We start from the raw sequence: 56,757 nt of genomic DNA, 5'->3' as shown, positions 1-56,757 counted from the left end.
ACCTGAACCGGTTTCAAGGTTTTGTCGGGCCACTGCTTCCAGACGATGGCGACATCAGTGGGCGGACCCTGGCGCGCGCTCATGCCGCCGCCGGGCAGTTCGCCGCCTTGTCCGGCACGATAGCCGCCGCCGGTGGTTGAACCGGCGCCAGGAGTGCCGCCGGGTGCGCCTTGGCCGGCGCGCATTCCCGCCCCACGCGACTGCCCCTGCGCCTGGCCTGGTTGCTGAGCTGGCGGGCCGGATTGCGCTTGAGCTTGAGCTGGTGGCGCTGGTCCTTGTGGTGCTTGCGCCGGCTGTCCTTCAGTTTGCGATTGGCGGCCAGGCTGGCGACGCCCACCGCCGACCTCGATGCCGTTCTCCCTCAACACGGCACGCAGTTCATCCGGCTTCATGTCCGGCGTGTAGCGCAGCGCGCCGTTGGGGAGTTTTATGACGTCATGCGCGCTCGCCACCGGGATGGTGACGTAAGCGGTCATGCCGGGGAAGAGCTTGAGCTCGGGGTTGTCGAAATCAATGATGGTGTCGTAGGTGACGACGTTCTGTACCGTAGTCGGGTTCATGCGGACCTGCGACACGGCGCCGTTGAAGGTCTGGCGCGGGAAGGCGTCCACCTTGAACCAAACTTTTTGACCCACGCGGATCTGGCCGACATCGCTTTCGTCGGTCTTGGTGTAGACCTGCATTTTGGTCAGGTCTTGCGCGATGGTGAACAGCGTGGGCGCCTGCAGCGAGGCCGCCACGGTCTGGCCTACGTCAATCGCGCGGTTGACCACGGTGCCGTCAATGGGGGCGTAGATGTAGGTGTGGTCGAGATTGGTCTGGGCGACGGAGACTGCGGCCTTGCGCTGTTCGACCTGAGCAGCGGCCTGCGTGACCTGGGCATCGGCAGCGGAAACAGCGGCGACGGCGGAGTCGTAATTGGCCTTGGCAAGATCGAGTTGCTGCTGGCTCATGACGCCCTGTCGGGTGAGGCCAAGAGTGCGGTCGTAGTCAGCCTTGGTCTGCGCCAGCGCGGCCTTGGCTTTCTCCAGGTTGGCTTTCGCGGAAGCCACGTTGGCCTTAGCGTTTTCGTAATCGGCCTTGGCCTGCAGCAGCGCACCCTGGAAGAGCGAGGGCTCGATCTCGGCAATCAACTGGCCCTTCTTCACCTTGGAATTGAAGTCGGCGTGCAGCTTGTAGATGTTGCCCGAAACCTGCGAACCGACTTGGACGGAGGTGACGGCATTGATGGTGCCGGTGGCGTCCACCACTTCGCGGATATCGCCGCGCTCGACCTTGGCGATGAAGTACTGCGTCTTGTCCTTGCGATTGAGGCCGAAAGCGGCGAACAGCGCTACCGCGATCAGCAGCGCGGCCACAATCGTCCACTTGTTCTTCAGTATGCGCACAAAGTAAACGGCCTTTCTGGGCTAAGCATAAGGGCGACGGGAGTACCCTAAAGTTTAACTGCCGCGACAGGGGTCGCGCCAACCCATTTACAAAAGATTACACCTGCCTTGCGTGCGGCCGAACGGCGAACCGGGGCGCAACCGGGCAAGCGCAGCGGTCGGGTTACAATCCCTTTTCCATTCGACGCGGGTTGGACTGGAACAGTCTATGATGCGGATCACAAGGGGGCCTGTCGGAATGTATCGCTGGATTGGAGCACTGGCGCGTCTGTTGTTGTTGGCAATGGCATTTTTGACGGGTGTGACGGTGATGGCACAGACGACCACGTTGACGGTGGCGGCGGCGGCGGACTTGCAGTCGGCGCTGCGGGAGATTGCGGCGCAGTACGAAAAAAGCGGCGCAGCGCGGCTGGAGCTGGTGTTTGGGTCGTCGGGAAGTTTGACAACGCAGATCGAACACGGCGCGCCGTACGACGTGTTCATGTCGGCCAATATGGATTATCCGCACCGGTTGGAGAACCAGGGCTTGGCCGTGCTGGGCACGCTCACGCCGTACGCTATCGGAAGCCTGGTGTTGTGGGCGTCCAAGACCTCGGCGCTGGATGTACATGCACTGCAGTTCAAGGCCCTGACTGCGCCCGGAGTACGCGCCATCGCGATCGCCAATCCCGAGCATGCGCCTTACGGCAAGGCGGCAATCGCCGCGCTGCGCTGGGCCAAGTTGTACGAGACGCTGAAATCCCGGCTGGTGCTCGGCGAAAACGTGGCGCAGGCGGCGCAGTTCGTCGCTTCCGGAAACGCTCAGGTGGGCATCATTCCGTTGTCGTTCGCACTAGCTCCCGAGTTAGCCCAGACCGGGCAGTGGTGGGAGCTGCCGCCAGAATCGTACCCGCCGATTACACAAGGCGCGGTGGTGCTGCGAAAATCGCGGAATCAAAAGTCGGCGGAAGCGTTCGTCGGTTTCTTGAAGTCTGCCGCCGCCGCAGCGATTTTCCGCCGGCATGGATTTAAGATCCCTGGGGAACGGTGATGAACTGGCAGGCATTCACCCTGACCGGGCAACTGGCGGTGATCGTGGCCGTAGTGCTGGTGGGGATCGGGCTGCCCATCGCCTACTGGATTACCTACTCGCGCTGGCGCTGGAAATTCCTGATTGAAGCGGTGGTGTCGGTTCCGCTGGTGCTGCCGCCGACGGTGCTCGGCTATTACCTGCTGGTGCTGTTTGGGAACAGCACGGCATTTGGGCGATGGTACGAATCGCTGACCGGGCACACGCTGGCGTTCACCTTTACCGGACTGGTGATCGGGTCGATTCTCTACAGCCTGCCGTTTGCGGTGCAGCCCTTTGCGGCGTCGTTCGCGGCGGTGGACACGCGGCTGCTGGCGGCCTCGGCAACGCTGGGCGCGTCGGCGTGGCGAACGTTTTGGCGGGTGATTCTGCCGCTGTCGGCGCCGGGCCTGGTAACCGGCGTTGCGCTGAGCTTTGCCCATACCGTGGGCGAGTTCGGGGTGGTGTTGATGATCGGCGGCAACATTCCGGGCGTGACGCGCACGGTGTCGATCGACATCTACGACCGGGTGCAGGCGGCGGAGTTCGCGCAGGCGGGGCAAACCGCGCTGGTGTTGCTGATTTTTTCCTTCGTCGTGCTCTCGCTGGTGTACGCGCTCAACCGCAAAGTGTGGGCGGTGTGGCCGTTTCGCTGATCAGAGGTTGGCCGCCGCCTGCTTGTCCCGCGCTTCCTGCTGCGCCCGTTCGACCTGACGTCCGATGTCGCTCCAGATGACAACGGCGGTGATGGCCAGCAATACCAGCGCAGCGGTGATTCCCAGGGTGATGGCCAGATATCGGTCCGGATGCCGGAACACACGAATGATGCGCCGGCTGTAGTGCGACGCGATCCAGGCAACCAGGGAGTAACGGAAAGCGCGTCCGGCAACGACCGCCGTCATGTACTTGCGAATCGGAAATTTCAGCGCCCCTGCCGCGACGAAAAACGGCGAACTGGGAAACGGCGGCGGCGCGATCACCGCGATCACCACGGCAGCCACTCCATACTTTTCCAGCATGCAGTTAACGCGGGCAACGCGTTTCTCACCGAGCTTGCTTTGCAGCCAGCCCATCCCCGCTTTTCTCGCCAACCGGTACATCAGGTATGCGCCGATGACCGAACCTACGGTGCTCATCAGGGCGTAGAACCACCATAGGTCGCGATGGCGCGCCGCCAGCAGGGCGTTGAAGATGTCCAGGCTGCCCAAGGTCGGGATGAGCGAGCTGTCAATGACGCCGAGGACCAGCAGGCCCGGGCCGCCCCAGCGGCGCAGGGCGGTCCAGAGAGATGCCAAGGCGAGAAGCTGTCTGTGGTGAGGGACCCGCATGCAACAAAAAGCTTAGATGTGAATCACCGGCGGCGGGCGGGAAAAATGACGCCCGTGCCGAGTTTGACAAATGCGCGGATCAGCAATTCGCCGATCGCAAAGTACAATGTCCCGCTACGACCGGCACACAACCATCCACGCTCGCCGTTTCCGTCCGCAAACGGATGTCGGAGAGCTTTACGCTGGACGTGTCGTTCACCGCTTCCAGCGGTATCACCATGCTGTTCGGCGCATCGGGCGCGGGCAAGACAACGCTGCTGGAGTGCATCTCCGGGCTGCTCGCGCCGGACGCGGGACGCGTTGCGGTGAGGGAAAGGGTTCTGTTCGATGGCGAGATGCGGGTCAATGTGCCGGTGGCGCGGAGGCGCGTCGCCTACGTGTTTCAGACGCTGGCGCTGTTTCCCCACATGAGCGTGGAGGCAAATATCGCCTACGGGATTGACCGTTTGCCGGCGGAAGAATGCCGCAAGGCGGTGGACGCGATCGTGGACGCATTTCGCATCCGTCACCTGCGCCATCGCCAGCCGGGTGAAATTTCCGGGGGAGAGCGCCAGCGGACCGCGCTGGCCCGCGCGCTGGTGACCGACCCGCGCGTGCTGCTGCTGGATGAGCCGCTGTCAGCGCTTGACCTCACGACCAAGAACGCCATCATCGCGGACCTGCGCGCCTGGAACGAGGCACACCACATCCCGGTGCTGTACGTTACGCATAGCCGCGATGAAGTGTTTGCGCTCGGGGAGCGCGTTGTCGCTCTTAGCAGGGGACAAGTGCTGGTAGAAGGAAATCCTCACGAAGTCCTAAACGTGCCGCGTCAAATGGTTCTGGCCCAACTTGCCGGCATCGAGAATATCTTTGACGCGAAGGTTACAGCCTGGCACGAAGGGCAGGGCACGATGACGTGCCGTTTGCCGAGTTCCAATGTTTCGCTAGAGGTTCCCCTTGGCGGTGGCGATCCCGGTGACACCGTACGGATCGGGATTCGCGCCGGCGACATCCTGCTGGCAAATGCGCCACCGCAGGGGCTGAGCGCGCGCAACGTGCTGCCGGGAAAGATTGCGTCTCTTATGCGGCGCGATGTCACCGTCATAGCCAAGGTAGGGTGCGGGAGCGGTCCCGGCGCCCAACCGGAAATGGAAGTCCATCTCACGCCGGGAGCTCAACAAGCGCTGAACCTCGAGCCCGGGCGCGAGGTGTGGCTGGTGATCAAGACGTATTCGTGCCATCTGTTGCGGTGAGAAAAGCGGCCAGTGGCCAGGGTTCAGTGGCCAGTTGAAAGCCGATACTCCGCTCGTGAAGTGGCGGCGGGGTAATGCGCCCACCGGGAATGGGAGAAGGCCGAAAACGGCCGCTGCGGGCCTCGGCGCGCCCTAGGGCAAGCGCATCCCGATGCACGATGACGCCGGTCGCGGCCGGAGGCGAACCATTCGGGCGGGCCGCCTTGAATTGAAAATGAATTTCATTTTCAATATCGCAGGCGTCCCGAGGCAGCCACCGTGAACCTTCGAAACGTCCTCTTAGCCGTTGTCCTTCTCGCCCTCACCCCGGCCGTTTTCGCGCAGGACAGCCCGTACTTCGTCACCTACGACCATCACCTGGAGGAGCCCGGGAACCTGGAAATCTCGGTGTCCAACAACCTCGGCATCCCGCGCGCCGGGCAGCCGGTGTTTTCCGCGCCGCTACTGGAGCTGGAATACGGCGTGAAGGCGTGGTGGACGGCCGAGTTCTACCTGGAAGGTCAGTCCCGGGAGAGGGACAGCACCATCTTCACCGGCTGGCGGCTGGAGAACCGGTTCCGGCCGCTGGCCCGCGAGCACCGCATTAACCCGGTGCTGTATTTCGAGTTCGAGAACATCAACGAGGGCTCCAGGATCATGAAGGAGGTCGTCGGCCACGCGGATTCGTTCGACGAGCCCAACGCCGACCTGCGCCGCGCCCGCGCCCGCGAACTGGAAACCAAGCTCATCCTTTCCAGTACGACGCACGATTGGAACATCTCCGAGAACTTCATCGTCGAAAAGAACCTGACCGAGAGCGAGGGGTACGAGTTCGGCTACTCGCTGGGCGTGTGGCGTCCACTGGCGCGGATCGCGTCGGAGAAGGACTGTCGCTTCTGCCGGGAGAATTTCATCGCCGGGCTGGAACTTTACGGCGGCCTGGGCAGCACGGAGCAATTCGGCTTTCACGACACGGCGCACTACCTGGCGCCGGTAATGCGGTGGAACATCAGCGACAACAGTGCCATCATCATATCGCCCGCCGTCGGTCTGACTTCCGGGAGCAACCCGCTGCTGTTGCGCTGCAAGTACCTGTATGAGGTCAACGGGTTCGGGAGCAAGGTCGCCGCGCTGTTCCGGAGCAAGCCGTGAGGCTCGGGCTCATCATTGGTCTTGGTCTTGGCCTTGTGCTGGGCGCCGGGCTAGCGGTGGCGCAGAATATCGACTACCAGCCCGACCCGGCTTGGCAGGCGCCGACGGCGGCTGCGGCGCGTCCTAACCTGCTGGCGGAATCGCCCGAGCTTGCCGGCGGCGGACGAAAGCTGTTCCAGCGCACTTGCGCGAAGTGTCACGGCGCCGAAGGCCAAGGGCTGAAAAATGCCGCGGATCTCCAGTTGCCCGTGGTGCAGCAGCAGACGGATGGCGCGCTGTTCTGGAAGATCACCAACGGCAATCAGCGTCGCGGGATGCCGTCGTTTAGCGGCTTGCCGGAGAGGCAGCGCTGGCAGATCGTGCTGTACCTGAGAACGCTCGCGGCGGAGAAGGGGAAGCAGAAGTAACTTCCATCAAGATTGCCCTGAAGTGCCTCTCGGTAGCGTGGTGGGTGCGAGCGAACGCAAGGTCCTTCGACTCGGCGTCGCCAACCCCGGGCGACGCCTCGCCCAGGATTGACTCCCGCAAAAGTTTCTTGATTTCTTAATAGCGCAGTCATTCGAAGCCGACGAAGACCGGCTCGGGCGTGAGCTCAATGCCGAACTTCTCCAGCACCGCGCGCTGGATGTCATCTTTCAGCGCGACGATTTGGGCCGCCGTCGCGCCGCCGCGGTTGACGATGGCGAGCGCATGCCGGCGCGATATTCCGACATGGCCGCGCGTGTATCCCTTGTGAAAGCCCGCGTTCTCCACCAGCCACGCGGCCGGGATCTTGTATTGCCGGGCCGGCGCGGGATAACTGGGAACCGCGCTTCCGGTAAGCGAAATGGCGGCGGCGTTCAGCCGTTCGTAGTCCCCCGGATTGAGCACCGGGTTCTTGAAGAATGATCCGGCGCTGCGCGAGTCCTCATCGCCCTCGACGATCAGCATCGCTTTCGCGAGGCGAATCATCTGGACCACCTTGCGCACATCCGAAAGGTTGGCACGGGTCTCTGCCCCGTGGACCGCAAAGTGCTGTTGGAGGTCGCGATACTCGATGGTGGGCGTGCCGCCGGCTTCGAGCGCGTACGTTACCCGCAAGATGATGAACCTGCCGCGCTCGCTGGTGTTGAAGATACTGCTGCGATAAGCGAAGCCGCACGCTTCATGGCACAGGCTGCGCATCTGCCGGTCGCGCCGATCGAGCACCTGCACTTCTGTGATGGTTTCGGAAACTTCCTGGCCGTAGGCGCCGACGTTCTGCACCGGAGTGCCGCCCACAGTCCCGGGAATACCGCTCAGGCATTCCAGGCCGGCACAATTGGCGGCGACGGTTTGCGCGACCAGCGCGTCCCACTCAACACCTGCACCGGCCTCAAAGGCTTGCTTCCCGTCTTGCTGGCGCCGCTGGACGCCGCCGATGGCGATCCTCAAGACCAGGCCGGGAAAGCCGGTGTCGGCGACCAGCAGATTGCTTCCGCCGCCGAGCACGAACAGGGGCAGGGCGCGCGACTTCGCCCAGTCCACCGCCTGGCGAACGTCGTCGGGCGTGGCAGCCTCGGCAAAATAACGGCCCGGGCCGCCGACCTGGAGGGTCGTCATGGGCGCCAGCGGCACATGTTCGAGGACCTGCATGGAGGGCTCAGCGACACTATACACGGCGTCGCGACCGGCTCGCGCATGGGCAGGCAGGTGAAGACCGGCGGCACAGGGCCGCCGGTCGAATGGTCCAGGCTGGTGTTATTGGTTGGCGATTTCGTGGCGGGCTTTTTCACCCTTGAAGGCCAAGGAGTGGAGGATGCGCTCGCCGGCGTCGTTTCTCTGGGCACCCTGCTCCGTCTGCGCGACCTTGTTAGGGAGTTCCACGAGATTGCAGTGCACGCGGACCTTCTCCTTATCGTTCATGGTCTTGAAAGCCAGCAGGTGGCTGTCGCCGTCCATGAGTTCCTGGACCTTGTACTCGCCGGCGGGCAACAGCACGCCGCCGACCTTTACCGCGGTGATGAACTCGACGGTCCGCACCTTGCCCATGGTTTGGGAGGGCGTATCCGCCGCCATTCCGGCTAGTGCGACCGATGCCAGCAGCGCAATGCCCAGCAGCTTTGTACCTTTACTCATTGGCTTCTCCTGCGTTTTGGGGGGACCGCTACCCATTGCGGGATTTAGCTCATAGACGTGGCGATCCCAAATAGGTGAGCAGAGGACAGAAATAAATAATTGTGGGACGAGGGATACGAATCTTGGAAACGAGCCAAGCGTATTGCTACTTTTCAAGGGACAACCGACTTGACCGCGATGCCATTGGGCTGGATCCCGACCGGCACGATGGTCAACAGGCTGCGCTGTTTGTTGGGGTTTTGCCCCTTGAGAATGGCTTCGGGAAGGCTGATCTTGTTGCCGCGCGGCAGCTTGATGAGGCGCGCCACCGCAACATCGCCCGGCTGGGTATCGAGCGCGAGCAGAAAATCCTCTGCGGGGGTGAGCGCCAGTTGGTCGGGTCGATGGCCGACGGGAATGGAATCGACGACGCGGCCGGAATCAATGCCGAGGACCGAGACCGAGTCGGAACCGAAATTGCTGACGTAGAGCAGGGAATTATCGGCGCTGACGACCGCGTGCACTGGCTGGCTGCCGATCAGGTAGGCGGCCCCGACCTCATTGGCGGCGGTCTCGATCACCGACACCGAGGACGAATCGAAGTTGCACACGAACAATTCACCGCCATCGGGCTTGAGCGCAAGGTGAATGGGTGTCTTGCCGACGTCGAGCAGGGCCAGCAGATTGCCGGCCTTGAGATCCACCGCCGCGACTTGCGCAGATGCGGTGCAGGCGACAAATGCCTTGCTGGAATCGGGCAGAATGGCGATGTCCTCGGGATGCTGGCATAGCGGCACGGTGGCGCGCACCTGCATCTTCGCGGCGTCGAGAAGGGAGACAGAGTTGCCACCGCGGTTGGAGACGACTACCGTTTTTCCATCCGGCGAGACGCGCGCCAGCCCGGGATTTGCGCCGACGCCCACGGTCGCAAGCACGCGGCGCTTTTCCAGATCGAGGATGCTGACGTTGGCCGACCCGGAATTCGCCACGTAGCCGCGCGTGCCGTCCGCCGACACGTCGATGAAATACGGCGCGCGATGCACGCCGACAGTCGCGACGACGGCGTTGCTGGCCGCGTCGATGATGCTGATGTTGTTGGACTCGGTGTTGACCGCGTAAATCTCGTTTTTTCTCGGGTTCGCCGTGACGCCGGTGGGATTGCGTCCGACGGCGATGGTCTTCTCCACCGTGAACTGCCCAAGGTCAATGACGGAGACGGTGTCGCTCTTGCCGTTGCTGACGTAGGCGTTGAGGTCGCCGGCATAGTCGCGCGGCTTGCGACATCCCAGCGCCGCCAGCAGTATCACAACGATGAGGAAGATTTTCTTCAACGGAAAGCGATTCTAACAAGAACGGCACGGCAGGCAGCCACGGCGTTTATGGAGACATGCAGATCATTGTGACATCCTGGCTGGCTAGCTGCCACTCCACACCCAGAGAGTGTCATTCCGAGCCCGTTTTTGGCGCGAGGAACCTGCTGTTCTCTTGGCACGAGGGAAAGCAGGTCCCTCGCTGCGCTCGGGATGACACAGCTAAAATGTCAGCGTATTGTGCAATGCTCAATAGATCACGCGATCATCGGATCACCGATCACCTGATGCTGGTCGCCGCCACGACCACCGGCTGTGGCACAGTGCGCTTGACGATGGGCGCAATCTGCCGCATCTCCGCCATCAACTCCTCGAACTGCTCGGGGTAGATGGACTGCGGGCCGTCGGACAGGGCGCGGTCCGGATCAGGGTGAACTTCGACGATCAGGCCATCGGCGCCCACCGCAATGGCGGCGCGGGAGAGCGGAATCACCTTGTCGCGCTTGCCGGTGCCGTGGCTCGGGTCCACCAGGATAGGAAGGTGGCTGAGCCGATGCACCGCGGGCACGATGCTCAAGTCGAGCGTATTGCGCGTGTGGTCGGCGAAGGTGCGCACGCCGCGTTCGCAGAGTACGACCTGGTAATTGCCCTCGCTCATCACGTACTCGGCCGCCATCAGAAATTCTTCCAAGGTGGCCGACATGCCGCGCTTCAACAGCACCGGCTTGCGCGCCTTACCGGCACGCTTGAGCAGCGAGAAATTCTGCATGTTGCGGGCGCCGATCTGAATCATGTCGGCATAGCGCTCCACCAGGTCGAGCGATTCGTAGTCCACCGCCTCGGTGACGATCAGAAGACCCAGGCGCTCGCGAATCTCCGCCAGGATGCGCAGACCCTCTTCGCCGAGTCCCTGAAAAGCGTAGGGCGAGGTGCGCGGTTTGTAGGCGCCGCCGCGGAAGAAGCGTGCGCCCGCCTTGGCAACCCGCTCGGCGGCGGCGAACGCCTGCTGGCGCGACTCCACCGCGCAAGGGCCAGCGATGACCGCAAGGTCGGTTCCGCCGATGGTGTTGTCGGTGCCGGAAAAGGCGACGACGGTGTTTTCGCCCTTCACATCGCGGCTGACCAGCTTGTAGGGCTTGCTGACGCGAATGACTTCCTGAACACCGGGCATGTCCTCCAGGCCGATCTCGACCATGCCCTGGTTGCCGGTGATGCCGATGGCGGTGCGCTGCGCGCCCGGGATGGCGTGCGTCCGCAGCCCAGCCGATTCGATCTTTTCGCAAACCGCACGCACCTGCTCTTCGGTGGCGTGCGCGGCCATGACGACAAGCATAGAAGCCTCTGTGTCCTCGGAACCGAGTCTCCTAGTTTAATGCCAGCGGTGCGAGATCGACAACGCTTGCACCTGCCATCATCACACCGCGATTTCTTCGGTCTTCATCCGCTCCGCTTCCTCACGCAGGTTGGCGAACAACGCGCTGCTCAAGTAGCGCTCGCCGAAATCCGGCAAGATGACGACAATCAGCTTGCCCGCGTTCTCCTCCCGCCGCGCCACCTGCAACGCCGCAATCACGGCGGCGCCGGATGAGATTCCCACCAGCAAGCCTTCTTCGCGCGGCAGGCGGCGAGCCATGGCGATCGCGTCGTCGGTGGCGATGGCGATAGTTTCGTCGATGTAATCGGTGCGCAACACCTCGGGCACGAAGCCGGCGCCGATGCCCTGCAGATTGTGCGGCCCCGGTTTCCCGCCCGAGAGCACCGCGCTTTCCGCCGGTTCGACGGCGACGACGCGGAAAGCGGGCTTTTTCGGGCGGATGTACTCGGTGACGCCGGTGATAGTGCCGCCGGTTCCAGCGCCCGCGACCAGAATGTCCACCTTGCCGTCGGTGTCCTGCCAGATTTCCGGGCCGGTGGTCTCGAAGTGGATTTTCGGATTCGCAGGGTTGGCGAACTGCTGCGGCATGAAGCCATCGGGGGTCTTGGCGAGAATTTCATTCGCCTTGGCGATGGCGCCCTTCATGCCCTTGGCGCCCGGAGTCAGCACCACTTCGCAGCCGAAAGCGCGCAGCAGGATGCGTCGCTCCAGGCTCATGGAGTCGGGCATGGTGATGATCAGGCGGTAACCGCGCATCGCCGCCGCGAATGCCAGTCCGATGCCGGTGTTGCCGCTGGTCGGCTCGACCAGCACCGTTTTACCGGGATGAATGCGGCCAGCGCGTTCCGCCTCGCGGATCATGCTCACGCCGATGCGGTCTTTGACGCTGTGGCAGGGGTTAAAGCTTTCCAGTTTGGCGACCACGGTGGCGCGGCACCCTTCGCTGACGCGGTTTAGGCGGACCAGCGGAGTGCGGCCAATCAGTTCGGTAATATCGTTGGCAATCTTCATAGCGAGCAGGAATCCTTGTAGCGCAGGGTGCGTGCCGAATTGTGAGGCGCGTCCGGCGATGCGTGACGACAAATCGGCAATCGCCAATCGTAAATCATCAATCTAATTTGCGATGCCCCGCTCGATGGCGCAGGAACACCGCGACATTCTCAAGCAGCCTCCGCCCCGGACGCCGCCGTGGCGCACGTCGCGGCGCATCGGAATTCATACTTCGACCGCCGGTGGCGCGGCGAACGCTGCCGAGCGCGCCTACCGCCTCGGGTGCAGCGCGTTCCAGATCTTTTCTTCCAGTCCGCGGCAGTGGGCGCCCTACCAGCTCAGCAGCTCACAATGCGAGGCGATGAATCGCCTGCGCGCCAAGTACGACCTGAAGCCGCTCGTCATCCACGCCAATTACTTGGTGAACCTGGCTGGCGGGAACGCGGAGTTTCAACGCAAATCGATTGAGTCATTCCGCGGCGAGATCGAGCGCGCGCTCGCCCTGCGCGCCGATTACCTGGTGCTGCATCCGGGCTCGTTTCGTGGAATGAGCCGGGAAGAGGGGCTGGCAAAGGTGGCCGCATCCCTTATCGAGGCGACCGAGGGCTACGATCTGCGCCGCGGCGGCCTGACCATTCTGCTGGAGAACACGGCCGGCGCGGAATTCTCGTTGGGCGGCAGCTTCGAGCAGGTGGCGGCGCTGGTCGGCGTGCTGCGGGATTATGTACCCATCGCCGCCTGCATTGATACCTGCCATACGCACGCCGCGGGGTATGACATCGTCAGCGAAAAGGGGTACGAGCAAACGCTCACGCACCTCGACACGACCGTCGGCCTGAAGAATGTTCCGGTGTGGCATTGCAACGACGCCAAGGCGGCTCGCGGCTCGCGCCTCGACCGCCACCAGCACATTGGGCAGGGGACAATCGGGCTGGATATGTTTCGGCGGCTGCTCAACGATCCGCGGTTAGCCGGATGCGCGTTCATTGCGGAGACACCGATTGATGAGCCGGGGGATGACATGAGGAATGTGGAGACGCTGAAGTCGCTGGTGAACCCGGTGAGAAAGCGAAGACACGGTTAACGCTCGCGAATTGTGCCATTTTCTTGTGTCGTCCCTGCGGGACTCCGGATGTTCATTGCGTGCCTTTCCCGGTACTTACGTGCCGGGCTATCCTATGCCGCCCCTGCGGGGCTCGGTCACGGCCATCGACCATCGACGATCGGCTATCGACAATGGTTGTCATAAACTCTTTGGGACACTGCCAACGGCGGCCATCGACCGTCGACGCACTAACCTTGTAAAATCGAAAATTGCTTTCAACGGACCAGGCCTCTAATGGCGGACACGCCGCAAATGACCGAGAAACGCGAGGAGCGCTACGATCCTCAGCCGATCGAAGAGAAGTGGTCTGCCCGCTTCCAGGCCGACCCGTCGCTCTATCGCGCCGAGCCGCCCAGCACCGGCAAGCCGAAGTATTACGTTCTGGAGATGCTGCCCTACCCGAGCGGCGCGCTCCACATGGGCCACGTGCGCAATTACTCCATCGGCGACGCGCTGGCGCGCTACATGTGGATGAAGGGTTACAACGTGCTTCATCCGATGGGGTGGGATTCGTTCGGATTGCCGGCGGAAAACGCGGCCATCAAAGCCGGGGTGCAGCCGCGCGAGTGGACGCTCGGCAACATCGCGCACATGAAGTCGCAGATGAAGCGGCTCGGCTTTGCCTACGACTGGGAGCGCGAGGTCGCTACCTGCCAGCCCGAGTACTATCGCTGGAACCAGTGGTTTTTTCTGAAACTCTACGAGCGCGGACTCGCCTACCGCAAGAAGAGCAAGGTGAACTGGTGCCCGGAATGCGCCACCGTGCTGGCCAACGAGCAGGTGGTGCACGGCTGCTGCTGGCGCCATGAAACCACTCCGGTGGAGCAGCGCGAGCTGGAGCAGTGGTTCCTGCGCATCACCGACTATGCCGAGGAGTTGTTGCGCGACCTCGACCAACTCAGCGGCTGGCCGGAAAAAGTCCGCGTCATGCAGCGGAACTGGATCGGCCGCAGCGAAGGCGCGCTGGCCGATTTCCAGGTCGAAGAAACGGCGGAGAAGATCGCCGTCTTCACCACGCGCATTGACACGATCTACGGCGCGACCTCCATCCAGCTCGCGCCCGAGCACCCGATGACCGGGAAACTGGTGGCGGACAACGCCGGGCTGCGCGCGCAAGTTGACGGATTGTTGGCGGAGCAGCGCAAGGCCAAGGAAGTCGGCGACGTGGGCGCCATCGAGAAGCACGGCGTTTTCACCGGCCGCTACGCCATCAACCCGTTCAACCAGGAGAAGCTGCCCATCTGGGTGGCGAACTACATCCTGATGGATTACGGCACGGGCGCGATCATGTCCGTGCCGGCACACGACGAGCGCGATTACGAGTTCGCAAAGAAATACGGCCTGGAGATCCGCCTCGTGATCCTGCCGCGCCGCGAGGGCGAAACCGACGCCGAAAAATCCGCCGACGCCACCATCCCGTACAGCGGCACCGATTCGCTGCTCATCAACTCCGGCGAGTTCAGCGGGTTGGGCTGCAACGAAGCCATGCCGAAGATGGCCGCTTACGCCCAGGAGCACGGCTTCGGCAAGCCAACGGTCACCTATCGCCTGAAGGACTGGGGCATCTCGCGCCAGCGTTACTGGGGCACGCCAATCCCGATGCTGTACTGCGAACGCTGCGGCATCGTGCCCGTGCAGGAGAAAGACTTGCCCGTCAGGTTGCCGGAAGGTGTCGAGATCACCCTCACCGGCGGCTCGCCGCTCGGCCGGCTGCCGGAGTGGGTGAACACGAAATGCCCGAGATGCGGCGGCGCGGCGCGGCGCGAGACCGACACCATGGACACGTTCGTGGATTCGTCCTGGTACTTTTATCGCTACACCGACGCGCGCAACGACCGCGCCCCGTTCGACAGCCAGGTTGCGAACTACTGGTTCCCGATCGAGCAGTACATTGGGGGCGTTGAGCACGCCATCCTGCACCTGATCTATTCGCGCTTCTGGACCAAGTTCATGCGCGACATGGGGCTGGTGGCGAATTCCGAGCCGGCGCAACGCCTGTTCACGCAGGGCATGGTGATCAAGGACGGCGCCAAGATGTCGAAATCGCTGGGCAACGTGGTCACGCCCGACGACATGGTCGCCCGCTTCGGCGCCGACGCCACGCGCCTGTACACGCTATTTGCCGCGCCGCCTGACCGCGACCTCGACTGGCAGGACGCCGGGGTCAAGGGCGTGCAGGACTTCCTCTCTCGCGTCTACCGCTTCGTGATCGCCCGGGCGAAGCCGAACGCGGATGGATGGCGCGGCGCCGTGCCCGCCGAACTCTCGCCGGAAGCGCGCCGCATGCAGCGCCGCCTGCACCAGACGATCAAGCGCATCGGCGACGAATTCCTCGGGCGCTGGCACTTCAATACCTGCGTGTCGGCGCTGATGTCGCTGGTCAACGAGTTCTACCTCTTGCGCGCGGAGATCGAGCGCGGCCTCATTCCCTTGCCGCTGCTCGGCGAGGCGCAACGCAAGCTGGTTCTGCTGTTGCATCCGTTTGCGCCGTATTTGGCGCACGAGCTGTGGGAAGTGCTGGGCGAGAAGAGCGATCTGCTGCGTCACCCGTGGCCGCAGTACGACCCGGCACTGGCACGCGAAGAGGAAATCGAAATCGTGGTCCAGGTAAACGGGAAAATCCGTGCCCGCCTGATGGTTGCCGCCGATGCCGGCGAGGAAGACGTGCGACAACTCGCGTTGAACGATCCCAAGGTGCTCGCGTCGCTCGATGGCAAGAACATCGTCAAGGCCATCGTCGTACCGCACAAGCTGGTGAACATCGTCGCGAAATGATGTGGAGCACCCCCGGGGCTCATACGATTCCACAGATGCCGTAACCACGGCTGAAGCCCGTATCGGGGGGCCTGGGCGCCAGTGTGAGCGCGCGGGACTACAATGTTGGCGAACTCCCGAGGAGGTGCACTGTGCGCAAGTCGATCGCCGTCGCCATGATTCTGTCCATCGCCATTCCCGTGTTCGCGCAGAAAAAAGAAGAAGAACGCCTGCAGGAAGCGGGCGCAGTGATGAAAGAGATCCTCAACATCCCCGAGGGAATCCCGCAAAACATTCTCAACAAAGCGGAGTGCGTGATGGTGTTTCCGTCGGTGCTGAAGTTCGCCATCGGCATCGGCGGCAGCTACGGCCGCGGCGCCATTACTTGCCGTAGGGGCGCGAAACATAACGGGCCGTGGAGCGCGCCCGCCATGATGGCTTTGGAAGGGGGCAACATCGGCATTCAACTGGGCGGTCAGGCCACCGATTTCGTGCTGCTGGTAATGAATGACCGCGGCGCCGATTCCGTGCTCTCCAGCAAGATCAAACTTGGGGCAGACGCTGCCGCCGCCGCCGGACCCAAGGGACGCGACGCGGCGGCCGCCACCGATATCGTGATGCGCGCCGAGATCCTGAGCTACTCGCGCTCGCGCGGCCTGTTTGCCGGCGTGTCGCTGGAGGGCTCCACGCTTCGCGGCGATGGCGGCGCCAACAAGAACCTGTATGGGAAGAGCCTAAGCGCGCGCGACATCGTGCAGCGCGGCAGAGTCGGAATGCCGGCAGCCGGCAGGGAACTGATCAACGTGCTGACGCAGAAATCTCCCAAGCGCGCAAACTGATCCTGGGTAGTCGGTAGTTGGTAGCCGGTAGCCCGCCGGCGACCCCTAGCAACTACCTTCTTTCTTTCATTGCCGCTGTGTCCTCTATGGTTAAATCCTAGCGTGCACGTACGCGCCGGATTTCGCGCTGTTCTTCGCCAGCCCGCGCTGGCGCTGGGCGAAATCGCCTGGCGCTGGGCGTTTGGCGCAGCCGCGTGGATACTGGCGATCCTTGCCGTCCGCCGCATTTTGGCGCAGGTGGACATCACGCAAGTTGAGATGCTCATCGCCCGCCACAGCGACCTGTTCCTGATTGCCGACGCGTGCGCGCGCATCCTCATTCAGGTACTGCCGCAGTTGGCGCGCGAGTGCCTGGTGCTGGTGCCGGCGATCGCGATGCTGTGGATCGCCGCCGCCACCCTCGGCCGCGCCGTCACGCTGCATGCGCTGGCGCCAGAAGGCCACGCCGCAAGATGGAGCGCTCTCACTACGCTGCACTGCTTGCGTGCCCTGTTTACGCTCGCGACTCTCATCGCATGGTTCGGCAGTCTATTCCTGGCAGGGCTCGCCATGCCCGCCCGGAATCCCGCCACCGCAGCGATCATGGGTGTTCTTCTGGCCGCGCTGGTCGGGTTCTTCTGGTCAGTCGTGAACTGGTTCCTGGCGCTGGCTCCCATCTGGATCGTTCGCGACGGGCAAACGGCGTGGAAATCGATCTCCGATTCCCTGGGCCTGTACCGCCGCAGCCCCGGCCCGTACGCGGGAATCGCAGTGTGGTTCGGACTGTTCCGCGGGCTTGCATTCGTGGGAATGTTCGTCGCCGCCCTGCTCGGCGCGCAGGCGTCACCGGCCGCCGCCATAGCACTCTGGGTGGTCATTGCCTTGATTTATTTCGCCGTTGCCGATTCCCTCTACATCGCGCGCCTGGCGGCGTTCGTGGCTTTAGACGAGAGCGGTCAGCCATCAGCTATCAGCTCTCAGCCGGCTCCACGATGGTTCTGCGAAGGCGCGAGGCCGGAGTAGCCACAGAGGGCACAGAGGAACAGAAGCAGAAACACAAGCTTTCCTCCGTGTCCTCTGTGGCTGAGTCCGCAGGTGCGGCTGTAGCGCCGTCACAGGTATCTGGTCCTGGGAACTGACTGCTGATAGCTGGGAGCTGATGGCCTTTGCTACCCTGATGCTTGTCCCTTTACTCCGAGCCGGAATATCTGAGAGATTACAGAGTGGAACAGCAATCCATCGTCGTGCTCGACTTCGGCTCGCAATACACGCAGCTCATTGCACGCCGCATCCGCGAACAAAGCGTCTTCTCCGTTGTGCTCCCTTGCACGGCGCCGTTGGACGGAATCAAGGCGTACCACCCGGCGGGAATCGTTCTCTCCGGTGGGCCGTGCTCGGTGTACGACAAGGACGCGCCGCCCGCCGACAAACGTGTGCTCGACCTGGGCGTGCCCGTGCTCGGCATCTGTTATGGCCTGCAATGGATGGCGCATACGCTGGGCGGCAAGGTCGTGCCCGGCGACAAGCGCGAGTACGGCCACGCGGAAGTGAAGCTGGAGGGCGGGTCGCGGTTGTTCAAAGATATTCCGGCGGAACTGCAGGTCTGGATGTCACACGGCGACCACGCGCGCGAGCTGCCCTCCGGCTTTCATGCTGTTGCGCGCAGCTCGAACGCGCTTGCCGCCATGGAAGATCCCGCGCGCCGCTACTACGCCGTGCAGTTCCATCCCGAGGTGCACCACACGCCGCAGGGCAGGGAGATCCTGAGGAATTTCGTCTTCGATATCTGCGGCGCCGCGCCCAACTGGACGCCGCAGCGCTTCATTGACGAAACCGTGGCCAACGTGCAGAAGGCGGTGGGCCCGCAGGCGCACGCCATCTGCGCGCTATCCGGCGGGGTGGATTCCTCCGTAGCGGCGACGCTGGTGGCGCGCGCCATCGGCAACCGCCTCACCTGCGTATTCGTCAACAACGGCGTGCTGCGCAAGAACGAGTTCGAAAAGGTGCAGGAGAACCTGCGCAAGCTGGGACTCACCGTGGTCGCGGTGGACGCGTCGCGTCGATTTCTCGCCAAACTAGCCGGTGTCAGCGACCCGGAGAGGAAGCGCCGCATCATCGGCAATGAGTTCATCGTCGTATTCGAGGAGGAGGCGGCGAAGATCGTCACCCGCGACCGGCGCGAGACCGCCTATAAGGAACCGGAATTCCTGGTGCAAGGAACTCTTTATCCGGATGTGATCGAGTCGCGCTCGGTGCGTGGGCCGTCGCAGACGATCAAATCGCACCACAACGTCGGCGGGCTGCCGGAAAAAATGCGGCTGAAGCTGATCGAGCCGCTGAAGGATTTGTTTAAAGACGAGGTCCGCCGCATCGGGCGCGATCTCGGCATGCCGGAAGAAATTCTTCAGCGCCAGCCCTTCCCCGGCCCGGGGCTGGCGGTGCGCATTCTGGGCGAGGTCACGTCCGAGCGCGTCGCCATTTTGCAGGAGGCCGACGAGATCGTGGTCACAGAGATCAAAGCCGCCGGCCTGTACACGAAAATCTGGCAGTCGTTCGCGGTGCTGCTGCCGGTGATGTCGGTGGGCGTGATGGGCGACCAGCGCACCTATGCTTACACCTGCGCCATTCGAGCCGTGCATTCCGAAGACGGCATGACCGCCGACGTGGTCGAACTCCCGTGGGAGGTCATCAAGCGCATCTCCACCCGCCTGGTGAACGAAGTGCGGGGAATCAACCGCGTGGTGTACGACATCACTTCGAAGCCGCCGGGCACGATCGAATGGGAGTGATGCCCATGGTTGCCCTGCGCGGATTTCCTGCACGGAAGCGACTAGCTCGTCCGCGCCAGCTCGTATAAATACTCGACGTAGGACCGGGTCGCGCCGTCCATTCCTTGAATTGCAGGGTTGGCTGATTCGATCACGTAATACTCGTCGGGTGCGTGGGCGCCGCTGCCATGGCCGAGGCCGAAGTGTCCTGCTGGCAGACGCAGCGGGGCGCTGGTGAACACGTAGCCCGGCCACGAACCCGCCAGGCGCGGCATGATGATGGGATCAATCCGGGCGCGCCGGTACACGGCAATCTCCGCCCGGATGAGCGCGGAATTCGCGGGCGTGCTGGTGGGATCGTAGCCGCCGCTCATGTTGACCTCGATGTCGCCGAAACCATGCTTGGCCAGGTGGGCTTTGAGTGCGGCCAGCGCGTCGGCAGCGGTCATGTCGGGCACCAGCCGCAGATCGAGCTTGGCCACCGCCTTGTGCGGAAGGATGGTTTTGCCGCCCGGGCCGGTATAGCCGCCCACCAGGCCCTCGATATTTACCGTCGGCTGCGACACCAGCATCTCCAGCGATTGCTGGAAATTCACGTCGTGGACCCAGTGCTCGACCCCGAGCGCTTTTTTCGCCATCGCCTCATTCATGCGCTGGGCGGCGACAGCGATCATCTGTTTCTCCGCCGCCGACAGCGGTCGCGCCTTGGCCGCCAGACCTTCAATGGCGGGCGTGTTTCCATCGGCCGAGACGAGCGTGGCAAGGGCTTGCACCAAGTGCCAGGCCGGGCTGTCCACCCGCGCCTTGTTGCTGGAGTGGATGTCGCGCCGAGGGCCGCGTCCCCAGCGCTCGCCGCTGGACACTAGTTCGCATTCGATCACGCCCTTCGCGCCCAGGTACACGGTCACGTCGCCGCTCAGGTCCTGCGAAGGAAATGGCATGAACACGCCTTCGCATCTTTTCAATGCCGCCGCGATCTCCGGCTTGCGTACCACCTGCGGGAAGTGCGGTGACCCGATCTCCTCCTCGCCCTCGGCCACAAACACCAGGTTTAGAGGAAGCTTCCGTCCCGCGCCGCGCATGGCATGTAGCGCCGCCAGAAAAGTTGCCTCCGGACCCTTCTGATTGACCGCGCCGCGTCCGATCACCACCTTGCCCAAGCCGGGACGATCCACCAGCGCCGCTTCGAAGGGCGGCGACGACCACTCCGCCGGGTCAGCCTGCTTCACGTCATACATGAAATAAATAGCCAGCGTCCGCGGAGCGCCGGCATCGAGGGTGGCGAAGATTCCCGGCTGTCCGTCGGTGGGGACCTTGGTGACGTTCTCGAATCCGGCATCGCGCAGCATGCGCATGGTGAGTTCGCAGCCTTCGCTCATGCCGCGGTTTTCGGCGGCGATGGAAGGCTGTCGTATCCATTGCTGCAGGCGCTGCACCGCCTCGTCATGGCGCTTTTCGATCTCAGCCCACACTGGTTTGAGGTCCGAATCGTCAGCTACTGCGAAATGGGGGAGGGCAAGAGTGGCGGCGCCCACGGCGGCGGTGGTGAGGAAGTCACGTCGGTTCATGGCGGGGCAGGATAAACAACCGCGGCTCTTATTGTCCAGAGCGGCAGCCTTGCAGCGGGGCGTTGAGGCTGGGCTAACCGCCGGCCGCGACCTTCAAATCGTGCATGAGCAGGAAGTCCAGGCCCGGCGCTTCCGCCCCCAATTGCCGCAACAAGGTCGTCACCTGCCCGCGATGATAAGTGCCATGATTGACCAGGTGAAACATCGCTTGCCCGAGCGGATAGGTCCACTGCTCGCCGGCTACGTTGGTGTAGGTTAGCGGCTTCGCCAGCGCGGCCTCAGTGACGCCGATGACGAAGCACTGCACATCGCGCTCCACGCCACGCCAGTATTCCCGGAGCGCGCTCAGGTCAGGGAACTGCTCTCCCTTGGGGAACAGGCGCGGCGAGCGGTCGTTCCAGCGCTCGCACCAGATCCACTCGGCGCCGGCGAGGTGCACCAGCGTGTCGCGCAGCGATGCGAAACTTCCTCCCAGCGTGCGCGTGAACTGCTCGTTGGTCAGCTTGGCGCAGGCCGCGAGTTGGCGGTCGCGCGCCCAGTAATTGTAGTTGTAAAGATGGCGCAAGACCTCGGGGGAGAGCATGAGTGGGCTCCACGAGTTGAGACGGACCGACGTAGCGGCGCCGGGTGAGTATTCGATCAGCGAATCATCCGAGCACGCGATGACTTCAGCCCACCGCGCGCTGGGCAGGGTCGCTGACCAGCCAATCAAGGGCTTCTTCTCGCGTCTTGAACAGGGGGAACTGGCGCGCGGAGAAGGAGATCAGGTTGCGGTAATACACGTCAGGCAGCGTCTCCGCCCCGACAATCGCCGAGCGCTTCACATGCGGGCGATCGTAGGTGGCCACGATCTTGATCTGGTCGGCCGTGTTCTTATCGAACTGAGCATCCGTGAAATCGGCCAGGGTCAGCGCCGTTCCCAGGGGTTGCGAGGTGACCACCTGTTGGACTTCCTGGAAGATGGCGGACAGTTCTCTTGGTCCGCATTGGCTGCAATCAATCAGCAGCACCCGGGCTCCACAGTGTTCAATGAACCGGACGCGCTCCATCACACACCCCCGGCGTGAAGGGCTGGAATTCGTGGAAAAACTTCCGCAGCGGCAGGCGCCCCACGCGCACGCCGCCCGGGCGACCCACGGTGTATACACCCGCGCTGCGCTCGAAGCAAGTCACCGGAGGGGAAAAGTATTTGCGGCGGGTGATTTGTGAGGGGCACTGGAACAGGCCGCGTCGTCCGAAGAGGCGCGGCAGCAACGCCGCGCCCCGCTCGCCCCTGCCTACTGAGTTCCGACTACCAACCCCTCCGGTTAAGCCTTCGCCATCTCCGCTTGCACGCCGTACATGTCAAACCACGAGGTGGCCGCTTTCAGCCGGTCATTGACGTTGTTGATGTTCTTCACGCCCTGGTCCTGGAGCCATGCGCGGAAGGCCTGCGAGCCCTGCTTGCCGTAGATGGAAATGCCGTCTTTCCAGGTAGCGCGACCGCACAGCACGCCATTGAACTTCACGCCCGCTTCGGCGACCAGTTCCAGCGACTCGGTAAACTCGGCGTTGCTGACCCCTGCCGAAAGGTAGATGAACGGCTTGGTCGCCGCGTGGGCCGCTTCGCGGAGGTGGTTCATGGCTTCCTGCTTCGAGTACGCCTTTTGGCCCGCGTTGCACCGGGTGCCCTCGACGAACTTCATATTGATGGGCACCTCGACTTTCAGTACATCCACGCCGTAGCGGTCCCTGGTGAACTCGGACATGGAATGCTTGACGACGTCAGGTTTCTTTCTGGCGTAGTCGAAGCCCTTTTCGTCCACGCCCTCTTCGTAGCCGACTAACTCGAGGAAGAAGGGGATGTCGTTGGCGCGGCACTCGTCGCCGATGCGCTCCACCCAGGCGTGTTTCTGATCGTTGATCGGCTTGGTATCCAACGGCGTGTAATAGAGCAGAATCTTGACCGCGTTGGCGCCGGCTTCCTTCAGGCGCCGCGCCGACCAATGGTCGAGCAAATCAGGCAGCCGCCCGACACCGGTCTTGTCGTAGCCGGTTTTCTCGTAGGCCAGCAGCAGGCCCGCATTGCTGCTGCGCCGCTTGGAGGCGGGCAGGCCCCACTCGGGATCGAGCAAGATGGCGCTGGCGTGCGGCGTGAGCACCTCGGTGACGAGCGACTTGAACTCTTCCATCTCGCGGTCGCCAATGTCGCCGCCTCTTTCCTTGGCCAGCGACTTCTTCAACGAGCCGCGCTGGTCCATGGCGGCCGCGGCAATGATCCCGCGCTCGGTGGAAACCGCTTTCAGTCCGGACAACTTTCCTGGAGTCAGCTTCACGCGACACCTCCTCAGGTGCTAACGGCGGTAGATGGTGAGATGAAAATCGAACCGCAAACCGGACATTTTACTCCCTACCTCACTGCCGCAACAGCAGATTGCTGAGCACCGCCTGCTGCTTGGCGATCAGAGACTCCACGCCGCGCTTGGCGAGCTCAATCATGCGCTTCAGTTGCGCATCGTCGAAGGGGCGCTGCTCGGCGGTGGCCTGCACCTCGACCATTTTTTTTCCGCCGGTCATGACGACGTTCATGTCCACCTCGGCGCGCGAATCCTCTTCATAGCTGAGGTCGAGCATGATCTCGCCGTCCACGATCCCGACGCTGGTGGCGGCCAAGAAATCGCGGATCGGGGCCGAGGTCAGCGTGCCCGCTTCCACCAGTTTGCCCATCGCCAGGCCGAGCGCCACGAACGCCCCGGTGACGGAGGCGGTGCGCGTGCCGCCGTCGGCCTGGATGACGTCGCAGTCGATCCAGAGGGTGCGCTCGCCCAGCCTGGTGAGGTCCACCACCGCCCGCAGTGACCGGCCGATCAGGCGCTGGATTTCATGCGTCCGCCCGCCGATTCGTCCCCGCGCCGACTCGCGCGCCGTGCGCGTCAGGGTGGAGCGCGGCAGCATTGCGTACTCGCTGGTGATCCAGCCTTTACCGCGGTTGCGCATCCACGCGGGCACCGTCTCCTCGACCGATGCGGTGCAAATGACGCGCGTGTTTCCGATCTCAATCAGCGCCGACCCTTCCGCCGTAGAGATGAAGTCGGGCGTGATGTTGACCGGCCGCATTTGTTCCGGCGTGCGGTTGTCGCTGCGGTACACCATGGGCGGCCATTGTAAATCAGTGGCCAGTGGTTAGTGGCCGGTGGCCAGCGTCAGGATCAAGAAAAAGAGAAGCGCGGCGCAAGGTGCACCCGAATCAGGATGCCGGCAAATCAGCCGATCACCTTGCCGCTCTTTCCTGCCCCGGATAATACCCGCTGCGGGTGCGAACCGTCAGGTGCTTGTGGCCTGGGGCGCGCGCGTCCACCCGGATGGTGCGATACCCGCCCTGGGTCTGGGAGCGCATCGGCTTGTAGCCGATGGTGTACTGGTTGCGAATGTCGTGGGCCACCGCCTGGGTGAAGGAATCCACCTCCCCGACGTCCTTGGGGAAGAAAGCAACGCCGCCGGTCTGCTCAGCCATCTCGGTGAGGGCGCGGCGGGCGCGGCGCTGTTTTTCTCCGCCCAGGAGCCCGATGGTGTACACGGTGGGTCCGTTCTCCGCCTGCAAGCGGCGGATGGCCTGTTCCAGCGACTCACGGCTGGCGTTGTCCTCGCCGTCGGTGACCACCAGCAGAACCTTCTTTTCCAGGCGCGCGTTTTTCTTCAAGTGGTCGGCGGAGGCGACCACCGCGTCGTACAGCGCGGTGCCGCCGCGCGACTCAATCCGCTCCAGCGCCTCTTTCAAGCGGGGAACCTGGTTGGTGAAATCCTGGTCGAGGTAGTACTCGTCATTGAAATTGACAATGAATACCTCGTCCTGCGGATTACTGGAGCGCACAAAATTGACTGACGCCTGGTTCACCGAGGGGCGCTTCTCGCGCATCGAACCGGAGTTATCAATGACGATCCCGACCGCTACTGGGATGTCCTCCCGGCGAAACGACGTGATCTGCTGCCGCGCTCCGTCTTCGAATACCTGGAAATCGTCTTTCGTGAGCCCGGTCACGAGGCGGCGCTTGTCGTCAACCACGGTGGCGTGCAGGACGACTTCCTCGACCTGCTTCTTAAACACAAATACGCCGTTGTCCTCGCGCGCCGGTTCCTGTCCCTGCTGACCCTTGGCCGGCGCCTGCGCGGCATTGCCGGGTTGATTGGGGGCGTCGCCGGGCAGCGGTTCCGCCACCGGCTGTTGTCCGGCGGGCGGGCCTGGGGAAGGAGGAGAGGATTGCGCCGCCAGGCACACGCTCAGTGCAACCAAGGACACGAGCACCAGCAGCAGCTTATTCCGTGGGAGCATAGTAACCCGTTTTCGCGTACACATGCAGAGGCGGCAAGCCTTTCGGCGGATTGAGCTTGACCTTGACCTTGCGCCACTTGCCGTCACGCCCTGGGTGGTTTGGACGGTATCCCAGGACATATTGGTTGCGTAGCTCGATGCCTATCTTCGTGGCCACATCCGCCAGCTCATTGGGATTATCTATGGTGAAAGTCCGTCCGCCGGTAACGTCGGTGATACCGCCCAGCATGGCTGGCCCCAGCCGCTCTTCTTCGGTGCGCGGCGTCGAATCGAAGATGCCGATGGCATAAATCTGCACGTCGGCTTCTTTGACCAGGTTTTTGATCTCGCTTTCCGTGTAGCGGCTGTGGTTATCGCCGCCGTCGGAGATGATGAGTAGCGCCTTCTTTTGCTGGTGGGCATGGCGCATCTTGTTCAGCCCCAGGTAAATCGCATCCAGCAGGGCCGTTCTCCCCTTGGGGATGGTGGTGATCAGCCTGCCCTGGATGTCTTCCACCGAGGAGGTGAAATCGCTGAGCAGCTCGGGCTTTTCCGAGAAGGCAATCATGAAAAACTCGTCCTGCGGGTTGGCGGTGCGGAAGAATTCCACCACCGCCTCGCGCGCCTTCTCGATCTTGTTGCGCATGCTCCCGCTCATGTCGAAGATCACGCCGAGGGAAAGAGGAGCGTCCTCGCTGGAGAAATGGCGGATTTCCTGCTTCTGGCCGTTTTCGAAGAGCTCGAAGTTCTCGCGCTCCAGGCCGGTAACCAGCCGGTTCATCGGGTCGGTGATGGTGGCGGGAATCAGCACCAGATCCACATCCACGCGCACCGGCTTGGTGTGGGTTTTCAACGCCGGGTCGCTGACCTTGGCCACCGGCTCCGCCGCAGGGGTGGTGGAGCGGGGCTGGATATGGACTTCGTCCTGGACCTGCGCCATGGCGCAGGGCGTTAGCACCAGAACGCAGAGGAGCGCATACGCGAGCGACCACGTGCATCGAGAGGAGCGCGAAGAAACTGCCGCCAATGCTGACCGGATCAGGGGCACAGTCCGAAAAAAGTGCGTCACTTTACCGCGAGACCCGCATTGGCTGCGGTGGCGGGTCATATGGCCTCGTGTAATTGGATGGTAACACAGGAAGGCAGGTGATTTTAATTCTGGGACGAACGCCGCGCGTGCCGAATTCCGTTTCTGGAGCCAGCCACCACACCCCAGTCTCGGTACGCAGCGCTGCGCACCAGGTACTACAATCGCTTCCATGGAAATCGCACCTTTTTCCGCCTGGCGTTATGACCCGTCCAGAGTGCAGATCGCCGATGTAGTTACGCAGCCCTACGACAAGATCACTCCGCAGTTGCAGGCACGCTACTATCGGGCTAGTCCTTACAACCTGGTGCGGATGGTTTTGGGCGATCCCAAGGTGGAAGAAGCGGGCGTTTACCAGGCCGCGGCAACCCATTTTCGGGCATGGCGCGATCAGGGCGTGCTGCGCCGTGACGCGGAACCGTCTTTGTACGTCTACAGCCAGCGCTTCACGGTTCCCGGCTCGGGGCAGGAAGTCGAACGCCGAGGCCTGATGGCGCTGGGGCGCATTTACGACTACTCCGATGCGGTCGTCTTCCGCCACGAGCAAACCTTGGCCAAGCCCAAGCAAGACCGGCTCAACCTGCTGCGCGCCACGCGTGCCCAGTTCGAGCAGCTCTTCATGGTGTACAGCGATCCCAAGGGCGAGGTGGACGCGCTGCTGCCCGCCTCGTCCGCGCCGGAAGTGGACGTGCGCGATGAATTTGGTGTCCAGCACCGCCTGTGGCGCTTCTCCTCGCGCGACACGATCGCGCGCGTGGCCGGGGTGATGGCCGACAAGAAGATCATCATCGCCGACGGCCATCATCGCTACGAAACCGCCAGGGATTACCGCGATGAATGCGCCGCCGCCGGTCGCGCCGAGCCCAACGCGCCCTACAACTACATGGTGATGACCTTTGTCAGCGTGGACGCGCCCGGGCTCGTGATCCTGCCCACGCACCGCGTGGTCAGCGGCCTTCCCGGATTCGACAAAGACCTGTTCCTGCGCAGCGCGTTCCCGTACTTCACGGTGGAGCAGGCTTCCACCACCGACCCAGCTCGCCTGCTGGCGCTGCTCCATCAGGCGGGGCAGCAGGGAACAGCTTTCGTCGCCGTGATTGGGCACGAGGCGTTCCTGCTGCGCGCGCGGCCGGGTGCGGCGGATTCGGTGTTGGCGTCGGTCTCGCGGCGGCAGCGCGAACTCGACCTGGTGCACCTGCACAAGATTTTGCTCGAGCACGTTATGGAAATTTCCGAGGAGGCGATTCGCCAGCAGCAGAACATCAAATACCTTCGCGAGGCCGACCAGGCCATCCAGTTGGCGCAATCGGGCGCCAATGTCGCCTTCCTGGGAAACCCGGTAAGGATCGAGCAGGTCCGCGACATCGCCCTCGCCGGCGAAGTCCTGCCGCAAAAGTCCACCGACTTTTATCCCAAGCTCATCAGCGGCTTGACCATTTACGCCATGGAGTAACACGGCCGCGAGACCTGGAACTCCGAAGCCGGATTTGCCACCTCAATTCGAAACTCGCAGCTTGGAACACGCAACTCGGTTAACATTCTGCCTACACTCGTGAAATCCCGCCGCCATGCCGTCGCGATTATGCTCACGATCGCCGCGCTGTTCGCCACCGCCGCCGACCAGCGCTTCAGCATCTATACGCCGCATACTTCCTACTCCGTCACGCTGGTGAATCGCGACGGGCATCCCTACGTGCCCTTGCTCGATGTGCTTGCCCCGCTCGGGTCGGCCGCCGCCCGCCAGGACGGCGACAAGTGGAAGCTGAAATTCAACGACACCGAGTCAGAATTCAAATCCGGCAAGACCAGAGCGAAGGTAAACCGCAAGAACCTGGATCTGTCGGCGCCGTTTGTATTCGACAACGGGCGCGCACTGGTACCGTTGCAGTCGCTGGTGGTGGTGCTCGCGCGGCTGCTGCCGGAGAGCATGGAAGAGCGCGAGCCCGGCCACCGTTTGTTCATTGGCGGGGCCACCACTGAGTTTAAGACCGAATTCCAGTCTGCGGGCCCCAAGCTAGTGCTGCGCTTTTCCGCTCCGGTGAATCCGTCCATCTCCACCGAGCCCGGCAGGCTGCGCATGGTGTTTACACGCGAGCCGGTGATCGCCGCCCCGGGCACGCTGGCGTTTGACGACAAGACCATCCGCTCCGCCAGTTTCTCGGAGCACGATGGGATCGCCGAACTGACCATCCACAGCGGCGCTCCGCTGCTTGCCACCTTCGGCGACCAGAACCGCACCATCACCATTGCGCCCGTCCCGCAGGTTCGCGCGCAGGCGCCACTCCCTGCGGCGACCCCGCCTCCTGCGCCCGCACCGGCGCCAACTCCAGAGCCTGCGTCTCCGAGTACGCCGCAAGGGCACGCGCCGGCAACCCATGCGCGCACTCCGGTGGTCATCGATCCCGGCCACGGCGGCGACGATCGCGGCGCCGCGTTATCGGGAAGTCTGGCTGAAAAGGACGTTACCCTGGCATGGGCGCGGCGGCTACGGGCGGCGCTCGAGCAAAAGGGAATCGCTGCCACCCTGCTGCGCGAGGGCGACGCGTCGCTCAGCTTCGATCAACGCGCGGCGTTGACCAATGCCGCGCGCCCGCTGATGTTCATCACCTTGCACGCCGGGACCACTGGCGCCGGCGTGCGCATCTACACCGCGCACCTCGGCGAAACGGCGCCGCGCGCCGGCAGCTTTCTGCCGTGGGACGCGGCGCAGGCCTCGTTCCTCGACAGCAGTCGCGCACTGGCGGGCAGCGTCGCGGCGGAAATGACAAAACGCTCCATCCCGGTCGGCACCGCGCCGGTATTGCTGCGCCCGTTGAACAATGTCGCCGCCTCGGCGGTGGCGATTGAAGTCATGCCGCTGGCGGGCAACGTGGCCAGCCTGATGGACGCCACCTACCAGCAGTCCATTTGCGCCGCCATTGCCGACGGCATCGCAGGAGTCTCCAAGCCGGCACCTCAACCCGGAGCGGGGGCCGCGAGATGACGCAGCGGGTCGAGATGACGCTGCGGTTAAAGATCCTGCTGCTGCTGCTGGTGATCGCCGTTGCGGCCTTGGGCTACTACGCGCTCCGCCTGAAGCGCCAGGCGGAACGGCTGCCGACGGGGGTTATGGATACGCGTCCCATCGCGCCGCCAATTTCCGGCCCCACCGAGCGCGTTACGCTCTATGTCGCCAACGACAGCGACGGCATGCTGCACCGGCAGGACGCAATCATTGCGGTTCCCGGCGACCCCAACGAGCGTGCCCGCCAACTGCTGCGCGCGCTGCTCTCTATCTACCTGGGAAAGCGATCGCCGCACCCGCTGGGAAGCGGCGCCGACGTGAAGTACGTCTTCCTGGTCAAACCCAACATGGCGATTGTGGACACCAACGCGGCATTCGCCGACACGCACCGCTCCGGCATCCTGGTGGAACAGCTTACGGTCGCCTCCATCGCGCGCACGCTCGCCGCTAATTTCCCGGGCACCATTCGCGTGAAAATCCTGGTGGAAGGCAAAGAGCGGGAAACCTTGGCCGGCCACGCGGACCTTTCCGATTTCTACGACACGGCCGCGGGCGACCAATTTCCGGTGGCTCAGTAGCTGTTAGCTGTAAGCCATTAGCAATTCGCTGGAATGATCCCGGACGCAGCGAGGAACCCCTGGCTGAGACGACCTGAAATTCTGTCATCCTGAGGAGGCGGCCGCCAGTTTTCGATCGTCAATCTGCAATCTTCGATTTCCCAATTCCACAATCCTGCAATCGCAATTGACTCCGCTCCCCGCCTCTCTTACCCTGTCGAGTGCCCCCCATGACGCTCCAACAAGCCTCCCGCCTGCGTGTCGCCGAGGACATCACGGAGCTGGTCGGCGAAACGCCGCTGCTGCACCTGCGCAAACTTCCGCCGCCCGGCGTTGCCGATGTCTATGCCAAGCTCGAATACCTGAACCCCGGCGGCAGCATTAAAGACCGCGCCGCCATCGGCATCATCAAGCGCGCCGAGGCCGAAGGACGCCTGCATCCCGGTTCGACCATCCTGGAAGCGACCGCGGGCAACACCGGGATCGGCCTGGCGCTGATCGGGGTCAATCGCGGATACCGCGTCATCGTCTGTATCCCGCAAAAATTCGCCAAGGAAAAAGTCGTGCTCATGCAGGCGCTGGGCGCGGAGGTGATTCGCACGCCCGACGACGAAGGCATGGCGGGCGCCATCCGACGTGCGCAGGAACTGGCGGCAAAGGTTCCCGGTTCGTTCCTGGCCGGCCAGTTTTCCAACCCCGCCAATCCCGACTACCACTACGAAACCACCGCCCGCGAAATGTGGGAGCAGATGCAGGAGAAAGTGGACGCAGTGGTGCTCGGCGCCGGAACCGGTGGCACCTTCACCGGCGTGGCGCGATTCGTCAAGGAGCGCAATCCGCGCGCGCTGGCGTACCTGGTCGAGTCGCAGGGGTCCATTTATGGCGGCGGACAGCCCGGCGATCACAAGGTCGAGGGCATCGGTTCCAGCTTCATCCCGGAAACCGCCGACATGAAGCTAGCCGACGGGGTGATCACCGCCAATGATCCTGAGTCGTTTGAGATGACTCGCCGACTGGCACGCGAGGAAGGAGTCTTCGCCGGCTCCAGCGGTGGCGCCGCCGTATGGGCCACCATCGAAGTGGCGAAAAGACTCGGCCCCGGCAAGCGCGTCGTCACCGTGATCCCCGACTCCGCCGAGCGGTATCTCTCGAAGAACATCTTTGAAGGACCGTGAAGAATTTGTAATTTGCAATTTGTAATTTGTAATTCAAAACGCGCACGGCACGGCGGGCAGGAATTACAAATTACAAATTACCAATTACAAATCTGCGCGGAACCGACATCATGCCGAAAAATCACCGCCGAGGCTTCTCCACCACCGCCATCCACGCCGGCCAGGAGCCCGAACCTCTCACCGGCGCCGTCTCCTTCCCCATCTTTGCAACCTCGACGTATGTGCAGGACGAACTCGGCAAGCCGCGTCTCGGCTACGAATACGCGCGCGTCACCAATCCCACCCGCGACCGGCTGCAGGAAAGTCTGGCGGCGCTGGAGGGCGGCGCGTGGTCCCGCGTCTTCGCCAGCGGCATGGCGGCAATTAACGCCATCTGCACCATGATGAAAGCCGGCGACCACCTTGTCTGCTCCCACAACGTCTATGGCGGCGTGCCACGCCTGTTCAACCAGATTCTCACCAACTATGGACTCGAATTCACCTATGTTGACACCTCCGACTTGCGCGCGGTGGAACAAGCTATCCGCAAGAACACGCGCTATGTTTACGTCGAGACCCCGACCAACCCGCTGATGACGATCAGCGACATCCCGGCGATTTGCGCTCTTGCGCACCGCCGCCGCGCCGAAGTCATCGTGGACAACACCTTCATGTCGCCGTATTTCCAGCGGCCCATCGAACTTGGCGCTGATATGGTGGTGCACTCCACCACCAAGTTTCTCAATGGTCACAGCGACGGCCTCGGCGGCGTGGTGGTGTGCACGAAAAACGAACAGGCGGACCAACTGGCGTTTATTCAGAAGTCGGCGGGCGCGATCATGTCGCCGTTTGAGTGCTGGCTGGTGCTGCGGGGAGTGAAGACGCTGGGTGTTCGCATGCAGCGTCACGACGAAAACGGCCGCCGTATCGCCGAATACCTCGCCAGCCACAAAAAAGTGAAAGCGGTCTTCTATCCCGGCCTGCCCAACCATCCGCAGCACGCGCTCGCGAAGAAGCAGATGAGCGGCTTCGGCTCCATGATCACCTTCGAAACCGGCTCGCTCGGCGATGCCAAGCGCATGCTGAAGAAATCCAAAGGCACGCTGTCGTTGGGTGAGTCACTCGGTGGGGTTGAGACCCTCATCTCGCACCCGGCTACCATGACCCACGCCGCACTCGGCGAGAAGGGAAGACGCGCCATCGGCATTACCGACGGCATGGTCCGCATTTCGGTGGGCATCGAGGACGTGGAGGACATCGTCGCGGACCTTGATGTAGCTCTCAACGCCATCTGAGCTAAGAGCTAAGAGTTGTTCCTGAAGTGCTGCAGTATCGCCTCGGCCTGCGGCTTGCTCACCACGGACGACAGCGCCGCCGCGTCCGCTTCCTTCACCGCCTGTACGCTCCCGAAATGTTGCAGCAGACGCCGCGTGGTTCCCTCTCCGACTCCGGGAATCTCCAGCAGTTCGGTGTTGCGGTCGCGCATCTCGCGCCGCTTACGATGGAAGGTGACGGCAAACCGGTGTGCCTCGTCGCGAATGAGTTGCACCAGGTGCAGCACCGGCGAATGATGGTCGAGCACGACCGGCTCATCCTCCTGCCCGTGGACGTAGATGATCTCCTCGCGCTTGGCGATGGCGGCCAGCGGCTGGTTGGTGATCTCCAGCGACTCCAGCGCCTCGGCGGCGGCGTGCAGTTGTCCGATGCCGCCATCGACCAGCACCAGGCTCGGCATCTTCGCCTTGTCCTCCAGGACGCGTTTGTAGCGGCGCGTCACCACCTCGCGCATCGAGGCGAAATCGTCCACACCTTCGACGGAGCGAATGATGAACTTGCGATAGTCGCTCTTCTTCATCTTGCCGTCTTCCCACACCACCATGGACGCGACCGTCTCCGCGCCCTGGATATGCGAGATGTCGAAGCACTCGATCCGCCGCGGCAACTCCGGCAAGGTGAGCGCATCCTGCAACGCCTCCTGGATGACCTTTGTGGCCGGCTTCATCACCCGGAAGCGCTGGTCGAACGACTGCTTCGCGTTCTGGCCGGCCAGGTCAATGAGCGACCGCTTCTCTCCGCGCTGTGGAACGGTGATGTGAACCTTGTGCCCGCAGTTTTCCGAGAGCAACTCTTCCAGCAGCTCGCGATCTTCAAAGTCCACCGGCACGAAGATCTCGCGCGGGACGTACTGCTGGTCAATGTAGACCTGCTTCAGCAGCGCGGAGAAGAACTCGCCCGGCGTGAATTCGCCGCTCTCGCCCGTCAGCGTGGCCGGCAGGTCTTCCCAGAAAAATTCCCGGCGATCCAGCACCCGCCCGCCGCGCATGTGAAACAGGTTCACCGCCAGCATCTGGTTTTCCCAATGGAAGCCGAACACGTCGGCGTCGCTGCCCTCGACGGCTGCCATGCGCTGCTTGTCCTGCAACTGTTCGACGGTGGAGATCAGGTCACGGTACTTGCCCGCCAGCTCGTACTGCTGGTTCTCCGCCGCAGCCTCCATGCGCCGCCGCAACGAGCGCGAAAGCTCCGTTTGACGCCCCTCCAGAAACAATTTCACGTCGCGCACCGCTTCCTCGTAGGCGGCGGGCGTTGTCAGGCCCTGCACGCACGGTCCCAGGCATCGCCCGATGTAGTACTGCAGGCAGGCCCGAGGATGAAACCGGTTCAGGTCCACCTTGCAACTGGGGATCAAAAAGTGCCGGTGGATCAGGTCCACGATCCGATACGCCAGGTTGGCAGGGAAGTAGGGCCCGTAGTACGAGCTGCCGTCCTTCTTCAACCTACGCGTCACATATACCCGCGGAAACCGTTCACCCAGCGTGAGTTTCACGTAGGGGTATGTTTTGTCGTCGCGCAGCAGGATATTGAACCGCGGCTGCTTCTGCTTGATTAGGTTGTTCTCGAGCGCCAACGCCTCCTTCTCGTTATCGACCACGATGTAGTCAACGTCTACCGCCTCGCGCAGCAGGCTGTCGGTCTTGGCGTCCTCCGCCCGGCCCTCGACAAAGTAGCTGCGCACCCGGCTCCGCAGGTTCTTCGCCTTCCCGACGTAGAGCACCTCGCCCTCGGCGTTCTTGTACAGGTACACGCCCGCCTGGGTGGGAAGGCTGCGGATTTTATCGTGCAGGTCCACGGAGGATTAGAGGAGGGCAGAAGCCTTCGAGAAATGTTATCAGAGCAGCGCCCGGTAAAAATTCTACGCGCCATGCCATGATTGCCTGCTGCGGCCCGGCAGCCCGCCCGCAACGCGCCGAGAATCATCGGTAAACAAAGCACTTACGGGCGCTCATAACCTCTGAGTAAATGGCAGGCCGCTTGCTGTTTTGAAGGGGCCGTCACATCCGCGTGCGGCTCTGTGGATCGCAGCCGGATTGCGCCGTGCAGCCGAGCTGCCGCCAACATAAGGAGTCCCCATGACCCGTATTTCTGCTTTCGCCTTGGTGTTAGCCGCCAGCCTGCCTTTCAGCGTTGGCTGCGCGACCAAGAAGTACGTCCGCAACGAGGTTGCGCCCACTATCAACAAAGTCAACGAACTGGATGATCTGACGGCCAAGAACACGCGCGACATCCGCGACGTGGACTCGCGCGCAAAGCAAGGCATCGAGTCGGTGCAGGCCAAGGCCGCTGCTGCCGATCAAAAGGCGATGGCTGCCGGGCAGTCTGCCGACCAGGCCCAGAACCTCGCCACCCAAGCCGCCAATCGCGCCGACAGCCTCACCGGAACCGTCGCCAACTTGGACAACTATCGCCCGGTGGTGGAAACCGCGGTGCATTTCGGCTTCGACAAGTACAACCTGACGGCCAAGGAGAAGAAGGCGCTGGATGAGCTCGGCGCCGAACTGCCAAACACCAAGCACTTCATTGTCGTCGTGGACGGCAACACCGACTCGGTGGGCCCCGCCGAATACAATTACGTGCTGAGCAAGCGGCGCGCCGACTCCGTCATCGGGTACCTGGTCACTAAGTATCAGGTTCCGGCGTACAAGATTTATATCATCGGCTTGGGCAAGGATCAGCCAGTCGCCTCGAACAAGAGCACCACGGGGCGCGCCCAGAACCGACGGGTGGATGTGCGCTTGATGACGAACATCAACGAGCAGGCGCCGAGCTCAGTATCCACAGCTTCCACAAGGCTCCCAGAGCAGCGGTGACGAGGTGTGAGTTGTGCGTTTCGAGCTCTGAGGTGAAATTCGAGAGCTGAAAATCGAAAACCTTTCCCTCCCCCGGGAACCTACGCAGCAGGGCCGTCCTAACCGGACGGCCTTTTTTGGGGTCGCTACTTGTGCTGCGGTTCGGGGTTATGTTTGTTCGGAGGGAAGCGCTAGAATCGTGGTGATGCCGCGGTCCATCACATTGCAGATGGTGTTGCTCGTGGTCTTCTGTTGCGGACCGGGGTTTGCTCAGCAGGCTCCGCCGCCCGATTCGCAGCTTCCCGACGCTCCTCAGCAGCAGCCGCAGGCACAGCCGCCGCAAACCCCATCGCAACCGCCTGCCTCGCAGAACCCAGAGAAGAAACCGGAAGCAAAGATCAAAAAGGCCCTGAAGCGCGGCGCTCCCAACTGCATCCACGTCGGTGGATTGGAGAAATGCAAAGAAAGCGGCGCTGAAGACGACGAGCGGAGCGCACCGCAGCAGCCGCGAGTTCCCCAGAACCAGCCGCTGCCGCGGTCGTCCGATTCCAACGAGAGCTCTAGCAAGGAGTCGGATGCTCCGCTGTCTCCGCCTGCGGGTGAGACAGGCAGCGCCGGCGATGTCCAGGAACTACATCCCTACAATCCTCATCAGGCGGACAAGAACGTTGAGGTGGGGGATTTCTATTTCAAGCGCAACAACTACCGCGCCGCCGAATCGCGCTACGCGGAGGCGCTGGACTACATGCCGAACCACGCGGCGGCCACCTACAAACTGGCTGAGGCGCAGGAAAAGCTAGGCAGAACCGCGCCGGCGCGCAGCAATTATCAGAAATACTTGAATCTGCTGCCGCACGGCGAATTTGCCGAGTTGGCCAAGAAAGGGCTCGCCCGTCTCGACACGCAGGCCAAGGACACGCCGCCTACTTCTCCACCCGCTCAAAAACGCCGGTAGAGGCATTCACTGCAACCCTCAGCTTCGCTTCCGACGGGCTGGTTCCGTAGATCACGTGCCAGGTCAGCACATTCTCCCTTGGGTTCCAATCTAGTAGATAGATGATCGGCTGCTTGGGATCCGCCTTGGTCAGCTTTTCGCCGCCGTGCTGCTGCGCGACTTCGAAGGCCTTGTCGGAATCGACCTTGAGGAACGCCGGATCGAATACCTGCGTGGAACTGTTGGTTGGACTGTAGGTGTCCTCCGTGCCGGAGTTAATGCCCGCCGGTGGCGCGTCCTCGGAATGAACCCCGGACCAGACGTGTGCCCGGATCGAACGCCGCGCCGCCGAAGCGAAGCCGGCGCGCCAGATCACTGCCTTGCCGTCCTTGCCGGTGTAGTCCTTGAACGGATTGGACTGCAGGTTGTAGGGACGCGCGTCAGGCGCCCACAAGTGCGCCGTGGCATAAAGCTTCTGGAATGCTTCGCGCGCGGTGTAGGCGGTGGCGGGTTCCTCTTTCTTCGCGTCCGCCGGCGCCGCCGCCGGCTTGGCGGGGGTACCACTGTCACAGGCTATTAGTGTGATCAAAGAGGCGAGGAGTACGGCGAACAAACAGTTTCTCATGGGGATCTTCCTATTCACATAATCCGCAGCCGCGCGCCGGCAAAAACCATCATTGTAATGGAGGCGAGGTAACGCCCAATGGATTTTTACCTGCAGCGCGCCAGCAATGCGATTGAACGCGAGACCAGCGCGATGTCAGCCGGGCAACTGGCCTGGCATCGCGACGCCAAATGGAGCACGGCGCAAATTCTGGAACATCTGTCGCTGGCCTTCAGCAGCACCAGCAAGGCGATGGAGCGCGCCGTGCAGCAGGGAGGCGCCAATGCCCGACCGCCAACGCTGCGTGAATGGCTGGTCACGCTGATCGTGGTCAAAATCGGGTACTTTCCGACCGGGCGGCAAGCGCCGGAATGGACGCGCCCGCGCGGGCTCGATCCGGCCAAGGCGGTCGAAACGATTCGTGCGTCGCTCGCGGAAATGGATCTGAAAATTACGGAGACGCAGGGCAAACTCGGCAGCGGCATCGTGGCCGTGCATCCCATTATCGGGCCGCTCACCGCCAACCAGTGGCGCAAGTTTCACTGGGAGCATACGCGTCACCACATGAAGCAGGTTCGTGCGCTGCGAACCGCCATCCGCCGGGAGCAAGCGGCTAACGACTCCCGACAATGAACTTGACCGCGGATTTGCACGGATCCTCACGGATAGATCCTTTCTCGATCCGTTGTCTAGCGGTGGCAATCCGTGGTTAAGAAGATCTTAGTATTTCACGATGGCGGTGAAGGACTTGGGGTCGAGGCTGGCGCCACCCACCAGCGCGCCGTCAATTTCGAATTGGGACATCAGCGCCTTGGCATTGTCAGGTTTGACGCTGCCGCCGTAGAGGATGCGCATGTTGTCGGCTACGGTCTGTCCTAACGCTTTAGCCGCTTCGCCTCGAATCACTCGATGCGCGTCGGCCGCTATCGCCGGCGTCGCCGTTTTTCCCGTGCCGATCGCCCACACCGGTTCGTAGGCGACAACGATGGGCGTGGCCTTGTCAGCCGAGATGGTGCGGAACGCGCCCATGCACTGGCGGCGCAGAACGTCTTCCGTCAACCCCGACTCGCGCTCCTGCAATACTTCGCCGACGCAGACGATGGGCACCAGGCCGGCAGTGAGCGCGGCGATGAGCTTGCGGTTGACGGTGTCGTCGGTCTCGCCGAAGTATTGGCGGCGCTCGGAGTGGCCGATGATAACGTGCGTGCACCCAGCGGCGAGCAACATGGCGGCGGAAACTTCTCCGGTAAACGCGCCTTCTTTCTCCCAGAACATGTTCTGGGCGCCGACCTGCACGTTGGAATGACGCGCTGCCTGCACGGCGGTGGGAATGTCCACGAACGGCGGACAGACCACGATCTCGTCGCGGTTGTGGCCGGAGACTTCGCGCAGAAACGATTGTACGAAGGCGAAGGTCTCGTCGGGAGTCTTGAACATCTTCCAGTTGGCGACGATAAGTTTTTTTCGCATAAGGACTATCCGTTCGCAGCTACCAGCTTTCAGCTAAAGATTTTTGTGTGGGGCGTCCATACGTGGCATTCGCGGCAGCCCGGGTGTAAGCGTCGGCGGTGGCTGGATCGAAGAGTACAAAACGCACTTCGCGGAGGTCTTGAGCATTCCTTAGCGCAGCGGCGACGGCCTGCAGCGCGACCGGTGCGGCCTGCGCGACGGGATAGCCGAAAATTCCGGTGGAGATAGAAGGGAAGGCGATGCTCGTCAGCTTCAGTTCATCGGCGACGCGGATGGATTCGCGATAACAACTCGCCAGCTTCTCCGGTTCGCCGCTCTGGCCGCCGTGCCAGACAGGACCGACGGTATGAATGACGTAGCGTGCCTTCATCTTGCCCGCGGCAGTTGCGACCGCTTGTCCGGTGGGAAGCGGCCCGCGTTTGGCCACGATCGTCTCGCACTCGTTCCAGATCGCAGGACCGCCGGCGCGATGGATGGCGCCGCAAACACCGCCGCCTGGCGCGAGTTGTTCGTTGGCGGCGTTCACGACAGCGTCGGTGTCCTGAACGGTGATGTCGCCCGTCTGGAAGGTAATGATGCGGTCGTTGCCGATGGCGATACGCATTTGAGTCGTTGGTCGTCAGTCGTTGGTCGTTCGCCGTTCGCGGAGTCGCCAACGACTAACGACGAGCGAACAACGACTACTTCTTGTCCGACAGCGCTTCCACGCCGGGAAGCTTTTTGCCTTCGAGGAACTCGAGCGACGCGCCGCCACCGGTCGAGATGTGCGTCATCTTGTCGGCGATGCCGGCATCGTGCACCGCGGAGACGGTGTCGCCGCCACCGACGATGGAAATCGCGTCGGGATTGTCGGCCACCGCCTGGCCGATCTTGCGGGTGCCGCGTGCGAACAGCGGCGTCTCGAACACGCCCATCGGACCGTTCCAGACTATGGTCTTGGCGCGCGAGATGGCATCGCTGAAGAGCTCGATGGTTTTTGGTCCGATGTCGAGGCCCATTTTATCCGGCGGAAACGGCTGGCCTTCGCCGACGATGTGCGTCACCGCATCCTCAGCGATCTTGCCGGCGACCACGTGATCCACCGGCAGCAGGAACTTAACCTTCTTTGTGTGCGCCTCGTTGAGCAATTGTTTTGCCAGGTCGAGCTTGTCTTCCTCGACCAGCGACTTCCCGACCTCGTGGCCCTGCGCTTTGAGGAAGGTGTAGGCCATTCCGCCGCCGATGATGAGCGCGTCCACCTTGTGCATCAGGTTCCGGATGACGGCGATCTTGTCGCTGACCTTGGCGCCGCCGAGGATGGCGACAAACGGCTTGGCGGGCGAGTGCAGCGCTTTGCCGAGATACTCGATTTCCTTCTCCATCAGCAGGCCGGCAGCGGAATGCTCGACGAATCTGGTGATGCCGACGGTGGAGGCGTGCGCGCGATGCGCCGTGCCGAAAGCGTCGTTAACGTAATAGTCCGCCAGTTTGGCCAATTCCTTGGAAAACTTTTCGTCGTTGGCTTCCTCTTCGGGATGGAAGCGAAGGTTCTCCAGCAACAGGGTTTGGCCCTTCTCCAGTTTGCCGGCCATTTCTTCCGCCTGGATGCCGACGCAATCGGTGCAGAAGCCAACGTTTTCGCCGCGGCCCAGATTCCTGTCGAGCAGCATGCGCAAGCGCTCGGCCACCGGTCGCAGGCTCATCTTCGGGTTGGGCTTGCCCTTGGGACGGCCGAGGTGCGAGGCGAGAATGAGGCGCGCACCGTGGCGCAGGGCGTACTCGACGGTGGGCAGGGTTTCACGGATGCGTGTGTCGTCGGTGATGCGGCCGCTGTCGTCCAATGGGACGTTGAAATCCACGCGCATGAAAATGCGGTGGTTGCTGAGCGGCAGATCGCGGATGGAGAGTTTGTTCATGGTTGACTCCTGCACACGCGCTGCGAATACAGACGGCATAAAGGCAGCTTCCAGTTTCTAGTTTCTGGTTTCCAGAAACTCGAGGCGAGAAACCGAATGGCCGATAGAAAATTGATCAGCGCCAACCCCGTCTCGCCAAACCGGTGGCGAGACCAGGGTTGGCAACGAAGACGCTACAGGCCCTTCTTGCCGATGAAACTGATGAGGTCACGCACGCGGCAGGAGTAGCCCCACTCGTTGTCGTACCAGGAGATCACCTTCACGCAATTGCCGGCCACCACGCGGGTGAGCGGCGCGTCCACGATGGAGGAGCGGTCATCGCCACGGAAATCCATCGAGACCAACTCCTTTTCCTCATAGCCGAGATATCCCTGGAGCGGGCCGGACTGCGAGGCCTTCTTCATCGCCGCGTTCACTCCCTCGGCGCTCGTCTTATTTTCGACAAAGCAGACCAGGTCCACGACCGACACGTTGGGCGTGGGCACGCGCATGGCGAAGCCGTCGAGCTTACCCTTGAGTTCCGGAATCACCAGGTAAACAGCCTTGGCTGCGCCGGTGGTGGTCGGAATCATGTTAATCGCCGCCGCGCGCGCTCGCCGCAGGTCCTTGTGGGGGAAATCAAGGATCACCTGGTCGTTAGTGTAGGAGTGAATGGTGGTCATGGTGCCGCTGACGATTTTGAATTCATCGTTGACAACTTTCGCGATTGGCGCCAGGCAATTGGTGGTGCAGGAGGCATTGGAGATGATTCTGTGCCGGGCGGGGTCGTACTTGTCCTCGTTCACGCCCAGGACGATCGTGATGTCCTCGTTCTTGGCGGGCGCGGAGATAATGACCTTCTTCACCGGGCCGCGCAGGTGTTTGCGGGCGTCCTCCGCGTTGGTGAAACGGCCGGTGGACTCCACGACAACCTGCGCTCCGACGGATTCCCAGTCGATCTTGGCCGGGTCCTTCTCGAAGAAAACGCGCACGCTGCGGCCGGCTACTTTGATGGAATCCTGCTCGACACGTACTTCCTGAGTCAGGTTGCCCAGCACGGAGTCGTATTTCAGCAGGTGGGCGAGGGTCCTGGGATCGGTGAGATCGTTGACGGCGACAAACTCGAGATTGGAGTCGCCGAGCGAGGCGCGAAGAATGTTGCGGCCGATGCGGCCAAAACCATTGATGCCGACTTTGATTGCCATCTTGCCTCCAGAGATCAAGCGCGCACAGCTAGAAGTTTCGGCGCGGTGCGCAAAGCAAAAAATCGTAACACCGCGGGGATACGGGCGCAAATCCAGAAGCGCGGAACCAGGAGGCGGCGTTGCCGAATGTCGGCCCAGTGTGTTCCAATCGGAAAATGCGCAAGTGGCAGCGCGACCGCATGAAGCGGCGCCAACCGAAGTCCGCAGGATCCCCGCCAGCGAGCCAGCAACCCGAACCGCTCCAGCCGGCATATCCGGATATGGACCGCCCGCTGCATGTGTCGGAGCAAGAGCCGGAGCCAGCGCCCAAACCGCCCGAGCCACCGCAGGAAGGGCCGGCGGAATCGATTTCCGCCGAGGCGGGCGAGTCGCCGCGTCCGGGTCGAAGTGGACAGCGCCGCCGCAGCCGGGGTGGACGCGGACGGCGTCGCAGCGGCGCGCTTCCCAAGCCGGTGGCGCCGGCGCCGCCGGAAACACAGGAACCCGCGGCCCCCGAGGTCGCGGGGGAATTGCCCGCGGCGGTTGCGCCGCTGGAACGTCGTCCACCACAACCGGCGCAACGCGCGCCACGCCCGCCAAAGGGTGCGGTGGTGCTCGCGATTGGACTGCCGGGCTCAGGCAAGAGCAGCTGGTTCAAGCGCCGCGGCGTAACGCCGTTGTCCAGCGATTTGTTGCGCACCCTGCTGTTCGACGACACCACTGAGCAGCGCTACCAGGACCTGGTATTCAGCACTCTGCGCTCCCTGCTGCGCGCGCGACTGGTGGCCCGCATGCCGTGGAATTACGTGGACGCCACCAACCTCTCGCCGCGCGAACGTCATGGATGGATCAAGATGGCGCGCGAGTTCGGCTACGAGGTGCACGCCGTATTTTTCGATGTGCCGGCGGAAGTCTGCATGGAGCGGAACCGGCGCCGGGCGCGGATCGTGCCGGAAGAGGTCATGCAGCGCATGGCGGCCAAGCTGCGCCCACCCAGTTTCGACGAGGGCTTCGCCAAAATCATCGTGGTGCGGGTGAAGAAGAGGAAGGACGACGCGGCGGAGGCGCCGGAAGAAGAAGGGCAGAGCGAGCAAGAATAGAGTCAGAAAAAGTCAGAAGCAAAAAATCGAAAGGGGGCGAAGAGCTACTCTCGCTGCATCTTTCGTCCTGTTTCCTAATTCTGACTTTTAACCTTCACTTCAGGTACTGCAGCATCTCCTTGAACACCGCAGTTCCTGACGCTCGCATGAGCTCGTACATCATCATTTCGGTGGAAGAGACGATGGCTCCCGCGGCTTCCATGCGGCGCAGGCCGATTTTCCAGTTCCACTCGGTGCGCGAACTGACCGCGTCCGAGGCGACGTGCACCAGGTAGCCTTCCTGGATCGCGCCCAGCGCTGTCTGCGTCACACAGATGTGGGATTCCATGCCGCAGAGCAACAGCGTGGTGCGGTTGCCGGGGAGCAACTTCACCGCCGAGCAGAACTCCTGGCTGCCGAAGCAGCCGAATTCCATCTTGTCAATCGCCGGCGTGGGCGGCAGCAGGGAAGCGATCTCGGGCACAATCGGACCGAGTCCCTTCGCGTACTGGGTGGTCGCCAGGATGGGCATGTTCAGAATGCCGGCCAGCCGAATGAGCAATTGCGAATTGCGGATCAGGCGCTCTTTCTCGAAGATCGGCGGCAGCAGGCGCTCCTGAATGTCAACCACGACCAGCGAGCAGAGCTCGGCCTGGAGCGGCCGGCGCGCGATTTCCGCCGGATCGTGCACGGTTTCGATCAGGCCGGTTTGAATTGCCATGACATTCTCCTTCCGGTGCATTGTAATCGCAGCGGAGCGTATCGCAGTACGTCAGTTCGTCAGGATTCGGTCCCGATGTGTGCGGCGACGGGCGGATCACCGCCATGCCGAAGTGCGGGAAGTAGCCCACGGACGAACGGATTTGACCGAAGTCCGGAACAGCCCATAAAATCGAACCAGGTTTCTAAATCCGGACGGCCAGCCCTGGACACTGCCCCCTCGTTCAATGGTAGGACAGCTGACTCTGGATCAGCATATCGGGGTTCGAATCCCTGGGGGGCAGCCAAATTCTTTCAAGCTACAGCCGTCGGGTACTCCCGTTTTTGATGCCCCATTCGGCAAGTTATTGGCGCCGTCCGAGCGGATGTCGCTGCGGTCCGCATCCGGTAGATGAGCGCAGTCCCCTTATGGCCCAGACCTGAGTCTTGCGGTTACGGTGCAGCGGATTGGCAGGCGATCTTGGCCGTCAGCCCGTTTTCCCCGAATCACAAACACTTTGCTCACCCGTCACAGCATTTCTGTGCGCCAAGCGAGTACAAGCATCTTAGGGGTGCTCCGCGATGCGGGCACCGGAGGTGGGCCATGCTGATCCTCGTCGGGCTGGTTCTCTTCCTTGTAGGCGCCGCTTTTTTCCTCGGCGCCCCTGCGCTTTGGGCTTACGCACGCTCTCTCCAGTTTGGTGAGCCACGCACCATCATCTGTCCCGAGACGCTGCGCTGGGCCGATGTTTCCGTGGACGGCGGGCACGCCGCGCGCACCGAACTGGCTGGGCGCGCCGATCTTCGGCTCCTCGCCTGCTCGCGCTGGCCTGAGCGCCAGGACTGTAACCAGGCCTGTACCCCGCAACTGCCCTTGGTCGGCGATGATCGCCGGCTTACTCCCTATGCTCCTTTTGCGCTGGAGCCCCGCTTCCTGCGGATCAACAATCCGGTGCGCATGAGCCCTACGCTTTATGCCCGTTTTGCCGCGGAATTCGCCCGCGCCGCCGCCCGCGACATAACCTAGCAGGCAGGAAATGTGCCGGTTTCCCGATGTCGTTTCGATTCGGGAATACCTGGCACGTCAGCTTGAAAGCGCTGCCAGTCCCATCCCGCGAGCGCCATAATGAGGACGCAAAGTGGAGGCACGTATGCTACGTCTATTTGTTGCGGGAAGCGCAATTGCTTCTGTGGGGATTGCTTGCGCCGCGTTCACCGTTTCGGTGATCCCGAGCCTGACATGGCAAAGGCCTACCCGCTCGCGTTACTGTGGTGCTTTGCTCCGCTGGCATGGGGTACCTGGGCGATGCTGGCACCGCGAGGCTTCGTCCCGCATCGGCTGCCAATCTGGGGAGCGATTCTGGGGCTGATCGCCGGCGTGCTCGCGGCTTTCGTGCTCAATATGCCCTCGCGAATCCTCGGCCAAGCGCTACCTGCCGCACTACGCGGAATGGGGGTAGTGGTGATTGTGGTGTTCTATTACCTCTTGTGGATGCTGGTGCGCGGTGTCTATCGGGCACTGGGCCCAACCGACTCCGCAAGGCCGAAATCCTATACCACCGCGGCTTAAACTCCGTTTCATGGCGTGGACATATCGGTAAATTACAATCTCAATTCAGCGCGATTCTGTAGAACCTGCAGCAGGTGCGCGCGGGAGAGAATGCCCTCCAGTCGGCCGTTGGTTACAACTGGCAGTTGGTTGATGTTTTCGCGTGCCATTGTTTCCAGAGCCTGAGCGACTGGGGCGTCCGGGGAAACGACATGCAGCTCGGGCAGGGGCTTCATGGTCTGTTCCACGGTAGTGACAGGCCAGCGATCGCGCCCGATACGACCGATGTCGGCAGTGGCGATCAATCCTGCCAGGTAACCATTTTTCTGGACTACGAAGCAGCGTTTTCCTGTGGGTAGCGAGTATTCATCCACCAGCGACTGAAGTGTAGTATTCGCGTCCACAGGGGTGCAGTCGCGGTCCATCACGTCCCGTACCTTCACCCCCTGCAGCACCTGCAGAAGTTGCATCTGTGCGTAGCTGGAACGGGAGGCATCGAGCAGGAACCAGCCGATGAACGCGATCCACAGCCCGGCAAAACCCTCCCCCGTGAAGAAGCGCCACAGCCCCGCGAGGATGAAAAGCAAGGCGAATCCCTGCCCCACGAGCGAGGCAATGCGTGTGGAGCGCTCCATGTTTCCGGTGATCCACCAGGTCGCAGCGCGAAGCACGCGTCCGCCGTCCAGCGGGTAACCAGGAATCAGGTTAAAGATAGCGAGCATGAAGTTGATGTAGCCTAACCACGCCAACATCGCTGCCACCGGTGTAGACGGCGAGGAAATCCCGCCCCAGCCCAACATCCGGGCGAAGCCGAGGCAAGACAACCCGATCATCAGGCTCACCAGCGGTCCCGCGAGAGCCATCCAGAACTCAGACTTGGCGTCGGGGCTTTCTTTTTCCATCTGCGAAACACCACCCAAAGCGAACAACACAATCGAAGGCACGCGGATGCCGCGGCTCTGCGCAACTACCGAGTGCCCCAACTCGTGCAGCACGATGCAGACGAAGAAGAGCGCCGCAGTAAGGATCGCGGTGCCCCAGATCACGCTATGGCTCCAGTCGCGGTGTACCGTGGAGAACTGTTCGACCAACGAGAAAACGATCAGGAATGCGATGATGAACCAACTGTAGTGAAGGCCGATGCGGATTCCGAATAGACGCCCGAGCTTGATCTGAGCTTGCATAGAACACCGTCGGAGACTTCTTGGTTTGGCTGCCGGAAACTCTTGACCCGCCTTGGACCGTTTATCGCACGCATGGCGATGTATCGTCCAGCGATCTACTTACGATGGTCTTGGATACGCTCAGGCATTCCATTTCGGGAAGGCACTGATGCGGCGGCACAGATTTCAAGCCTCAACTTGCCGACACGGAGCATCATTCAAAATAGAGGTGGGGCGTTCGGCTGCGGTGCATCGGCCGACCGTCTCGGCCTGCACCCACAGTCTAGCGCTTCTGCCTTCCCCAGCTCAGTTTCGTGGAGGCACGCTATGCGACGGAAGGTGCTCCTTACAGGGCTTGTCATCTTCGCAGTTCTCATCCTGACCGGGACCGTTCAGGCCGCTGCCAACAAGTATGGCATCGCCGATAAGCGACAAGTGCGCTTCTACGATCCCGTGTGGGTCGGCAGTGTGCTCTTGCCAGCCGGTGAGTACGACGTTCGACACACCATGCAAGGCGAAGAGCACGTCATGGTCTTTCGGCAAATGTTTGCCAAAACACCGGCGGAGGCGCAGGTGAGGTGCACTCTGGTTCCGGTCATCAAGCCGATTGAGCAAGATCAGGTGGGCTTCAGGTCCAATTCGGCAGGACAGCTTGTGCTGCACCGCCTCGCCTTCAAGGGAGACCGGGCAGAGCACGTGTTCTGAAACTAGGATTCGTGGTCGAAGACCGTGGATGGCTTGCGAGCAGAACGGCCTGAAGCAGGAGGAGGTATGGCCAGAAAGAACATTTCGCGCGTCGGGCCACCCAGAGATCTGGTGACGAGGCGAGTGCATGCCTGCGATCGCTCCCAGTCAAGCCGTCATCGAATTGGCAACAAGATTCTGGCGGCACTTCCGGCCGAAGAGTTGAATCGAATGCTCCCTCACTTGGGACGTGTCCGGCTGCATTCCGGGGAGTCCATCGGCGTGCCCAACCGCCCGATAGCGTTCGTTTACTTTCCCAACAGCGGCATGATTTCCATGGTCGCGATGATGCGCGACGGAACCAGCGTCGAAGTCGGCATCGTCGGGCGGGAGGGGTTTGTCAGTACCTCGGTGCTGCTAGGAATTCCGTCGATCCCGATGCGCGCTGTTGTCCAACTCCAAGGAGATGCGTTCACAATCGAGCCGCGGCTGCTCGGCAAAATGCTGCCGCAATCACCACGCCTCGAATCGATATTGCGGCATTTTGCCAACGCGTATTGGAACCAAGTGGCCCAGGTCGCTGCTTGCAATCGTCTGCACCGGGTCCGCGAGCGCTTGGCCCGTTGGCTGTTGATGAGCCGGGACCGAACCGATTCCGACATACTGCCGCTGACACAGGAGTTCCTCGCCCAAATGCTCGGCTGCCGCCGCTCTTCCCTAGCGGCAGCCATGGGTTCCCTGGAGAAATCCGGACTTGTTCGCTGCCGTCGTGGCCAGGTCTGCATTGCGGATCGAAGAGAGTTGGAGAAAACAGCCTGCGAGTGCTACGAAGTCATCCGCGAACTCGAGTCGTTGGCTCGGCCTTCGACGGCGCCGCGTTGAACCCTCACGAGCCGGCGAGGAAGAGGCGATCACACGCAGGCGTGATCGCCGCCGCTGTCAACCAGCCGACGCACGTACACAGTGGTGGGAGTAGGGTCGAGCATCAACAGCCCTAGTTCTGGTACCGCGCTCGCCGGGAGGCCGTATGCTTGCTCCGTTGCTGCCCATCCGAGAGATCACCGCAAAACTCGACATTCCGGATGCGTTCGTCGAACCATGGGGCACACACGTCGCCAAGCTGCGACTGGAACTATTGTCCGCGCCTCGCCCGCCGAGCCGCCGGCGGTTGATTCTGGTCACGGCGATGACTTCCACCAGCAGTGGTGAGGGCAAAACAGTCACTTCGATCGGATTGGCCCAGGCGCTGGAACGGATCGGAAAGACGTCGATCGTAACTCTGCGGGAACCGTCGCTTGGACCCGTGTTCGGCCTGAAGGGAGGAGCGACCGGTGGCGGCCGCTCCGAGGTGCTGCCCAGCGACCGGATTAACCTGCATTTCAGCGGCGATTTCCATGCCGTGACTTCGGCCCATAACCTGCTCGCCGCGATGCTTGACGCCCACATCCATCACGGAAATGCGTTGCGCGTCGACGTGAAGAATGTGCTCTGGCCACGCACCATGGACATCAACGATCGGGCGCTGCGCACGATCGTGAGCGGCCTGGGCGGCCTCACCAACGGACCGGCGCGCGAGAACGGATTCGTGATTACGGCAGCGTCGGAGATTATGGCCATCCTGGGCCTGACCTGCGGCCGCCAGGACTTGCGGCGACGACTGGACCAGGTGGTGGTCGCGCTTGACTTCGATGGCAAAGCCATTCGCGCGCAGGACTTGCAAGCGACGGGCGCCATGATGGTGCTGCTGAACGATGCCATCATGCCGAACCTTGTGCAAACTACCGAGCACACACCGGCCATCATCCATACAGGACCCTTCGCAAATATCGCCCATGGAACCAGCAGCGTGCTGGCACAGCGTATGGCGCTGCACTTGGCCGATTACGTCGTGAACGAGACGGGGTTCGCGGCGGATCTGGGCGCGGAGAAGTACTTTGACCTGGTCATGCCCTCGTCCGGCCTGCAGCCTTCGGCCGCCGTGCTGATCGTCTCCGCCCGATCGATCCTGAGACAAGGCGGGAAAAACGCGAGCGCACTCCCACTCCGTGCCGGCTTCCAGGCAGGCTTCGAGAACATTGCCAAGCATGTAGACACGCTGCGGAAGTTTAGGGTGCCGGTGGTGGTCGCAATCAACAAGTTCCCAGGTGACACCGTGGAACAGCTGGATGCGATCAGCAGCTTCGGCCGCGAGCTTGAGGTAGAATCCGCCGTTTCGGAGGTGTACGAACAGGGAGGAGCAGGCGGCATCGATTTGGCGGAGAAGGTCGTCGGGGCAGCCGAGAATGCCAGCGCGGCGGCGGTTCGCACTCTCTACACTCCCGATCTGCAGCTGCGGGAAAAGATCGAAACGATTGCCCGCGAAATCTATGGTGCAGGTGAGGTGGTGTACGAGCCTGCCGCCCGGAAAAAACTGGAGGTCTTCACGCAAAGAGGCTATGGTCTCTTGCCCGTCTGCATGGCCAAGACGCAGGCCTCCTTGACCGATGATCCGGAAGTGCTAGGCGCGCCTCGTAATTGGACGCTAACCGTTAGGGATGCTGGGTTGTTTGCTGGAGCAGGCTTTGTCGTGGCCGTGACCGGTGAGATGATGCTGATGCCCGGGCTGGGCAAATCCCCCCAGGCCGTGCGGGTGGACGTGGACGATAAGACGGGCGTAATTCAGGGCCTGATTTGACGGTTGCGAGCAAGCATCACGTCAGCTTGCTTGAAGAATGATCGGGCCGGCGTGCGGTATCACCTTCACCCTGTCATGCGGATCATGCGTGACGACCATCGTTTTGCAACAGGTGTCGCACAGCCAAAAGTGTTGCAATGTTCGCACTTTGCCGGCCGAATCTGCACCTCGGGTGACAGCGGACGCGTCCGGGCCGTCTGTCTCCATCACGAACAACTTGCCTTCATGCAAGTATCTAAACTGTGCGCAGCAGGCGTGATTGGCGCACTTCTCGATCATGGGAACATCCGCTCCAACAGCACTGGAACCCGTGAGCCGTCCCTGGATCGTAAGAATTCATCGCGGGCAGGCTGCGATTACAACCATCAGCGGCTAACTCGCGATCTTCCGAAGGTTGAGCTGGTTTACAGTTGTGGGGCCGGGATCGTCCCATAGTCGGCCGACAATTTGGGACAGATCTCGCTTGGCGATTACAACTGATGCACCAACAGATTGAAATCGCTCGCGGTCGGATTCCCGGGCTATGGGCTTCAAGACGAGCCGCCGGCAATCCGGATTCCGAACCTCAAGCTCTCTGAGGATCTTTTCGGCATCCAGTTCCGGAGGATGATCCCCAATCAGAACGAAATCGAATCCGTCGCCGGTGAAGAGGCGAACCGCCTCGGCGACGTTCCAAGTCGTGCACGTGTCACAGCCCGCATCCTCCAAAAGACATTCCAGCCTGATGAGCACAGTCTCGTCGAGGTCCACTATCAGGACTCTCTTGCGGCGTTGGCTCATTCGTCGTCCCTATTTTCGGAGAGCAACAGGTTACGATTGATTGTTGGAGTTTGAATCTATCTCAGCCACTTACCGGAAGAGTACGGCCGAGATGTCCAACGGAGCTTCTCGCGAACGCCAACGGAGAGGATCGTGCAACTCCGTGAGTACGATCACGGTGGTCTGACCTTCTTGCCTCCGCCAATTGACCTTTTTACGCCACAGCAAGTCAGCTGTCTGCCCGGTACTGGACACAAGCGGCGCAAAATCTGCGGAGCTACAGCAGCCACTCCCGCGGTTCGACCCTCGGCGGTTGCGATTTATCTGCAACGGCTTCCCGTTTGGCAATTGCAGTTTGCTTGGAGATCAACCGCTTGGGAGGAGCGGTGCGTGGCCACTCCACAAAGACGTGTTCGGAGGTTGCGCACGGATTTCGCGACCGATTGGACGCTCGATTCGCCTGACATGCTTGAGCCGTAGGCCGTTTATTTGACATGATTTTCCCCACCGTTTCTCACGCTGGCTGCCGGCCAGGTTACCTTTAGCCGACGTGACATTGGGATCGTTGCCTTTGTCGTCTGAGCTGCGACTGCTCGCAACTGCTGCATGGCGCTTACTCAAACACTCGTCTTTCTTGCCGGTTCCCGTTCCTCCTCGGCAGAGTTGCGGATAGCCAATTCAGTCCAGATGGAGTCCAGCAGTTCGATCTGTTTGTTTTGCTGGCGGTGATCCAATGCCCACAGGACAACTTCGAGTCCGCCAAGTGCGACGATGATTACAAGGGCCTCGAGCATAATAGCCTCCGTGCCGCAGCACTGGTGCGGCCTCCGGATGTGCGTGCCTCTGAAACGCGCAGCTACTGCGGTCGCAAGTTGGGTGCGAGCATCATGCACCTCCTTTGACCAGGTCTGCATAACAGACTGGGCTAGCCCACGCCCTTCCCGAGCAGCGCGTCTTTCGTGATGGCGCTCGGGTCCTCTCCATCCATTGCGATCGCCTGTCTCAGCTTGGCAACGACCTCGTCCGGCGCCAGCGGTTTGGCGAGCACCTCAAACTCGGAAGCTTCCACCAGTCCGGCAGCATCGAGGCAGCCAGACATCAGTAGAATCTGTGTTCGGGGCGAAAGCACCTGAATGCGTCGAGCGAGACGCACGCCGTCCAGGTCAGGGAGAACCACCTCGATCACAACCACATCTGGCTGCTGCAGATCTGCTATGTTCAGCGCATCTTGTGCGCTGTAACGTGCGGAGGCTTGGAACCCGCTCTTTTGCAGCAGAAGGACGAGGGCGTCGGCGACGCTGCGATCGTCGTCCACGATAAGCACGGTTGGCAGCCGGTCGCGTTCGGGCATTGATCCTCCCTCAGCTAACCCTCGCTGCTGTCAGGCACCCGGTCCCGTGGATACCCCGCTACGAATTATGGTGCCACCGATCGGGCTCTGCATTGTCGCATTCTCGCGCGCGGCACGATTCCGACTCCCATTTCGGGATATCAACGATCGCGCGGCAGTGCCGAAAGGAATGCGACGCTCGGCACGTCGGGAAGGTAGCGTCGGTGCCAGACGCGCAGATCTTCGGCGGTCGCGTGCAATGGCGGATGAATAACCAGGCGCAACCGCAGCTCAAACGATGTTGACCCGCGCCGCGCAATCGGGCTTCGGAACCACTCGAGTGCGACCTTGCCTGTGTCCGTCAGTCTCCATTCGAGAGCAGGGTTGAGCCTCCCACTTACATTGAGCAGTTGCACGGTCACGGTCAGAAGCGAACCGCGGAGAACATAACCGATGTGTTCGTCGCCACCCCCGCTTTCTTGATCGCGCGGGAACTTGCGCGCGTCATTCTGAAAACCTCTGGGCAAGGGTACGACTGCCATTTCTACCTTGATCAGGTGATCGCATGGAAAATCCATGGCGGTATGTTCCGCGTACTCGTATGTCTTGGCGCCGCGGCTCCAGCCGGCGGCGATATCGGCCACGATTTCTAATGCAGTCCGCTTTTGTTTGTACGATACGTCCAATGCGGATCTGGCTACAGCGGAAATCATGTTGCACGCTCCCGTTTTGCTCCCCTGCCGGCATGACGATGCGGCCGCTCGGGGCTTGTGGCGTTCGTCTCCCAGCTCAGACCAAGCACGGATCAGGTCAATAGAGCCGGAAATTAACCTCCACATTGATCTGCACTGCCACCGGCACGCCGTCCTTGCGCGCGGGCTCGAATCGCCAACTGCGAATCGCCTCGATTGCTTTTTCATCAAGTCCCATGCCGAGTGTGCGCTGCACGCGAATGTTGTGCGTGCGACCGTCCTGCCCCACCACCAGCCATAGAACCACCGTGCCTTGGTACTTGGCCTTCCGAGCTTCCTCCGAGAATTCGGGGTCTGGCGCGTAGATTGCCCGGGGCGCACTGACACCGCCGCCGACCCTATATACCCCACCGCCCATTCCCCCACCCCAGCCCGGTCCGACGCCGGGACCACGACCGGAGCCCACGCCGCCGCCGCTGCCGCTTCCTATCCCACCGCCCGAGCCTGTTCCGCTTGATGGTGGTCCCAACACCGATGACAGCGGATCTCCAAGCGGACCCGCTGGCTGCGGCAGTTGAAGCTCGGGCGGGACCACCACACTGGGCTCGGCAGCGAGCTTCGGACTTTCATTGCGAATCACCACCATGGGAGGTGTGAACTGCTGCCGCGAGAATTTCGGCAACACGCCTTTGGACGCCGCCAGCTTGTCGCGATCTCCGCCGCCACCGCCGCCACCAGCTCTGGTTGCGGCGGGCGGAAGAATATACGGGCTCACATCCGACACCAGCCCGATCACCTGCTGCTTGATTTCCTGACGGTGGCGCGCGACGTAGGTTCCCGACGTCAGAAGCACCACGATGGCAAGGACGTGTACCAAAAAAGACAAAATGAAGGTACTTACGCGAGTCGTGTAGAGCCCATAACCCTCGCCAAACAGGGTGGGCAGAACGGACGGCTCCGGGGCGGAGCACGCCTGCGGGTGCTCCGCAATGCGAGGCGAAGCCAACCCGACCATTTTCTATCTAAGTATAGCCTCCTAAGCCTCACTAAGCTACCGCGCGCAACATGCATGTACAGATCGCAAGAGCTCAATCCCGCTGACCGCACCGCACGCTCTTGCACTTGCGTCGTCTAAACGAAACGTTCTTAACCGCACGTGTGCTCACGAGTCCCAGCGGCGGAAGAAGAGCGCTTCACGCGCAATCGGCGCGGCTCTAACCGCCAACGCGGCTCGCTGCGGTTCGCTGAGTGGCGTGAACTCGCGCGCGAGCTTGACATTTTCGGCCAACTGCTCCACCGAGTCGCATCCGATCACCACGGTGCTGACCGGCAGCGACAGCACATAGTAGAGCGCATCCTTGATGCCAAGCGGTCCAGCCCGCTTTTTCCCCGGAGCATACGGCCCGACGGCGGGCCAGTTGGACAACAGTCGCCCGCGCGCGGGAATCTTCATGCCAATGATGCCCATCTGCTTTTCGATCGCCATGGGCAGCAGCTTGTCCTGGAAGCTGAAATGGTGCGGGTCGGCAGCGTTGACCGCCATCAGGATCTGGTCAAAAGGAAACCGCCGCAAGCATTCCATCAGTACCTCAGGATCGGCGTGGCCAGTCACGCCGAGGAAGCGCACCATCTTCTGGTCGCGCGCTTGCCGCATCGCTTCGATGGCGCCGCCTTTGGCGAAGATCTGGTCTACTTCGTCCATGTAGCTGACGTGGTGAAGTTGCCAGGCGTCGAGGTGGTCGGTGTTCAGCAAGCGCAGAGATTCCTCCAGCAGCTTGAGCGAGCCGTCGCGAGTCCGGTCGTGCGTTTTACTGGCGAGATAGACCTCTTTACGACGTCGCTTCATCACCTGACCGATGTAGCGCTGGCTCCAACGTCCGGTTGCTCCGTAGCGCGGCGCGGTATCGATGTAGTTGATGCCGAGATCGATCGCCTTCTCGACAATTGCGACCGCCTCGGCTTCCTTATTGGGCTGCTCGACGGTGGCCTGCCCGCCAAGACTGAAGATGCCAACGCGAAACCCGGTGCGACCCAGATTGCGCGTCGGCATTGCTTGCGGCGTAGCCGGGTTGAAAGGTAGCGGCGGCACGGCAATCGCCGCTTCCGCGGATATCCCCTGCGCCACCAGGCCCGCCGTCACCGCGCCCGTCGCCTTCAGGAAATTGCGACGCGTACTGGAGCTTGGCTTGCCATTTGCCTCGCCGCTCATGTGCGCCTCCCTCTGCTGCCTGGCCGGCGTATTCGACCGTAACCCTGAGGCGATCTCTCAACCTGCCGGTGCGAGCGCTCCCGCTGTGCTTAACGATGATCGCTCACTCCGAACAGGTGGGCCTCATAGATCGCACAAGTCATCACTCAATGCTTCCCGAAACGGAACTACAGAATCCATTGCAGCCGGGCTGCGGTTGCGGCAAGAGCATCCGTTGGAGTGAGGCGGCAGGGGGTAGCGCTGAAGTCCTATGCCGTGTTTCACCGACCTATCATTTCACTCGAATCGGATTCTAGGTCAGTCTTGGGGAATCGACTAACCGCCATAAGCACGACACGCAAGGTAACCAAGCGAAATTTCGTCGCCGTCATGGTGTGCCTTAGGAATCGATGAGTCAGCAGACTTCCGCCGGTATGGCGGCATCGTTGATTTCATTTGCTATAACCTATGACCGTCCTTTAGGATGGTGGCCTATGGATACGAAACAGATACTTTCCGAACTTCGTTCCCGACGGGAACGACTCGATCATGCCATCACAGCGCTGGAAGCGATCGCTTCTGAAGGAAAAACCCCATCCAGGAAGGTCCGTTCAACCACGACGGCGCGGAAGAAACGCCGCATGAGCCCAGCAGCGCGGAAGCGGCTTTCAGATCTTATGAAGAAGAGATGGGCTAGTGGAAAGATGGGGAGGGCCAGAGCGAAGGCGGCATAGGCTGGCCCGAGGAAGCGGATTACGCCTTGCGAATCGAGAGAGGAAGCCCGTCACGCTGCCTTGACTGGGTAGTCCATGCAATCATGCATCTCGAAGGCTCGACACGCTCGCCAAGCATCCTGCTCATCCACACGGCCGCTGGGCGGATTTTCGATGCGATGCACCCATGCACATTGGCTGCATCGGTAAGTGTCGATGACAGCCTCCCTATCTCGACAGTGGGGGAGGAGCGATCGCATCGAGGTCCCATGCCGGGCAACAGAAAATGAGAGATGGTTCTGGCGGCGTTCGAACCAAACGGTGCAACTAAGCCCATTTAGATACCACGCGAAGGATGGGCCTGGTGGCGTCAAGATGCGCCGCCTCTTCCAGGCTCAAGATGCGCTGCTCTATATTCCTTATTCCTATCGGCGTAATTCGCCGGCGCCGCACTCCGATATCCACCCGATTTACACACGAAGCCGATCAAGAGAACGGGGCGGCCTAGGTTGGATCGGTCCCGCACCCGGACCGTGCTTTCTACGCGGGGTTCTGGGTTTAGGCGCACGCCTCGGATGAATCGGCCAGCAGGCGTTCGATGCGGCTGACGAGGCTAGCGTTCTCCTCGGCCTTAACGGCATAGTCATCAATCAGGCCGTGTACATCGGCAGGGCGCTCGACGTGCGCGGATAACATTAGGATGGGAATGGTTGGCTTCCGCTGGCGAAGGGAGCGAGCGACCTCTGCGCCATTCATTTTTGGCATGGTGTAGTCCAGCACGACGAGATCCACGGGGAGTTCGGAAAACAGGGCAAGAGCGGTCGGCGCGTCGCGCGCAGTGAGCACGTTATAGCCGGATACCTCAAGGGTAACTTGCAGGACCTGGAGAAAGTCCCGATCATCGTCGACGCACAGTAAGAGCTTTCCCGACATCCCATCACCCCGTGGGAGTCATCGTTGACAGGTAGATGACTATACGCTGCCCTGGAGTCATTGCAAGCGCATTCATAACCGGATGCTGCCGATTACCGAGTAGCTCGGCTCCGGGAATAAACGACACTTGACAAATCATTTTGCGCGCACCCAGATTGCTTCCCCTGCTTTGGGACCAGTACTGGCGCACGCTTGAGGCCGGCCATCTGAAGCGGATCTCGAACTACTACTGCCGATGCAAACCGTTAGAGCATGCCTCCGGTGCTTACCGTCAGCAGGTTCAACGCCGTTTCAATCTTCAGAATGGCTTCTTCCAGTTCCGGGTGCCTGTCCAGCCGTTTGCGCAAGGTATCGAGAAGCTGATGTGCCTCTTCGAGATGTTCGGCGGCCTTCTCCCGCGGCTGCGGGGAAGATGGATTGGTTGCTTCTGACATCTCAGTCCCCCCTTACCTACAATGTTCGCGCTGGCGTTGCGGGCCGGCAAGCCCTTTGCTACACCACGATCAAAGCCGCTAGCTTGAGCTGTTCCTTGACAGCATGTCCCAGTCGGCGAATACCTTCGCGGATTTGCTCCGGGGCGGAATTGGAGAAGTTCAGCCGCAGATGACAGCCGTCGGGCTCGTCGCAATAGAACGGGCCGCCGGGTACGAACGCCACATTCTGCCGCAGTGCCGCCTCGAACAGTTCCTGGCAGTTGGTGGCCGGCGGCAAGGTCACCCAGAGGAAGAGCCCGCCTTCGGGGCGCGTCCAGGTGGCTTCGTCGGGGAAGAATTCCTGCAAGGCCGCCAGCATGGTGTCGCGGCGCTCCCGATACACGGCACGAATCCGCTTCACGTGCTGGTCAAGGAAGCCATCGCGGGCCACTTCGTAGGCCACCATCTGGATAAAGGTGCTGGTGTGAAGATCGGCGCCCTGCTTGAGCTGGACCAAACGCACGATTACTTCCTGCGGAGCGACCACCCAGCCCAACCGAAGCCCGGGTGCAAGCAGCTTCGAAAAGGTGCTCAGGTAGATGACATTCCCCGACATGTACTGCAGATCGGTGCGGCGCTGTGCTCGGTCCAGAACGACGAGTGCGGTGCCATGTTCGCCCTCGTAGCGGAGTTGGCCGTAGGGG

The 56,757-nt window shown here is 62.0% G+C and carries 56 protein-coding genes and 1 tRNA gene (2 of these 57 running past the window's edge); 25 read left to right on the top strand and 32 right to left on the bottom strand.

Annotated elements, in window-relative coordinates:
- A protein-coding gene (locus LAN64_01075; GenBank protein ID MBZ5566420.1) for an efflux RND transporter periplasmic adaptor subunit crosses the window boundary here: on the bottom strand, positions 1–1,388 show its 5' portion. It extends 154 nt beyond the left edge of the window; 1,388 of the gene's 1,542 nt are visible here — the first part of the coding sequence; it begins with the start codon at positions 1,386–1,388; its stop codon lies beyond the left edge, outside the window.
- Between the two features lie 283 nt (positions 1,389–1,671).
- Between LAN64_01075 and modA the strand changes: the two genes are divergently transcribed.
- Positions 1,672–2,418 carry a molybdate ABC transporter substrate-binding protein gene (gene modA, locus LAN64_01070; protein ID MBZ5566419.1) on the top strand — a complete coding sequence of 249 codons (747 nt, stop codon included), beginning with the start codon at positions 1,672–1,674 and terminating at the stop codon, positions 2,416–2,418.
- On the top strand, positions 2,418–3,092 hold the full coding sequence (gene modB / locus LAN64_01065; GenBank protein ID MBZ5566418.1) for a molybdate ABC transporter permease subunit: 675 nt from the start codon (positions 2,418–2,420) through the stop codon (positions 3,090–3,092). Before modA ends, modB begins: the two co-directional genes overlap by 1 nt.
- On the opposite strand, the gene LAN64_01060 is transcribed toward modB, so the two are convergent.
- On the bottom strand, positions 3,093–3,731 hold the full coding sequence (locus LAN64_01060) for a VTT domain-containing protein (protein MBZ5566417.1): 639 nt from the start codon (positions 3,729–3,731) through the stop codon (positions 3,093–3,095).
- Positions 3,732–3,928: 197 nt separating this feature from the next.
- Between LAN64_01060 and modC the strand changes: the two genes are divergently transcribed.
- From modC to LAN64_01045, 3 genes are all read left to right on the top strand, one after another.
- Entirely contained in the window at positions 3,929–4,999 is a 1,071-nt protein-coding gene (gene modC / locus LAN64_01055) for a molybdenum ABC transporter ATP-binding protein (GenBank protein ID MBZ5566416.1), read from the top strand.
- Positions 5,000–5,257: 258 nt separating this feature from the next.
- Entirely contained in the window at positions 5,258–6,130 is an 873-nt protein-coding gene (locus LAN64_01050) for a hypothetical protein (GenBank protein ID MBZ5566415.1), read from the top strand.
- A complete protein-coding gene (locus tag LAN64_01045; protein MBZ5566414.1) occupies positions 6,127–6,537 on the top strand; it encodes a cytochrome c in 411 nt (136 codons plus the stop codon). Before LAN64_01050 ends, LAN64_01045 begins: the two co-directional genes overlap by 4 nt.
- 148 nt (positions 6,538–6,685) lie before the next feature.
- Here the strand turns inward: LAN64_01045 and LAN64_01040 are convergent, their stop codons facing one another.
- The 5 genes from LAN64_01040 to cysK (LAN64_01020) all read right to left on the bottom strand — a co-directional run bounded on the left by LAN64_01040 (position 6,686) and on the right by cysK (LAN64_01020) (position 11,902).
- Positions 6,686–7,744, bottom strand: coding sequence for a UDP-N-acetylmuramate dehydrogenase (locus tag LAN64_01040; GenBank protein MBZ5566413.1), 1,059 nt, complete (start codon positions 7,742–7,744; stop codon positions 6,686–6,688).
- 105 nt (positions 7,745–7,849) lie between these two features.
- Positions 7,850–8,227 carry a hypothetical protein gene (locus LAN64_01035; protein ID MBZ5566412.1) on the bottom strand — a complete coding sequence of 126 codons (378 nt, stop codon included), beginning with the start codon at positions 8,225–8,227 and terminating at the stop codon, positions 7,850–7,852.
- 152 nt (positions 8,228–8,379) lie between these two features.
- Entirely contained in the window at positions 8,380–9,537 is a 1,158-nt protein-coding gene (locus LAN64_01030; GenBank protein MBZ5566411.1) for a hypothetical protein, read from the bottom strand.
- 259 nt (positions 9,538–9,796) lie between these two features.
- Entirely contained in the window at positions 9,797–10,849 is a 1,053-nt protein-coding gene (aroF, locus tag LAN64_01025) for a 3-deoxy-7-phosphoheptulonate synthase (protein ID MBZ5566410.1), read from the bottom strand.
- Positions 10,850–10,930: 81 nt separating this feature from the next.
- The gene (gene cysK / locus LAN64_01020; GenBank protein MBZ5566409.1) at positions 10,931–11,902 is read right to left on the bottom strand and encodes a cysteine synthase A; all 972 of its coding nucleotides are present in this window, start codon (positions 11,900–11,902) and stop codon (positions 10,931–10,933) included.
- Positions 11,903–12,014: 112 nt separating this feature from the next.
- Here cysK (LAN64_01020) and LAN64_01015 point away from each other — a divergent pair, with 112 nt between their 5' ends.
- The 5 genes from LAN64_01015 to guaA all read left to right on the top strand — a co-directional run bounded on the left by LAN64_01015 (position 12,015) and on the right by guaA (position 19,347).
- Positions 12,015–12,965, top strand: a complete 951-nt coding sequence (locus LAN64_01015; GenBank protein ID MBZ5566408.1) for a deoxyribonuclease IV — start codon at positions 12,015–12,017, stop codon at positions 12,963–12,965.
- 255 nt (positions 12,966–13,220) lie between these two features.
- Positions 13,221–15,761: a leucine--tRNA ligase gene (leuS, locus tag LAN64_01010; protein ID MBZ5566407.1), complete on the top strand. Its 2,541-nt coding sequence runs from the start codon at positions 13,221–13,223 to the stop codon at positions 15,759–15,761.
- A gap of 155 nt (positions 15,762–15,916) precedes the next feature.
- Positions 15,917–16,579: a lipid-binding SYLF domain-containing protein gene (locus LAN64_01005; protein ID MBZ5566406.1), complete on the top strand. Its 663-nt coding sequence runs from the start codon at positions 15,917–15,919 to the stop codon at positions 16,577–16,579.
- A gap of 102 nt (positions 16,580–16,681) precedes the next feature.
- Positions 16,682–17,581 (top strand): hypothetical protein, encoded by a 900-nt coding sequence (locus LAN64_01000; GenBank protein ID MBZ5566405.1) that lies wholly within the window; start codon positions 16,682–16,684, stop codon positions 17,579–17,581.
- Between the two features lie 200 nt (positions 17,582–17,781).
- Positions 17,782–19,347, top strand: coding sequence for a glutamine-hydrolyzing GMP synthase (gene guaA, locus LAN64_00995; protein ID MBZ5566404.1), 1,566 nt, complete (start codon positions 17,782–17,784; stop codon positions 19,345–19,347).
- Positions 19,348–19,388: 41 nt separating this feature from the next.
- On the opposite strand, the gene LAN64_00990 is transcribed toward guaA, so the two are convergent.
- The 7 genes from LAN64_00990 to LAN64_00960 form a co-directional block, all read right to left on the bottom strand.
- Positions 19,389–20,894: a M20/M25/M40 family metallo-hydrolase gene (locus LAN64_00990; protein MBZ5566403.1), complete on the bottom strand. Its 1,506-nt coding sequence runs from the start codon at positions 20,892–20,894 to the stop codon at positions 19,389–19,391.
- 73 nt (positions 20,895–20,967) lie between these two features.
- On the bottom strand, positions 20,968–21,477 hold the full coding sequence (locus LAN64_00985; GenBank protein ID MBZ5566402.1) for a DinB family protein: 510 nt from the start codon (positions 21,475–21,477) through the stop codon (positions 20,968–20,970).
- A gap of 85 nt (positions 21,478–21,562) precedes the next feature.
- On the bottom strand, positions 21,563–21,943 hold the full coding sequence (locus tag LAN64_00980) for a hypothetical protein (GenBank protein ID MBZ5566401.1): 381 nt from the start codon (positions 21,941–21,943) through the stop codon (positions 21,563–21,565).
- 258 nt (positions 21,944–22,201) lie between these two features.
- A complete protein-coding gene (locus LAN64_00975; protein MBZ5566400.1) occupies positions 22,202–23,209 on the bottom strand; it encodes a tagatose 1,6-diphosphate aldolase in 1,008 nt (335 codons plus the stop codon).
- A 79-nt stretch (positions 23,210–23,288) separates the two neighbouring features.
- On the bottom strand, positions 23,289–24,026 hold the full coding sequence (gene rph / locus LAN64_00970) for a ribonuclease PH (GenBank protein ID MBZ5566399.1): 738 nt from the start codon (positions 24,024–24,026) through the stop codon (positions 23,289–23,291).
- Positions 24,027–24,144: 118 nt separating this feature from the next.
- Entirely contained in the window at positions 24,145–25,203 is a 1,059-nt protein-coding gene (locus LAN64_00965; protein MBZ5566398.1) for a VWA domain-containing protein, read from the bottom strand.
- A complete protein-coding gene (locus LAN64_00960) occupies positions 25,187–26,122 on the bottom strand; it encodes a VWA domain-containing protein (protein ID MBZ5566397.1) in 936 nt (311 codons plus the stop codon). The genes LAN64_00965 and LAN64_00960 overlap by 17 nt, the downstream gene beginning before the upstream one ends.
- A 319-nt stretch (positions 26,123–26,441) precedes the next feature.
- Between LAN64_00960 and LAN64_00955 the strand changes: the two genes are divergently transcribed.
- From LAN64_00955 to LAN64_00935, 5 genes are all read left to right on the top strand, one after another.
- Complete coding sequence (locus LAN64_00955) at positions 26,442–27,722, top strand: DUF1015 domain-containing protein (GenBank protein MBZ5566396.1); 1,281 nt, start codon at positions 26,442–26,444, stop codon at positions 27,720–27,722.
- 129 nt (positions 27,723–27,851) lie between these two features.
- Positions 27,852–29,252, top strand: coding sequence for an N-acetylmuramoyl-L-alanine amidase (locus tag LAN64_00950; GenBank protein ID MBZ5566395.1), 1,401 nt, complete (start codon positions 27,852–27,854; stop codon positions 29,250–29,252).
- Positions 29,249–29,851 carry a GerMN domain-containing protein gene (locus LAN64_00945; protein MBZ5566394.1) on the top strand — a complete coding sequence of 201 codons (603 nt, stop codon included), beginning with the start codon at positions 29,249–29,251 and terminating at the stop codon, positions 29,849–29,851. Before LAN64_00950 ends, LAN64_00945 begins: the two co-directional genes overlap by 4 nt.
- Positions 29,852–30,060: 209 nt before the next feature.
- Complete coding sequence (cysK, locus tag LAN64_00940; GenBank protein MBZ5566393.1) at positions 30,061–31,005, top strand: cysteine synthase A; 945 nt, start codon at positions 30,061–30,063, stop codon at positions 31,003–31,005.
- A gap of 110 nt (positions 31,006–31,115) precedes the next feature.
- On the top strand, positions 31,116–32,279 hold the full coding sequence (locus tag LAN64_00935; protein ID MBZ5566392.1) for a PLP-dependent aspartate aminotransferase family protein: 1,164 nt from the start codon (positions 31,116–31,118) through the stop codon (positions 32,277–32,279).
- Positions 32,280–32,287: 8 nt separating this feature from the next.
- Here the strand turns inward: LAN64_00935 and uvrC are convergent, their stop codons facing one another.
- Positions 32,288–34,114, bottom strand: a complete 1,827-nt coding sequence (gene uvrC, locus LAN64_00930; GenBank protein MBZ5566391.1) for an excinuclease ABC subunit UvrC — start codon at positions 34,112–34,114, stop codon at positions 32,288–32,290.
- Between the two features lie 280 nt (positions 34,115–34,394).
- Between uvrC and LAN64_00925 the strand changes: the two genes are divergently transcribed.
- Together LAN64_00925 and LAN64_00920 are read left to right on the top strand one after the other, a co-directional pair.
- Complete coding sequence (locus LAN64_00925) at positions 34,395–35,132, top strand: OmpA family protein (protein ID MBZ5566390.1); 738 nt, start codon at positions 34,395–34,397, stop codon at positions 35,130–35,132.
- Between the two features lie 184 nt (positions 35,133–35,316).
- Positions 35,317–36,066, top strand: coding sequence for a tetratricopeptide repeat protein (locus LAN64_00920; protein MBZ5566389.1), 750 nt, complete (start codon positions 35,317–35,319; stop codon positions 36,064–36,066).
- Here LAN64_00920 and LAN64_00915 read toward each other — a convergent pair.
- Complete coding sequence (locus LAN64_00915; GenBank protein MBZ5566388.1) at positions 36,035–36,670, bottom strand: hypothetical protein; 636 nt, start codon at positions 36,668–36,670, stop codon at positions 36,035–36,037. The two genes, LAN64_00920 and LAN64_00915, sit on opposite strands and share 32 nt — an antisense overlap.
- A 78-nt stretch (positions 36,671–36,748) precedes the next feature.
- Between LAN64_00915 and LAN64_00910 the strand changes: the two genes are divergently transcribed.
- The gene (locus tag LAN64_00910; protein MBZ5566387.1) at positions 36,749–37,282 is read left to right on the top strand and encodes a DUF1569 domain-containing protein; all 534 of its coding nucleotides are present in this window, start codon (positions 36,749–36,751) and stop codon (positions 37,280–37,282) included.
- A gap of 87 nt (positions 37,283–37,369) precedes the next feature.
- Here LAN64_00910 and tpiA read toward each other — a convergent pair whose 3' ends face one another.
- The 4 genes from tpiA to gap all read right to left on the bottom strand — a co-directional run bounded on the left by tpiA (position 37,370) and on the right by gap (position 41,198).
- Positions 37,370–38,119 carry a triose-phosphate isomerase gene (gene tpiA / locus LAN64_00905; protein MBZ5566386.1) on the bottom strand — a complete coding sequence of 250 codons (750 nt, stop codon included), beginning with the start codon at positions 38,117–38,119 and terminating at the stop codon, positions 37,370–37,372.
- A 19-nt stretch (positions 38,120–38,138) separates the two neighbouring features.
- Positions 38,139–38,723 (bottom strand): O-acetyl-ADP-ribose deacetylase, encoded by a 585-nt coding sequence (locus LAN64_00900; GenBank protein MBZ5566385.1) that lies wholly within the window; start codon positions 38,721–38,723, stop codon positions 38,139–38,141.
- Positions 38,724–38,799: 76 nt separating this feature from the next.
- Positions 38,800–40,014 (bottom strand): phosphoglycerate kinase, encoded by a 1,215-nt coding sequence (locus LAN64_00895; GenBank protein ID MBZ5566384.1) that lies wholly within the window; start codon positions 40,012–40,014, stop codon positions 38,800–38,802.
- A gap of 173 nt (positions 40,015–40,187) precedes the next feature.
- Entirely contained in the window at positions 40,188–41,198 is a 1,011-nt protein-coding gene (gene gap, locus LAN64_00890; GenBank protein MBZ5566383.1) for a type I glyceraldehyde-3-phosphate dehydrogenase, read from the bottom strand.
- A gap of 260 nt (positions 41,199–41,458) precedes the next feature.
- On the opposite strand from gap, the gene LAN64_00885 reads away from it, so the two are divergent.
- Positions 41,459–42,277: an ATP-binding protein gene (locus tag LAN64_00885; protein ID MBZ5566382.1), complete on the top strand. Its 819-nt coding sequence runs from the start codon at positions 41,459–41,461 to the stop codon at positions 42,275–42,277.
- 94 nt (positions 42,278–42,371) lie between these two features.
- Here the strand turns inward: LAN64_00885 and LAN64_00880 are convergent, their stop codons facing one another.
- Positions 42,372–42,977 carry a hydrolase gene (locus LAN64_00880; protein MBZ5566381.1) on the bottom strand — a complete coding sequence of 202 codons (606 nt, stop codon included), beginning with the start codon at positions 42,975–42,977 and terminating at the stop codon, positions 42,372–42,374.
- 212 nt (positions 42,978–43,189) lie between these two features.
- Between LAN64_00880 and LAN64_00875 the strand changes: the two genes are divergently transcribed.
- The 3 genes from LAN64_00875 to LAN64_00865 all read left to right on the top strand — a co-directional run bounded on the left by LAN64_00875 (position 43,190) and on the right by LAN64_00865 (position 44,525).
- Positions 43,190–43,263 (top strand) — tRNA-Gln (locus LAN64_00875).
- Between the two features lie 296 nt (positions 43,264–43,559).
- The gene (locus tag LAN64_00870) at positions 43,560–43,982 is read left to right on the top strand and encodes a hypothetical protein (protein ID MBZ5566380.1); all 423 of its coding nucleotides are present in this window, start codon (positions 43,560–43,562) and stop codon (positions 43,980–43,982) included.
- Positions 43,983–44,195: 213 nt separating this feature from the next.
- Positions 44,196–44,525, top strand: a complete 330-nt coding sequence (locus tag LAN64_00865) for a hypothetical protein (GenBank protein MBZ5566379.1) — start codon at positions 44,196–44,198, stop codon at positions 44,523–44,525.
- Between the two features lie 32 nt (positions 44,526–44,557).
- On the opposite strand, the gene LAN64_00860 is transcribed toward LAN64_00865, so the two are convergent.
- On the bottom strand, positions 44,558–45,688 hold the full coding sequence (locus LAN64_00860) for a site-2 protease family protein (protein MBZ5566378.1): 1,131 nt from the start codon (positions 45,686–45,688) through the stop codon (positions 44,558–44,560).
- Positions 45,689–45,994: 306 nt separating this feature from the next.
- Here LAN64_00860 and LAN64_00855 point away from each other — a divergent pair, with 306 nt between their 5' ends.
- From LAN64_00855 to LAN64_00845, 3 genes are all read left to right on the top strand, one after another.
- Positions 45,995–46,372, top strand: a complete 378-nt coding sequence (locus LAN64_00855) for a hypothetical protein (GenBank protein MBZ5566377.1) — start codon at positions 45,995–45,997, stop codon at positions 46,370–46,372.
- Positions 46,373–46,582: 210 nt separating this feature from the next.
- Positions 46,583–47,233, top strand: coding sequence for a Crp/Fnr family transcriptional regulator (locus tag LAN64_00850; GenBank protein MBZ5566376.1), 651 nt, complete (start codon positions 46,583–46,585; stop codon positions 47,231–47,233).
- A gap of 145 nt (positions 47,234–47,378) precedes the next feature.
- A complete protein-coding gene (locus LAN64_00845) occupies positions 47,379–49,025 on the top strand; it encodes a formate--tetrahydrofolate ligase (GenBank protein MBZ5566375.1) in 1,647 nt (548 codons plus the stop codon).
- 21 nt (positions 49,026–49,046) lie between these two features.
- Here LAN64_00845 and LAN64_00840 read toward each other — a convergent pair whose 3' ends face one another.
- The 10 genes from LAN64_00840 to LAN64_00795 all read right to left on the bottom strand — a co-directional run.
- Entirely contained in the window at positions 49,047–49,304 is a 258-nt protein-coding gene (locus LAN64_00840) for a hypothetical protein (protein ID MBZ5566374.1), read from the bottom strand.
- 93 nt (positions 49,305–49,397) lie between these two features.
- Complete coding sequence (locus tag LAN64_00835; GenBank protein MBZ5566373.1) at positions 49,398–49,805, bottom strand: hypothetical protein; 408 nt, start codon at positions 49,803–49,805, stop codon at positions 49,398–49,400.
- Positions 49,806–50,401: 596 nt separating this feature from the next.
- Positions 50,402–50,578, bottom strand: a complete 177-nt coding sequence (locus LAN64_00830; GenBank protein MBZ5566372.1) for a hypothetical protein — start codon at positions 50,576–50,578, stop codon at positions 50,402–50,404.
- 131 nt (positions 50,579–50,709) lie between these two features.
- Positions 50,710–51,135: a response regulator gene (locus LAN64_00825; protein MBZ5566371.1), complete on the bottom strand. Its 426-nt coding sequence runs from the start codon at positions 51,133–51,135 to the stop codon at positions 50,710–50,712.
- Positions 51,136–51,275: 140 nt separating this feature from the next.
- Positions 51,276–51,827, bottom strand: a complete 552-nt coding sequence (locus LAN64_00820) for a hypothetical protein (GenBank protein MBZ5566370.1) — start codon at positions 51,825–51,827, stop codon at positions 51,276–51,278.
- A gap of 97 nt (positions 51,828–51,924) precedes the next feature.
- Positions 51,925–52,821 carry an energy transducer TonB gene (locus LAN64_00815; protein MBZ5566369.1) on the bottom strand — a complete coding sequence of 299 codons (897 nt, stop codon included), beginning with the start codon at positions 52,819–52,821 and terminating at the stop codon, positions 51,925–51,927.
- A 147-nt stretch (positions 52,822–52,968) separates the two neighbouring features.
- The gene (locus LAN64_00810; GenBank protein MBZ5566368.1) at positions 52,969–54,015 is read right to left on the bottom strand and encodes an aldo/keto reductase; all 1,047 of its coding nucleotides are present in this window, start codon (positions 54,013–54,015) and stop codon (positions 52,969–52,971) included.
- A gap of 1,250 nt (positions 54,016–55,265) precedes the next feature.
- Positions 55,266–55,640 carry a response regulator gene (locus LAN64_00805; protein MBZ5566367.1) on the bottom strand — a complete coding sequence of 125 codons (375 nt, stop codon included), beginning with the start codon at positions 55,638–55,640 and terminating at the stop codon, positions 55,266–55,268.
- Positions 55,641–55,885: 245 nt separating this feature from the next.
- Positions 55,886–56,074, bottom strand: a complete 189-nt coding sequence (locus tag LAN64_00800) for a hypothetical protein (protein ID MBZ5566366.1) — start codon at positions 56,072–56,074, stop codon at positions 55,886–55,888.
- Between the two features lie 58 nt (positions 56,075–56,132).
- Positions 56,133–56,757, bottom strand: the 3' portion of a protein-coding gene (locus tag LAN64_00795; protein MBZ5566365.1) for a PLP-dependent aminotransferase family protein. 617 nt of this gene lie beyond the right edge of the window; the window shows 625 of its 1,242 coding nt (coding positions 618–1,242); its start codon lies beyond the right edge, outside the window; it ends in the stop codon at positions 56,133–56,135.

It is taken from the genome of Terriglobia bacterium, from assembly GCA_020073185.1.
Classification (GTDB): domain Bacteria; phylum Acidobacteriota; class Terriglobia; order Terriglobales; family Acidobacteriaceae; genus JAIQGF01.
This window is presented reverse-complemented; position numbering and strand designations above follow the sequence as displayed.

Bases quoted from the DNA above. Each gene is read 5' to 3' on its own strand.
- LAN64_00915 (MBZ5566388.1), bottom strand. From the start codon at position 36,670: ATGAGAAACTGTTTGTTCGCCGTACTCCTCGCCTCTTTGATCACACTA.
- LAN64_00805 (MBZ5566367.1), bottom strand. From the start codon at position 55,640: ATGTCGGGAAAGCTCTTACTGTGCGTCGACGATGATCGGGACTTTCTC.
- LAN64_00960 (MBZ5566397.1), bottom strand. From the start codon at position 26,122: ATGGCGCAGGTCCAGGACGAAGTCCATATCCAGCCCCGCTCCACCACC.
- LAN64_00980 (MBZ5566401.1), bottom strand. From the start codon at position 21,943: ATGGAGCGCGTCCGGTTCATTGAACACTGTGGAGCCCGGGTGCTGCTG.
- LAN64_00885 (MBZ5566382.1), top strand. From the start codon at position 41,459: ATGGACCGCCCGCTGCATGTGTCGGAGCAAGAGCCGGAGCCAGCGCCC.
- cysK (MBZ5566409.1), bottom strand. From the start codon at position 11,902: ATGAAGATTGCCAACGATATTACCGAACTGATTGGCCGCACTCCGCTG.
- LAN64_00920 (MBZ5566389.1), top strand. From the start codon at position 35,317: ATGCCGCGGTCCATCACATTGCAGATGGTGTTGCTCGTGGTCTTCTGT.
- LAN64_00855 (MBZ5566377.1), top strand. From the start codon at position 45,995: ATGCGACGGAAGGTGCTCCTTACAGGGCTTGTCATCTTCGCAGTTCTC.
- LAN64_00820 (MBZ5566370.1), bottom strand. From the start codon at position 51,827: ATGATTTCCGCTGTAGCCAGATCCGCATTGGACGTATCGTACAAACAA.
- LAN64_00870 (MBZ5566380.1), top strand. From the start codon at position 43,560: ATGCTGATCCTCGTCGGGCTGGTTCTCTTCCTTGTAGGCGCCGCTTTT.
- modC (MBZ5566416.1), top strand. From the start codon at position 3,929: ATGTCGGAGAGCTTTACGCTGGACGTGTCGTTCACCGCTTCCAGCGGT.
- LAN64_00880 (MBZ5566381.1), bottom strand. From the start codon at position 42,977: ATGGCAATTCAAACCGGCCTGATCGAAACCGTGCACGATCCGGCGGAA.
- rph (MBZ5566399.1), bottom strand. From the start codon at position 24,026: ATGGTGTACCGCAGCGACAACCGCACGCCGGAACAAATGCGGCCGGTC.
- LAN64_00910 (MBZ5566387.1), top strand. From the start codon at position 36,749: ATGGATTTTTACCTGCAGCGCGCCAGCAATGCGATTGAACGCGAGACC.
- LAN64_00990 (MBZ5566403.1), bottom strand. From the start codon at position 20,894: ATGAACCGACGTGACTTCCTCACCACCGCCGCCGTGGGCGCCGCCACT.
- LAN64_00895 (MBZ5566384.1), bottom strand. From the start codon at position 40,014: ATGAACAAACTCTCCATCCGCGATCTGCCGCTCAGCAACCACCGCATT.
- LAN64_00845 (MBZ5566375.1), top strand. From the start codon at position 47,379: ATGCTTGCTCCGTTGCTGCCCATCCGAGAGATCACCGCAAAACTCGAC.
- cysK (MBZ5566393.1), top strand. From the start codon at position 30,061: ATGACGCTCCAACAAGCCTCCCGCCTGCGTGTCGCCGAGGACATCACG.
- LAN64_00850 (MBZ5566376.1), top strand. From the start codon at position 46,583: ATGCTCCCTCACTTGGGACGTGTCCGGCTGCATTCCGGGGAGTCCATC.
- gap (MBZ5566383.1), bottom strand. From the start codon at position 41,198: ATGGCAATCAAAGTCGGCATCAATGGTTTTGGCCGCATCGGCCGCAAC.
- LAN64_01035 (MBZ5566412.1), bottom strand. From the start codon at position 8,227: ATGAGTAAAGGTACAAAGCTGCTGGGCATTGCGCTGCTGGCATCGGTC.
- LAN64_00900 (MBZ5566385.1), bottom strand. From the start codon at position 38,723: ATGCGTATCGCCATCGGCAACGACCGCATCATTACCTTCCAGACGGGC.
- LAN64_00840 (MBZ5566374.1), bottom strand. From the start codon at position 49,304: ATGATCGAGAAGTGCGCCAATCACGCCTGCTGCGCACAGTTTAGATAC.
- LAN64_00925 (MBZ5566390.1), top strand. From the start codon at position 34,395: ATGACCCGTATTTCTGCTTTCGCCTTGGTGTTAGCCGCCAGCCTGCCT.
- aroF (MBZ5566410.1), bottom strand. From the start codon at position 10,849: ATGCTTGTCGTCATGGCCGCGCACGCCACCGAAGAGCAGGTGCGTGCG.
- LAN64_00950 (MBZ5566395.1), top strand. From the start codon at position 27,852: ATGCTCACGATCGCCGCGCTGTTCGCCACCGCCGCCGACCAGCGCTTC.
- LAN64_00860 (MBZ5566378.1), bottom strand. From the start codon at position 45,688: ATGCAAGCTCAGATCAAGCTCGGGCGTCTATTCGGAATCCGCATCGGC.
- LAN64_00825 (MBZ5566371.1), bottom strand. From the start codon at position 51,135: ATGCCCGAACGCGACCGGCTGCCAACCGTGCTTATCGTGGACGACGAT.
- LAN64_00955 (MBZ5566396.1), top strand. From the start codon at position 26,442: ATGGAAATCGCACCTTTTTCCGCCTGGCGTTATGACCCGTCCAGAGTG.
- LAN64_00835 (MBZ5566373.1), bottom strand. From the start codon at position 49,805: ATGAGCCAACGCCGCAAGAGAGTCCTGATAGTGGACCTCGACGAGACT.
- LAN64_00865 (MBZ5566379.1), top strand. From the start codon at position 44,196: ATGGCAAAGGCCTACCCGCTCGCGTTACTGTGGTGCTTTGCTCCGCTG.
- leuS (MBZ5566407.1), top strand. From the start codon at position 13,221: ATGGCGGACACGCCGCAAATGACCGAGAAACGCGAGGAGCGCTACGAT.
- tpiA (MBZ5566386.1), bottom strand. From the start codon at position 38,119: ATGCGAAAAAAACTTATCGTCGCCAACTGGAAGATGTTCAAGACTCCC.
- LAN64_01015 (MBZ5566408.1), top strand. From the start codon at position 12,015: ATGCCCCGCTCGATGGCGCAGGAACACCGCGACATTCTCAAGCAGCCT.
- LAN64_01005 (MBZ5566406.1), top strand. From the start codon at position 15,917: ATGATTCTGTCCATCGCCATTCCCGTGTTCGCGCAGAAAAAAGAAGAA.
- modA (MBZ5566419.1), top strand. From the start codon at position 1,672: ATGGCATTTTTGACGGGTGTGACGGTGATGGCACAGACGACCACGTTG.
- LAN64_00985 (MBZ5566402.1), bottom strand. From the start codon at position 21,477: ATGCTCTCCCCCGAGGTCTTGCGCCATCTTTACAACTACAATTACTGG.
- LAN64_00965 (MBZ5566398.1), bottom strand. From the start codon at position 25,203: ATGCTCCCACGGAATAAGCTGCTGCTGGTGCTCGTGTCCTTGGTTGCA.
- LAN64_00935 (MBZ5566392.1), top strand. From the start codon at position 31,116: ATGCCGAAAAATCACCGCCGAGGCTTCTCCACCACCGCCATCCACGCC.
- LAN64_00945 (MBZ5566394.1), top strand. From the start codon at position 29,249: ATGACGCAGCGGGTCGAGATGACGCTGCGGTTAAAGATCCTGCTGCTG.
- LAN64_00800 (MBZ5566366.1), bottom strand. From the start codon at position 56,074: ATGTCAGAAGCAACCAATCCATCTTCCCCGCAGCCGCGGGAGAAGGCC.
- LAN64_00830 (MBZ5566372.1), bottom strand. From the start codon at position 50,578: ATGCTCGAGGCCCTTGTAATCATCGTCGCACTTGGCGGACTCGAAGTT.
- LAN64_00810 (MBZ5566368.1), bottom strand. From the start codon at position 54,015: ATGAGCGGCGAGGCAAATGGCAAGCCAAGCTCCAGTACGCGTCGCAAT.
- modB (MBZ5566418.1), top strand. From the start codon at position 2,418: ATGAACTGGCAGGCATTCACCCTGACCGGGCAACTGGCGGTGATCGTG.
- LAN64_01040 (MBZ5566413.1), bottom strand. From the start codon at position 7,744: ATGCAGGTCCTCGAACATGTGCCGCTGGCGCCCATGACGACCCTCCAG.
- LAN64_00815 (MBZ5566369.1), bottom strand. From the start codon at position 52,821: ATGGTCGGGTTGGCTTCGCCTCGCATTGCGGAGCACCCGCAGGCGTGC.